Source organism: Paucibacter sp. TC2R-5, assembly GCF_025717605.1.
GTDB classification, from domain to species: domain Bacteria; phylum Pseudomonadota; class Gammaproteobacteria; order Burkholderiales; family Burkholderiaceae_C; genus Paucibacter_A; species Paucibacter_A albus.
Window position 1 is genome coordinate 357,428 of sequence record NZ_JAJIRQ010000002.1, and the last position, 55,734, is coordinate 413,161.

Below are 55,734 nucleotides of genomic sequence, written 5' to 3' on the forward strand. Positions count from 1 at the left end.
GTGATCAAACATGGATAGGCAGGAATTTAGTCGCGCGCGCTGATGGTCAAACGGATGTCGGGCAGGCCGGCAATCTGGCCGGTGATCACATCGCCGGGCAAGACCGGCCCGACGCCTTCGGGCGTGCCGGTGTAGATCAAGTCGCCGGGCTGCAGATGGTAGAGCTGAGACAGATTGGCAACGATTTCGGCCACGTTCCAGATCATGTCGGACAAGTCACCACGCTGCTTTTCTACACCGTTGACGGACAGCGTTATGGCACCGGCGCCCATGGGCCCGGTCTCGCTGGCCCGCACCAGCTCGGTGATGATGGCGGACTGATCAAAGCCCTTGGCGGTGTCCCAGGGCCGACCATTCGCTTTTGCCTCGGCTTGCAGGTCGCGCCGCGTCATGTCCAGGCCGGCGGCATAGCCCCAGACCGCCGCGCGGGCCACCTCGGGCGTCACCTTGAACACCGGCGCGCCCAAAGCTACCACCAGCTCCATCTCGTAGTGGTAATTCTTGGTCGCGGGCGGGTAGGCCACCGCGCTGCCGGACGGCACCAAGGCGCAGGCCGGCTTGCTGAAGTAGAACGGCGGCTCGCGGTCCGGGTCCGAGCCCATCTCGCGGGCATGAGCGGCATAGTTGCGGCCCACGCAGAAGATGCGCGAGACGGCATAACGGGCGCTGCTGCCGCGCACGGCCACGCTGGGCTGAACCGGCGGGGTGAAGATGTAGTCGCTCATATTCACTTGCTGAAAAAGAAGGTTCGCGCAGCATACGACTGTTCGCGCTGCTTGGTCGGCACGCCGAAATGGTTTAGGGTAGCGCCCATGTCAAGAATTCTGCGCTTTTGCCAAGACTCGGTTTGCCAAGGTTTGATGCCACTGCTGGTCGCCGCCGCCTTCGGCTTGGGCGGCTGCGCCAGCCGCTCGCCACTCACCCCCGCCAACAGCGACAAAGACGGCCCCGAGGCCGTCATCCCGCCCAATCTGCAGCAAGTGCCCAATGCCTTGCCTCAGCTCGAACCCATACGCAAAGGCGGGCCCAACAAGCCTTATGAGGTGTTGGGCCAGCGCTATGAGCCGATCACCGAGGACAAGCCCTTGAGCGAGCGCGGTCTGGCCTCCTGGTACGGCAAGAAGTTCCATGGCCGCTCAACCAGCAGCGGCGAAATTTACAATATGTACGCGATGACGGCAGCGCACCCGACCATGCCGATTCCGAGTTATGCCCGCGTGCGCAACCCTTCCAATGGGCGCGAAGTGCTGGTGCGCATCAATGACCGCGGGCCGTTTCATTCAACCCGCATCATCGACCTGAGCTACACCGCCGCGCTGAAGCTGGACATCTTGCGCGGCGTCACGCCGGTCGAGGTGGAGCGCATCACATTTGAGGACATTCGCACCGGCGCCTGGCGGCGCGGCAGCGGCGATGAGCTCGCCCCACTGGGCGACGCGCCGGTGTTCGCAGCGGCCCAGCCGGTCGGCGCGCCGCAGCCCGACAGCATCAAGACCCAGGCGCCCACGGTCCCGGTGGTCACGTCGCCGCGGCATGCCGCGCCGGGCTTTTGGGTGCAGATGGGTGCTTACGCCAAGCTCGATGGCGCCGAACAGTTCCGCCAAAAGCTGCTTGTGGAGCTGGACTGGATGGCGCCGCTGCTGGCGGTGTTCAAAGACGGCGGCTTGCACCGCCTGCAAGCCGGCCCGTTCAGCTCGCGCGACGATGCCCGCCAAGCGGCCGAGCGCGTCAAGCATGCGCTGAATATGAACGCCCTGGTCGTGGAACGACGCTGACACAGAATCACTGTTGTGAAGACTGCGCTTGTGTCTGCCTCGGCGCTGGGCGATCATGGGGGTCAGATCTTGCGCGCTCTATGCGCGCGCCCGCATGCCCACACCCATGCCCCCATTTGACGCCAACACGCTCTCGCTCGTAACTGCCGTAGTCAACGGCTTCATGGCCCTTGTTTGGCTGGTGATGGTGCGCTCGTTCCGGATCGCGCCGGCGGCCAGCCGGCTCTTGAGCGCCGCCTATTTCTTGTTCATACCCAGCCTGCTGTGCCTGCAATGCCAGAGCTGGTGGCCCAGCGCTTTCGGGATCTGGCCGCAGTCTTTTTGCAGTCTGGCCGGCTTTGCCCTGATGAGTTTGGGCGTGCGCCGTTTGATGCGCTTGCGCCAGCACTGGGGCGATGTGGCCGTCATCACCGGCGCAGCTGCCTTGTTGATGCTGAGCGGCGCAGGGGCCGGGCCCAACTTGCCAGCGCTGGTCTTGGCCACGGCCCTGCTCTCGCTCCTGTGCGCGCGCGATATCTGGAGCGGCGGGCGGGCGCTGCAAGCGGCTTGGCTGACCGCCCTGCTGGCGCTGCCTTTCAGCTTGACCGGACTGCTCTTGCTGGCGCGCACCGCCAGCCTTTGGTGGTTGGCGGGGGCCGAGGGCTTCTTCATGCAAGGCAATGCCGACCGCGCCACGCTGGCCTGGCTCTACCTGCTGATGACGCTGATGATTGCCTTAGGGCTGGTCAGCATTGTTGTGATGCGCTTGATTGCGCGCATTCATTACATGACGCTGCGCGACCCCTTGACCGATGCGCTGAACCGGCGCGCCTTCGGCGCCGAGCTGCAGACCTTGCAGGCACAGGTAGAGCGTGGCCATCAGCACAGCTTGGTGATGCTGGATGTTGACCATTTCAAGCGCATCAATGACCGGCTGGGGCATGCGGCCGGCGACGCGGCGCTGCTGCATCTGGTGGCGGTGCTGCAGGCCAATATGCGCGAGCTGGACCGCCTGGGCCGACTCGGCGGCGAAGAGTTCTGCCTGCTGCTACCGCATACGTCCCAGCAAGATGCCAGCCGCGTGGCGCAGCGGATCTGCGAAGCCTTGCGCCAGCAAGGCTTGCTGTGGCAAGGCGCTTCGGTGCCCTTGACGGCGAGTTTTGGCGTGGTCGCCTGCCAGCCCGGCGACCCTCAGGGCGACAGCACCTTGGCGATGGCCGACTGGCTGGTTTACCGCGCCAAGTCCGCCGGGCGTGACCGCATCTGCGTGGCCGACCCCGACATGATGCTGGGCCGCATGGTGACACCAGCATGAGCGCAGGCCTGGGCACCGATCCCCTGACGCTGCTGGCGGCAACCATGCTGCTGTACTTCGTCGCCTGCGTGGCCTGGCTCTTGCTGGCCATGGCGGCGCGGGTGGCGCCACGAGTGTCACTCGGCTTAGCGCTGGCCAATGGCTTGTTGGCGGCTGCGCTGGCTTGTCTATCGTTGCGGGGCCAGGCCTCGGCGTGGCTGGCGTTCTGGGGCGCGGATGTGTTGGCGCTTGCCACCCTGGCCAGCTTGCGCCTGGTGATGCCGGCCTTGAGCGATGGGCGTGATCAGGCTTCGAACCCTGCGCTGGCATGGCCCAGCGCCCTGGGCCTCTTGTTGCCTGCGGCTCTGGCGCTGGCCTGGCTGCCTTACGAGGGCGATATGCGCTGGCAGACCCGCATCGTCTTCGGCAGCGGCCTGGCCCTGACCTTGCTGGCCGCTGTTGATGCCTGGCGGCAGTTGCGGGCTCGCCTGTCACTGCGTTTGGCCAGTCAGCTGGCGGCGCCCTTGTTTGTGATTGCGCTGCTCTTGCTGCTGCCGCTGGTGAATTCGCTGATCCGCCCGACGGTGGCTTTTGATCTGCTGCAGAACAGCGAATTTCAGCTCGCTTGGGGCTGGGCCATGCTGGGCCTGGGCCTGTTGATCAACGCCACCATGGCGCTGCTGGTGTTGGCGCGCGTGGTGCTGGACATCCAGCGCCTGACCCGCTTGGACCCGCTGACCGCTGTCTTGAACCGGCGCGCGCTCAGCGAGGCCATTGATGACGAGCACCTGCGCTTGCAGCGCGGCAAGCCCTATGCACTGGTGATGATTGACATGGACCACTTCAAGCAGCTCAACGATAACCTGGGCCACGCCGCGGGCGATGCGGCCCTGCTGCGAGCGGTGCAGGTGCTCAGCCCTTGCGTGCGCGATGTGGACCGGCTCGGTCGCCTCGGCGGCGAGGAATTCTGTGTGCTGCTTCCGCTGACCGATCTGGCCGGCGCTGCGCTGGTGGCCGAGCGCATGCGTCACAACATGGAGGCCAGCAGTTTTGAGTGGCAAGGCAAAACCTGGCCCCTGACCGCCAGCTTCGGCGTGGCCGAGGCGCTGCCCGAAGATGTCAGCGCCGACGCGGTGCTGCGGCGCGCCGACAAGGGCATGTATCGCGCCAAGGCGCAGGGGCGCAATTTGGTTCAGGAAGCTTAGTTAGTTCAAAGGCTGAGAACTTTTGTAGCGAGCGGCCGTCAGGCTAGGCGGGCGGAGCACAGAAACCGGAACGTACTCCCTGTACGTGAGGATTTCGACAACGAAGTTGCGGCGAGACTCATATTTGCGAAGCAAATGTGATGTCGGAGCCAACATCCGACCAACGACGCATGGCGGTTGCGCAGTAAAAAGTTCTCAGCCTCTTAGGCCAGCGCCACCCGGTTTCGGCCCAGGTGCTTGGCCCGATACATCGCGCTTTCGGCCCGGCTCAAGAGCAGATCGGTCGCATAGGGCGGTGCGTTGGCCAGGCCTATGCTGAGCGTCACGTCCAGCCCCTCGGCCAGCCGCGCCCAAGGGTGCTGTTCGACCGTTTGGCGCAGGCGCTCGCAGACCTCAAAGGCGCGGTCGGCGCTGGTGTCGGGCAAGACCATCAAGATTTGCTCGGCGTCCAAGCGCAAGAGCAAATCACTGCCGCGCGTGTTGTCACGCAGCATCTGCGCCAAAACCTGCAGGATGTTTTGAGCCACGCCCTCGCCATGGTGGGCGGTGATGGAGCCGAGTCGGTCGATGTCCACCAAGGCCAGGGTGAGTGCCGCGCCGCGCTGCTCTGCCGCGTGCATCAGGCCCGGTAAGCGCAGCTCCATGCAGCGCCGCGTACCCAGACCGGTCAAGGGGCAGCGCAAACCGGCTTCCTCGTCGAGCGCTGCGCTGTCGGCGCCCGGTCCCTCGCCGGCCAAGGCCCGCTCGGCCTCGATCCGGCTGACCACAAAGCGTGCTTGAGCCGTCAGCTGCGCGACCGTGCGATTGCGCTCGCCGGCCTGATAGAGCTCCAGATGCGCGAGCGCCCGGGCGCTATCGCCCAGCGCCTTGTGCGCCCGGTATGCGGCATGCTGCAGCCGCTGCCAAACGGCCTGCTGGGTCAGCCCCGTCGCCTCAGCCAATAAATCATCCAGGGCCAGCGCGGCTTCGGCTGCATGCCCGCGCAATAAATCAAGCTCGGCCAAGGAGCAGCGCGCGCGCCGGTCCAAGGCTGTGAAGTGGTGCTCCCTGATCACGGCAAGGGCCGCTTGCAGGACGCGCTGTGCTTCGTCCAGCTCGCCTTGATGCAGCAGCACTTCGCCCGCATTGCTCTCGCTCAGCGCCAGCAAAAACGCATCGCCCAGCACCAGCGCATGAGGGCGCACCAGCGCGGCATGGTGGCGCGCCCGCTGCAGCGCATCGGCAGCCTGGCGCTGATGGTCGGCGTGGCTGCTGTGGCGCAGCAGATGAAACATGCCGAGCGCCACGGTAGCCAGATTGTTGTGCGAGATCATCAATTCAAAATCGCTGGCCGCGCTGCCCAGCAGGGACGATGCTTCATGCATCAGCCGCTCGGCCTGCCAAGGGTCGCCCATGCGCTCAAGGCAGGCGCCGACAGCGTTCAGCGCGATCGCGATCAAGGCTTTGTTGTCCAGTTGCCGGGCGCGCGCCAAGCTCTCATTGACATAGCCCAGCGCCGCCTCGAACTCGCCCAAATCGGCCGCCGCGAAGGCCATCCAGCGCAGCAGTTCACACAAGGCGGTGCCACTGCCCTGTTCACGAAAACCCGGCAGCAGCGCCTGGCCGGCGCTCAACATTGCCACCATTTCACCGCGCCGAAACAGGAAGAAGGCCCGCAGCATGCCGGCCTCCAAATGCTCTGCGCTATAGCCGCGCTGCCCGGCCGCCATCCAGGCCTGCGTGGCCAGCTTCAAACCCAACTCCAGATTGAGCTGCTTTTGCGCGCGCGCGCTCGCCAGCCACTCAACGATTTGCTCGCCACTGACCTCCTCGGGACGGAGCTCCTGCATACCTGTCTTCCTTCGCACTTGACCAGGGCGCAAGCGTAGCCGATCCGGGCGCAAGTGCTGAGCCCGCGAATGAGGGTGGCTGATTCAGCTCAAAAACTGTTGGACTCTTGCCTTCCCCTAGCTTTAAGGCCGCGCTCTGCATCGCAGCTGCGGTTCAGGCGAAAGATCCGCCCGGTCAAAGCCGCCTACAAGTCATCCATCACATCCGGCTTGGGGCTTGTGCCGGCTCTGCCTAAGATCGCGTCCGCCCAGAGCTCCAACTCGGCAGCCCTGTCTGCATGTCTTCAAAAGGAATATTCAATGTCACTCGTTCGCTGTGAATCTCTTGGCCTTTTTCGAGCAACTGCGCTCGCCATCGCCTTGGCTGCGGCCGTGCCGGCGTTCGCCCAGGTCCCGGTGACGGCCGAGGCCGATCACGCTCGCCTGCTGGCCAGCAGCGACGCAAAAGCCGCAGCCAATAAGCGCCTGGTCTACGACTTCTGGCGCGAGGTCTTCGAAGGCGGGCATATGGAGTTGGCCGACAAATACCTGGCCGAAGACTACATCCAGCACAACCCAAAAGTGCCCACCGGCCGCGCCGGCTTTGTCACCCTGTTCTCCAAATTCGTCAAACCCAGCGCTATCGAGGCGCGCGTCAAAGCGCCACTGGTGAGCATCGTGGCCGAAGGCGACAAGGTGGTGATGGCCTTTGTGCAGGAACTTTCCGACCCCAAAGAGCCGGGCAAGAAGTACACCAGCACCTGGTTTGATATGTTCCGCATCGAAAACGGCTTGATCGCCGAGCATTGGGATGCGGCGACCAAGTAGGCCGTGAAGCAAAGGCTTAGCTGCTCGTCGGCATCACAAACTCGGCGCCCTTGGCCACGCTGGCGGGCCAGCGCTGCATGATGCTTTTTTGCTTGGTGTAGAAACGCACGCCTTCTTCGCCATAGGCATGCATATCGCCAAACAAGCTCTTCTTCCAGCCGCCAAAACCATGCCAGGCCATGGGCACAGGGATAGGCACATTGATGCCGACCATGCCGACCTGCACGCGCCTCGCGAACTCGCGCGCGACATTGCCGTCGCTGGTGTAGCAGGCCACACCATTGCCGTACTCATGGTCGTTGACCAATTGCACAGCGGCGGCAAAGTCGGCCACGCGCACGCAGGCCAAGACCGGGCCGAAGATTTCTTCCTTGTAGATGCGCATGGCCGGCGTGACGTGATCGAACAAGGTGCCGCCGGTAAAGAAGCCGTTCTCGTAACCCGTCACTTTGTGGCCACGGCCATCGACCAAGAGACTGGCACCCTCTTCCACGCCGATGCCGATATAGCCCTCGATGCGGTCGCGCGCCTCGCGCGTGACGATGGGGCCCATCTCGGCGTCGAGTTCCATGCCGTTCTTGATCTTCAAAGTGCGGGCGCGCTCGGCCAGCTTAGGGACTATCTTGTCCGCCACATCGCCAACCAGCACCGCCACCGAGATCGCCATGCAACGCTCACCGGCCGAACCATAAGCCGCGCCGATCAGCGCGTCGACCGTCTGCTCGATGTCGGCATCCGGCATCACCACCATATGGTTCTTGGCCCCGCCCAGCGCCTGCACGCGCTTGCCGTTCGCAGCGCCGGTCGCGTAGATGTATTGCGCGATTGGCGTCGAGCCGACAAAGCTCAAGGCCTTCACATCGGGGTGGTTCAAGAGCCCATCAACCGCGACCTTGTCACCCTGCAGCACATTGAAGATGCCGTCCGGCAGACCGGCCTGTTTGAACAGTTCGGCAATCAACAAGCTGGGCGAAGGGTCACGTTCGCTCGGCTTCAGGATGAAGGCATTGCCGGTGATGATGGCCAGCGGCGCCATCCACATCGGCACCATGAAAGGGAAGTTGAAGGGCGTGATGCCGGCGACAACGCCGAGCGGCTGGCGCAGTGTCCAGTTGTCCATGCCGGTCGAGACCTGCTCGGTGAAGTCGCCCTTCAATAGCTGCGGCGCGCCGCAGGCGAACTCGATGATGTCGATACCGCGCGCCACTTCGCCCAAGGCGTCGGTAAAAACCTTGCCATGCTCGGCGGTCAGCATCGCGGCGAACTGCTCCTTGTGCGCATTGACCAGCTCCAGAAACTTGAACATCACCCTTGCGCGGCGCAGCGGCGGCGCGTCGGCCCAGGCCGGAAAGGCGGCTTGGGCTGCGGCCACGACCGCATTGACGTCGTCCTGGCTGGCCAGCTGCACCTGGCGCGCCACCGCGCCGGTGGTCGGGTTGTAGACCGCCTGGCGGCGGCCGGACGTCGCGGCCATCAAGCGGCCGTTGATGAAGTGAGTCAGGTCTTGGGTACTGGTGTAAGGCGTGGTCATTTGCTGCTCCTTGGGATGAAGCAGTCTAGGCAGCATGGGCGAGCTTGCCAATCCAGTTTCGGCGATTTGATTGTTCGATAATCTGAACAATGAACAAAGCAAATCCCAGCGAACTGCGCCACGACGTCTTGTGGGGCCAGCTGCACGCCTTGAGCGTGATCGCCCAGCTCGGCAGCTTCACCAAGGCGGCGCAGCGCCTTGGCCTGTCCAAAGCGGCGGTCAGCCAGCGCATCAGCGAGCTGGAGCGTGCGATGGGGCAGAGCCTGGTGTCGCGCACCACCCGCTCGGTGCGCCTGTCGCAAGCCGGCCAGGACCTGGTCGATGCCACCGAGGCCAGTTTTACCCAAATCACCCGAGCCTTAAGTGCGTCGCGCGACGCCGTCGGCCAAGCACGCGGTCTCTTGCGCGTCACCGCGCCGGTGGCGCTGGGCCGTCAGCATGTGGCGCCTTGCTTGAGCGCCTTCTTCAAGCTGTACCCGCAAATTCGCATTGAACTGGATTTATCCGACCGGCTGGTACCACTGGCGCAAGAGGGCTTTGATCTGGCCATCCGACATTGCAGCGCGCCGCCGGACAGCCATGTCGCCGTCAAGCTCTGCGCCTCGCGGGCCATCTTGGTGGCCAGCCCGGACTATCTGCAGGCGCGAGGCGAGCCCGGCCATCCGGACGACTTGGCCGAGCATGCCTGCCTGCCCTATCTGCGCCCCGGCCCGGCGGTCTGGTTGTTTGAACAAGCCAGCGGCAAAGAGCCGCAGCGCCTGCGCATCCCCGTGCAAGGCCCGCTGCGCGCCAGCAATAGCGAGATCCTGCGCGACGCGGCACTTGATGATCTGGGTCTGGCCCTGCTGCCCGACTTCAGCGCCGCGCCCGCGCTGCGTAGTGGTGCGCTACTTGAGGTGCTGCCGCAATGGCGGCCGGTCGGCTTCTTTGGCGACAGCGTCTATGCCGTCTACCCCTGGAACAATCAAGTCCCCCGGCCGCTCAAGCTCTTGCTCGAGCATTTGCGCAAATCCTTCGCCAAAGGTTTCTTGCCCAAGGCCTAAAAAAAACGCCCACCGAGCAAAGCCGGGTGGGCGCTAAAGCCCTCAAGCAAGAGGGCGTCGTTGGGACGGTTGCAAGGCATTGGTTACGTGACTCGCTTGGGTTCAATGTAAGGCTTCACGGCCAAGTCCACCATCCCCAAAGAGTGGGATAGAGCTTGAGCCAAGGCTTGATCGGCCTGATCAGCAGCATTGGCCAATTCGGCCGAATCAGCCGAACCAACCGATTCGGCGGGACAATAGCCCCATGAGCAAGCCCACGCCCCCACGTCCACCGGCATCGCGTCCGGCCCATTCACGCAGCGGTAGCAGTAGTGCTGCACCTCGCAGCGGCGCTGCCAAGCCATCCTACGCGCCGGCCCGGCCCGGCACCCGGCCTAGCGGTGCTTCCACCAACAAGCCCGCCGCTCAGCCCAGCGCCCCTGCCGCGATACGCCCCTTGAGCGAAGCCGAGTTGGACCGCCTGCAAGCGCTGCTCGACCAAGTCCCCGCGCCGCTGGAGCCGCTGGATGTCAGCATGCTGGATGGTTACTTGGTCGGCGTGCTGCTGCAGCCCAAGGCCGTGCCCGCGTTTCAATGGTCGCGCCATGTACTGGACAGCGAAGAGGGCCGCAGCCCCCCGGCCGGCTTTGACAGCCATGCACTGATGAGCCTGGTCAAGCGCCGCTACCAGGAGTTGAATCAGGCCATCACGCAGCGGCAATGGTTTGACCCTTGGGTGTTTGAGCTGGAGGAAGACGAAGCAGGCGAAGAAAGCGCGGCGCAGTTCGAAGCCGAGCACGAAGACGGACACGATGACGATGAGCTTGGCGGCGATGTGGACGGCAACCCCTCGGACGCCTTGTTCCCTTGGGTGGCCGGCTTTTCGCTCGCCTGCGAGCATTTCCCTGAGCTGATGCGCGAAGACGCCGCCGACCTGCTGGAGCCGCTGGCCGCGATCTTCCGCCACATTGACCCGGAAGACCTCGAAGACGCCGACGACTTGTTGGAAGAAATCGAATCGCTGGAGCCGGCCAAAGACCTGGAAGAAGCGGTCGAAAGCCTGGTCAGCGCCTGCTTGATGCTGGCCGACGTGTCGCGCCCGCAGGCCAGGCCGATGGCGAGCCAGAAGCCGCCGGCCAGGCGCGGCCCGCCGCCGCGAGGGCGTTACTGAGCCCTTGAACCGGGAGCAACACGTAAACCGATTGCTCCCGCTATCGGACCGCCCAGCACTTGATGATGAGTGCTGAGTTTGTAGCTCAGGCTCAAACTCGACGGCGCGTTCCCACGCAAGCAAAGAAGCCTAAACCGGCCAGCAGCAAAGCAAAGGTCTGCGGCTCCGGCACGGCCGAGATATTGCCGCCGAAGTTGGCGCTATGGATTTCGCCGCGCTGGTCCAATTGCTTGACCAGCACCGTGCCTTCAATGTTCTGGTTGTTGGTCAACTTGGCCAACGGAGCCAAGACCACGCCGCCGAACTGATTGCTGATGGTCAGATCGGTGGCCTTGTAGAAATTCCAGATCGCCTTGGTGCCGGCGCTGAAGGCGCTGCCGCCGAGGAAATTGCTGGCAAAGGACAAGGTGGTTTCGTCCACATTGAAGATCACCGTGCTGGCGCCATTCCAGTTGAATTCGAACTCGCCTTTTGAAAACACCTGGGTGTCGATGGCGCTCAAATTGAACACCGCCAGGCCCTTGCTATTGGCCACGGCGCTGAAGGTGGCCTTGTTGCCATTGAAGCTTACCGAGCTGCCGGTGCTGGCCAATTGGCTCAGCGAGGTGGACAAGCCGCCGATCACGCTGCCAAACTGGGTGCTGCTCGCAGCGGCCACGGTGCTTGGCGCTTGACTCAGCAGGCCGCCGTTGTAATTGTTGCCAGACGCCGCGCCAACAATATAGGCAGGGCCATTGAAGTTGTTACCGCTGGCGCCGGCCAACACGGCCGTGGTGCCGCCATTGACCGTGCTGAATTTGAGGCTGCCTTCGACCACCACGCCGTTGCTATTGACCTTGATGTTCTCGGCTGAACCCTTGACGGTCAGGCCGGCGTAGCTGGAGGGCTTGATATCGTTCGGATGGCCAGCAAATTCGCCGCCGACTACGCTGCCGCCGATGAAGCTACGGCCGTCGACATGAGATGCCGAGGCCACATTGCCCAGAGTGACCAAATTGAACTGAGTCAGCACTTCTTGTGCAGTCAACGCTGGGGCGGCACCGGCGTAAGCGGCGACAAGACTCAAGAGGGCGAATGCAGGTTTTTTCATGAGGGAAGTTGGATTGGTTGGCTTCCCTAGCATTCTGCCGACTTTCGGAACGATGTTTCGATTTCCACCCCCCTGGGTCAGGGGGCCAAACAACGAGAATCGTGAGCATCACACGCCAAACCCGGCCGCAGCGCGCGGCGCGGCTACGCGTTTTGGAATATCCGCGCTGCGTGCAAGCCCAGGCCCGTCGCCACCGACGCAAAGCGGTCACCGCGCGCCAACGCAGCGGCCGGGTAATCGGCGGCGATGCGCTCGGCCAATAAGCGCAGGCCGGTGGAGCCGCCGGTGAAGTAAAGCGCATCGATCTGGTCAGGAGCCAAGCCCGCCTGCGCGACGGCCTCACGGCCGGCTTGGGCGATGCGCTCGATATCGGGGCCGATGGCGGCCACCGCAGCGGCTTCCGACAACTCGATCTGCAAACCGTTCTCGACCACGCCCAGGTCTATGACCGTGTCACCGCCATTGGCAACGGCGATCTTGGCCGCTTCGGCGCGGCCGGCGAGTTCATGGCCCAGATGATCCTCGACTACCGTCATCAGGCGCTGGTGATGCTGGACGTTGCCATAGAAGCTGCGCATATTGCGCAGCTCGGCGACGCGGCCTGGGCTGTAGACGGTGTTGATCAGATGCCAGGTGGCGAGGTCGAAATAGACGCCGCTGGGCACCTCGCGTGCCGGCGCGCCGGGGCGCTCGGGGCCATAGGAGCGGTAGCCGAATTCGCGCAGCACGCTGGCGAGCTCGACATGGCGGTCAAAGTCGGTGCCGGCGATGTGCACGCCGTGATTGGCGAGGATGTCATCGCGGCGATCGACGCGCTTCATGCGCTCGGGGCCGACGCGCACGACGGAAAAGTCCGAGGTGCCTCCGCCGATGTCGGCGACCAGCACGATTTGCTCGCGCTCGCTGTGCTGCTCAAAGTCGAACGCCGCCGCGATCGGCTCGAACTGGAAATGCACGTCGTCGAAGCCGACCGCATGGGCGGCCGCTTCCAGCGAGGCCTGCGCCTGCGCGTCGCGCTTGGGCTCGCCGTCGACAAAAAACACCGGCCGGCCCAAGACCAGCTTGTTCAACGGAGCCGGTGCGCCGGCGGCCAGGGCCGAATTGCGCAAGCGCTTCAGGTAGCCGGACAAGATGTCCGAGTATTTGACGCCGCGCCCGCCGCCGACATCGGTGGTCTGGTCAATCAGGCCGCTGCCGAGGATGCTCTTCATCGAGCGCATCAGGCGGCCATCGGCTCCTTCGACATAAGCCGCCACGGCGGCACGGCCAAAGGCGCGCGGCGGGCCGTCGGCATCATGCTTGCCGTCTACGTAATAGAACACCGCCGTCGGCATCGTCGTCTGACCGGCTTCCAGTTCCACCAGGCGCATGGCGCCGCTGCCGTCCAGACGGGGGATGGCGATGGCGGAGTTGGAGGTGCCAAAGTCAATCGCGCAGAAACTTGACTTGGAGGGGCTGGAAAGCGATGCAGGCATGGGCAGGGACAACGGAAGGGGCGCGAATTGTACGGCCCACGCCCGATTTCGCTTGCCTGCGTCCCTGTCGGCTTACCGGGCTATCTGGCTATCCGTCTATCGGACTACCGAACCGTAGAAGCCGAAGTCCAGCGGCGGGCGGCGCCCGGCCATCAACTCGGCCATCGCATGGCCGGAGCCGGCGCCATGGGTCCAGCCCAAGGTGCCATGGCCGGCGTTGATCCACAGATTGCTGGCCTTCTTGCTGCGACCGATGTAGGGGATATTGGTGGGCGTGCTCGGGCGCAGGCCGGTCCAGTAATTGGTCTCGCTCAGATCGGCGACGCCGGGGAACAGCTCTTCATAGCGCTTGACCAAGGCTTCGCAGCGGGTGCGCGATGTCGGACGGGCCAGGTCGGAGTCAAAGCCGCAAAGCTCTGCGGTGCCGGCGATACGGATGCTGTCGCCCAGGCGCGAAATGGCGATCTTGCGGGTGTCGTCCAGCAGGCTGACGACGCTGGCTTGCTCGGGCTTCTTGAGCTTCATGGTGGCCGAGTAGCCCTTGGCTGGATAGATATTGAGGAACTCACCGAGCGGGCGCACCAGCGCCGGCGTGTAGGAACCCATCGCGGCGACAAAAGCGTCGGCCTTCAGCTCGCTCTTCTTGCCGCTGCGGACGCTGGCGATTTGCACCGCGTCGATCTGCGCACCGCTGCGCGACAGCGCCAGGATGTCGTGCTCATACAAGAAGGTCGCGCCGCGCTCGGCGCATAAGCGCGCCAGCTTTTGCGTGAACACGCAGGCATCGCCCGACTCGTCGCTGGGCGTGAAGGTGCCGCCGTGGATGTTGTTGCCGAATGTGGCCAGCGCCGGCTCGATCTTCAGGACCTCCGCGCGGTTCAGTACGCGGCGGTCAACGCCGTGGCGGCGCATGATCTCGGCGCCGGCAGCGCCGTTTTCAAAATCGGCCTGTGAGGAGAAGAAATGCAGGATGCCGCGCTCCAGCCGTTCGTATTCGATGCCGGTCTGCGCCACCAAGGTCTTCAGCGACTCATGGCTGTAGCGGCCCAGCTGCACCAGTTGTTCGACATTGCGCTCGAAAGCGGCCGTCGTGCATTGGGTCAAGAAGCTCAGGCCCCAAATCCATTGCTTGGGGTCTAGGCTGGGGCGGAACAGCAGCGGTGAATCATCGCGCAACAGCCATTTGGCGACCTTGAACGGCGCGCCGGCATTCGCCCAGGGCTCGCAAAAACTGACTGAGATCTGTGCGCCATTGGCGAAACTGGTTTCCAGCGCCGCATCGGCTTGGCGGTCCACCACCGTGACCTCGTGGCCCTGCTCGAGCAGATACCAGGCGGTGCTGATGCCGATGATGCCGGCTCCCAAAACGACGACTTTCATAGACACTCCAGCGAACCCGAGGCGGGCCGGTATAAGTTCAAGTCCAAAACGGATATCGGCCAAGACGCGCCCGCGCTGCAGGCCATTCGCGTATTGATTGTTTCGCTCATTCACCGATCGAGCGCGGATTGTCGGCAGGCTCCGGTAAAACCAGAAGAGAAATTACTATTTCTCTGGATACATTAGCAATACTTATGAAAGACCTTGACTCCGCCGCCCTTGATTGCCTAGCCGCCTTGGCCGACGAGCGCAGCTTCGAGCGCGCCGCCCAGCGCCTCAGCATCACCCAAAGTGCGGTCTCGCAACGGCTACGCAGCTTGGAGTCGCAAGTGGGGCAGTTATTGGTGGTGCGCTCGCGGCCGCTGCGCCTGACCGAGCCCGGCAAGGTCTTGCTGCGCTTCGCACGCCAATTGCAGGCCTTGCGCACCGACGTGGCGCGCGAGTTGGGCGGGCAAGTGGCGCCGAACGAGCGCATCGCCATCGCCGTCAATGCAGACAGTCTGGCGACCTGGGTCTTGCCGGCGCTGGACTCGGTCGTGCAGGCGGGCTTGAAACAAGGCTTCGGCCTGGAGTTGGTGGTAGACGACCAAGACTTCACCCATGACTGGCTGCGCCAAGGCGAGGTTTTGGGCTGCATCAGCACGGTGCGCCAGGCGCTGCGTGGCTGCTTGGTCCAGCCCTTGGGCGTGATGCGCTATGTGGCGGTGGCCAGCCCGGCCTTTATGCGCACGCATTTGCCGGATGGACTCACGGCCAGCAATTTCGCCAACACGCCCTTCTTGGTCGTCAATCGCAAGGACGATTGCCAGGTGCAGTGGGTGGCCAAGGCCTTTGGGCTCAGGGCACCGCGGCTGCAGGAGCGCTATGTGCCGTCGAGCGACGCCTATGTGCGGGCGGTGTGCATGGGCTGGGGGGTTGGCGTGGCGCCGGAGTTGCAAGCCAGGCCCTTGATCGCCAGTGGTGACTTGGTGGCGCTACGGCCCGATCTGAGCGTTGAAGTCACGCTCTATTGGCACCAGTGGAAATTACTCTCTGACCTGGTGGCGGCCCCGACTCGGGTGGCCTTGCTTGACCAAATTGGCCAAGCCCTTGCGCTGGGCGCGAAAACAGCTTTGGTCTAGCCTTGCAAGAAAAAGCGTTTGCGTGAGGCGTCGCGCCAGTCAGCGCAATGCCACGCCGCCAAGCAAAGCCGCCGACGCTGCGTAAGCGACCGGCAGTGGCACTCGCCCGACAGCGCCGTTGGCGATTTCCTGAGAGCCGCCGACCGACGCAAACCGATGGGACAAAGCGCTGGGTTGCGACTTCACCGACCCCGCCAGCCAAATTGCGCTGCACACCAACAAGCCAACAATGCTGGCGGTGAGCCATTTCCAAACCAATGCATTCATGCGTGAAAACTCCGTGACGAATTAGGCGTCGAGGGAGCCGCAGCATAACCAAGTAGAAACCAGGACACCAGCCTACCAAAGTAGGATATGAGGTTATTCCCTTAATTCACCCCCCAGTCTGCGGGGGCGGGCAAGTTCCTAGATTGCAGGCCGTATCTTTTTAACAACTGCGGTCTGAAGACCCTCCAAATCGGGGATTCAGCAGGCCCTTGAATCACGCACACTCATTGCCAAGGCGACGCTTTCGCCTGACACAGCCCAAGAGCGAGGTTTGATATGCGATTCGCACCAGCATTGCGCTTCTTCCGCCGCAGCCCCGCGCCCTCGATGGAGCAGGACCCCGCCGATCTGGGTACCGCTTTTGGCATGGAAGCCAGCCTCGAAGACGGTGACGATTACCGTGCAAGCGTCACCGAGGTCGAGTTGGAGTCGGAGCGCGCGCGCGCCGCGCTGGAGTCGCCGCTGGCTTGGCTGTCCAAGCGCCACGGCGCTTGAGCACAGGCCAAGCCTGTTCGCCTGCTTAGCGAATCAGCAGCACCGGCGTGCTGCAGTTGGCCATGACCTTGGTCGCGACCGAGCCCATCACCAGATTGGCGATCGTGCCATGGCCATGTGAGCCCAAAATGAGCAAATCAAATTTGCCCTTGTCGGCGCTCGCCGCGATCAAATCAGCGGCCGAACCGACCTTGTTGATGTAATCGGCCTTAATTCCTTGCTTGCTGAAAAAGCTGCGTACGGTCTTCAAGACCTTTTCGCCTTCATCAGCGTAATAGCTCTTCAGCAAATCTTTATCGAGCACCGCAGCCGCTCGCGGGGGTACGGCCGGCACGGCGTGCAGCACCGTGTACTGATGGGCGTCACCCAACCACTCATCATGTGCGGCCAAATAGGCCAGCATGCGTTTGGTGTATGTGCTGCCGTCAACGGCGACCAGGATCTTCATATGCGCTCCTTTGCTGAGATTGCTCTGTGCAACACAGTTTGACATAGGGCCGTAGCGCCAAATTGATACTGGTCAAGGCGGGGCCGCAAACACATCAATCAAGAGCTGCGGATCAAAACGCGCCGGCTCTCCTTTGCGCAGATGGCCGCGGGCATTGCAAATGACCCGGGTACGGCCTTCGGCATGGGTCACTTCGTAATCGTTCTGACAGTGCAGATGGCCGTGCAACCAAAGGCGCGCCTGGGTGAACAAGGCCTCGTCATCATTGCAAAAGCTGGCGGTACCCGGCTGCTTTCCATAGCGCGGATCGGCGCTGCGCAAGCTGGGCGCAAAGTGAGTGATCACCACCGTAGCATCCCAGTCGGTCGAGGCATCGCCGAGGGCCAGTTCTTGCGTCAGCCAGTCGCGGCAAACCAGGGCTTGCGCTCTCACCGCCTCCGCATCAAAAGGCGTGCCGTCGCGGGATGCTGCCATCACACGCTGAAAGTAGCTGGCCGCACGCATGGACCGGGCGCGCTCCTTCTCGCCAAACACGTCAAAGTCGCTCCAGCGCGTGCTGCCGACAAAGCGTACACGCCGCCCTTGGGCATCTGCCCGCACGCAGCGGGCGTCGTCAAGCATGGTGAAACCAAGCTGATCAGATAGCGCGAGCAGCCCGGCCCGGGCTGCGTCGAAATCACGCCCGTCGTATTCATGATTGCCGGGCACGAACAGCACCGGCACCGGCCAGTCCCGAAACAGCTGCAAGCCGCGCCAAGTGCTGTCGACGTCACCGGCCAGCACCAGCAGTTCGGCACCTCGGGCAGGTTCAGGCACAAAGGCTTCGGTCTCCAGATGGAGATCCGACAGGAGTTGGATACGCAAAGTGCTATTCAGTCAGTGGCGAACAACATTCGCCTTGGAACGCCGCCCGGCCGCGACGAGCTAATTGGCGCCGTGGCACTGCTTGTACTTGCGGCCCGAGCCGCAATGGCAAGGGTCATTGCGGCCGAGCTTGGGGCCTTCGCGGCGCAGGGTTTCGACGTGATAGCGCTGCGCTTGAGTCAGATCGCAGAGATCGGCCACGGTGACGACCAATTCTTCGACGGCCTCGTCAATGTCCTTCAGAGGATGCTCACGATCCAGCGTGGCCACTACTTCACGCTCTTCGTCGGTTTCTGCCGGCAAATGGCGGTATAGGCGCGCCAGCGAGGCCATCACCGCATCGTCGGTCATATCCATCAACTCGGGGAAGCACAGCGCAGCGTGTTGGAAACCCGCGACCCAAGGCATCAAGGTGCGCGAGATCAGGCTCATGCCTTCATAGGTTTCACGCGCCTGCTTCGCCTCGGCGTCTTCGCCCTCGGGGATGGCTTCGGGCTCGGTGGGCTCCTCAAGGTCCAGAACCACCGGGTCAAACCAACCGTCCTCCACCATCTGCCGATTCAGCGCGTTATGCCGGCGCTCCACCAATTCACGCACACGCGCCAGCCACACCGGGTCGACATCTTCAGGCAAGAGGCCGCCGTCATAGTCGAAGATATTGGGCAACCATTCGTCCACCTCAATCAAGCGCGGCTGCACCAACACGCAGCACAGATAGCCATCCAACATGGAGGCATCCAACGCTTGCAGCGGCGCGGGCGTGGTGGCGAGAAGTTCGTCGAGTTCAAAGAACTCGGAATCGGTCAGGTCAATGCTCATCCCGCAATTGTCGCCTCAGTTGGCGCTGCAACGCTAGTCTTGGCGCGCTTGTGCACGGCGTGCAGCTTCAATCAGACGTTCACGCATCCATTGCTGGGCGCTACGGCTTTCGCTGCGCAGATGCCAAAGCATGTCCACATGCACCTTGGCCAGTGGCACCGGCAGCGGGCGCTCGATCAGCTGCGCCTGGTAACCGGTCGCCTCCACAAACGAGGCCGGCAAGACCGTCAACAGGTCCGAGCGGGTGACCACCCGCCCGGCGGTAAAGAATTGATTGACCGTCAGCACAATGCGCCGACTGCGGCTCATAGCGTTCAGCGCTTCATCGACAAAGCCATGCGGCCGGCCGGAAAAGCTGACGAGCAAATGATGGGCTGCACAAAAAGCATCTAAGTCCAGGGCTTGGTGCTCCAAAGGGTGGCCGCGCCGCATCACGCAGACATATTCACTGTCGTAAAGCCGGTACTGACGGATGACCGACTGGCCGCCTTGCGCCCGCAACGCCGCCACCGCACCGGGGAAATAGCCCACCGCGAAGTCGGCTTCGCCTTGGTCGAGCAAGCCGCGTGGGTCGCGCGTGCTCAGCGGCAGCACATGCACATTGGCCACTGCGCGAGCTTCCTCGAGCTGCGCAATCAGTGGCGGCAACAACAAGGCGGCGGTCGCGTCGGCCATCGCAATCCGAAAGGTATAGGCCTCGGTCTCGGGTTGGAACTCCCCTGGCGAGAACAGCGCCTGCAGGCGCTGCAGAATCAGCTGCACCTCGGGCCACATGCCCTCTGCCCGCGAAGTCGGCTTCATGCCAAAGGCTTGGCGCACAAACAAATCCTCGCCCATTGCCTCGCGCAAACGCTTCAAGGCATGGCTGACGGCCGGTTGCGTCATAGCCAGACGAGCCGCCGCACGGGTCAGGCTGCGCTCCGCCATCACCGCGTCAAACACCTTCAGCAGGTTCAGATCAAGATTGCGAAAGTTCACCATTCGCCCCTAGATATACAGATTTTTTATATCTTCGATTCAAACAATTCATTTGTCGACACCTAGGGTTTACCCGATAATGCCGCATCGGCTCAAAAAGCCCCCAAACACACATACAAGCAGGAATTCGCCATGAGCGTCGCAAGCCAAACTTTCGGTATCCCCCTAGCGCGCAACATCCGCCACGGCGGCTCGTTCACATCCATCGGCGCGCGCCTGTGGATGAATGTGATCACTTCGGTCAAAGCTCGCTTGGCCGTGGCCGCTGAAGCGCGTGCCGAACGCGAACTGCTGGCCTTGGCCCAGCAGTACGAAGTCAGCATGCCTTCGTTTGCCGCCGAGTTGCGCGCCGCCAACTGCCGCCGCTGAAACATCGAGACGAAAAAAAGCCCGCTTTTTCAAGCGGGCTTTTTGCTGGTCGGTACTCGCTGTCGATCTCAAGCCACTCAATCAGTTGGGGCCCGAGCTTGCCGGCTACGGCAAGGTCCGGCCCGCAAGGCCTTACTCCTTGCTCAAACGAGCTTCGATCTTCAGCTTGGTCGCTGGCAGTTCCGACGGCAAGTGATAGGCCAACTGCTGAAACAGCTCCTCGTGCAGCTTCATCTCCACACCCCAGGCCGCCTTGTCGATATGGGTGGTGATATTGAACTGCTCTTGCGTGAAATCCAGGCCGCTCCAGTTGATGTCTTGATAACGCGGCGTGAGGCCAAAGGCGTGCTCCTCGCCTGCTCCGGTGCCTTCGACCCGGTCCAGCATCCACTTCAAGACGCGCATATTCTCGCCATAGCCGGGCCAGACAAACTTGCCGTCCGCGCCCTTGCGGAACCAGTTGACGCAGTAAATCTTGGGCAGCTTGGCGCCGCTGGCTGACAGCTTGGCACCCATGTCCAGCCAATGCTGGAAATAGTCGCTCATGTTGTAGCCCATGAAAGGCAGCATGGCAAAAGGATCGCGACGCACCACGCCTTGTTGGCCGGCTGCCGCAGCGGTGGTTTCCGAGCCCATGGTGGCGGCCATGTAGACGCCTTCCACCCAGTCGCGTGCCTCCGTCACCAGCGGCACGGTCGTTGAGCGACGGCCGCCGAAGATGAAAGCGTCAATCGGCACACCGGCTGGGTTGTCCCAATCAGCGTCCAGCGCCGGGTTGTTGATCGCCGAGACAGTAAAGCGCGCATTCGGATGCGCTGCTTTGGCCCCAGTTTCCTTGGCAATGGCCGGTGTCCAGTCCTTGCCCTGCCAGTCGATCAGATGGGCCGGCGGCGTGTCGGTCATGCCTTCCCACCAGACATCACCGTCATCGGTCAGCGCAACGTTGGTGAAGATCACGTCCTTGTTCAAACTGGCCATGCAGTTGAAGTTGGTCAGCGTGTTGGTGCCGGGCGCAACGCCGAAATAGCCGGCTTCAGGGTTGATCGCGTAGAGGCGACCATCAGCAGCGGGCTTGATCCAGGCGATGTCGTCACCAATCGTGGTGACCTTCCAGCCTTCGAAAGCCGCCGGCGGGATCAGCATCGAAAAGTTGGTCTTGCCGCAGGCGCTCGGGAAAGCCGCCGCGAAATGGTATTTCTTGCCCTCGGGCGAAGTGACACCCAAGATCAACATATGCTCGGCCAGCCAGCCTTGGTCACGACCCATGGTCGAGGCGATGCGCAAGGCGAAACACTTTTTGCCCAGCAAGGCGTTGCCGCCGTAGCCGGAGCCATAGGACCAGATTTCGCGCGTCTCGGGGAAGTGCACGATGTACTTGGTCTGGTTACAGGGCCACTTCACGTCGGCCTGGCCGGCTTCCAGCGGAGCGGCCACGGTATGCACACAAGGCACAAAAGTACCGTCAGCACCCAGCACATCGAGCACCGGGCGGCCCATGCGCGTCATCGTGCGCATATTGACGGCTACATAGGGGCTGTCCGACAACTCAACACCAATATGCGCAATCGGCGAGCCCAGCGGCCCCATGCTGAAAGGCACAACATAGAGCGTGCGGCCACGCATACAACCCTTGAACAGCGCCTTGTCGCCGGTTTGCAAAAGGCTGCGCATTTCGGCAGGAGCCATCCAGTTATTGGTCGGGCCGGCATCTTCCTTTTTGGCCGAGCAAATATAGGTGCGGTCTTCGACGCGCGCCACATCGCTGGGGTCGCTGCAAGCCAGATAGCTGTTGGCCCGCTTGGCCGGATTAAGTTTCTTGAATGTACCTGCGCTCACCAATTGGGTGCATAAGCGGTCGTATTCGGCTTGGCTGCCGTCACACCAGTACACATCGCGGGCCTGCGTCAGCGCGGCAATCTCGGCCACCCAGCCAATCAGGCGCTGGTGTTTCACATAAGCTGGCACATTCAAGCGCAGCCCTTCCATCACGGGTTGGTTCATCGTCGTTCCTTCAATATAAAAGCAGAATTTGGTCAAGCTCGTAGGCGATCACTAACTTACTTTGTGAACACCAGCCTCGGGCTTGACCGAATGCCGCTGCGATATCAGCGCCGACTCGGCCGCAAGGCTTCTGAAAACACCCATCAGCCGCCTCCATGTGCAATTGTCACCTCAATGTAACCATGCCGTAACTTACGGAGAACCCGTGGTTATGCATTTGCAGAATGAAGTCATGCCGGGTCGGGCTCGCGCGGCAAAGGGGCGCGACTTTTGTCACACTCCACGCCATGAAACTGATCAGCATCAATATCGCCTCGGCCCAAACCCTGCAGACCTTGGACGGTCAAACCGTGCAAAGCGGGATTCGAAAGCGCGCGCACAGTGGCCCGCTTGAAGTGGGGCCACTGGGCCTCAAGGGGGACGAGCAGGCTGACCTGAGCGTGCACGGCGGCCTCTCCAAAGCCGTCTACGCCTACCCCAGCGAGCACTACGCGTTCTGGCAAACCGTGCGGGCGCAGGCCAAGGTGGCGGATTGGGACGAGGCGCTGGCGCCCGGCGCCATGGGCGAGAACTTGACGCTGACCGGGCTGCTGGAGAAAGACGTATGGATCGGCGATCGCCTGCGCTTCGCCGGCTGCGAGCTGCTGGTCAGCGAGCCGCGTTACCCCTGCTTCAAGTTCAACGCGGTGATGGGCTTCAACAAGGCGGTCAAGCTGATGAGCGAAAGCGCCTGGTGTGGCTTTTACTTGGCGGTGCAGCAAGCCGGGTCTATCGAGGCCGGCAAGCCCTTTGAGCTGCTTGCCGGCCCGCGGGAGGTGACGATCACCGAGCTGTTCCGCGCCAAGATGCGGCGCGGCTGAGAGGGGCCTTCACCGCCATCAAAGGATCGGGTAGTCGGTGTAACCCGCCGGCCCGCCGCCGTACAGCGTCGTGCGCTCCAGCGGCTGCAGTTCCGCATTCAGGCGCAGGCGACGCACCAGATCGGGGTTGGAGATGAAATCGCGCCCAAACGCAACCATGTCGGCGCGGCCCTCGGCCACCGCCTTCAAGGCCATCTCGCGGCTGTAGCCGTTGTTGACTATCCAGGGGCCGCCAAAGCGCTCGCGCATGGCCGCATAGTCAAACGGCGTGGCATCGCGCGGACCGCCGGTCTGGCCCTCCACCACATGCAAAAACGCCAGCCCCAAGGGCGCGAGCCGCTCGGCCACATGGTTGTAGAGCGCTTGCACCTGGGAGTCACAGCCGGCGGGCGTGCTGGCCAAATTGACCGGGCTCAGGCGTAAGCCGCTGCGGCCCGCCCCAATCGCGCCGGCCACCGCCGTCATCACCTCGACCACGAAGCGGGCGCGGTTTGCTATCGAGCCGCCATAGGCGTCCACCCGATCATTGATGCTGTCGTGCAAAAACTGGTCGATCAAATAGCTGTTGGCGCCGTGTACCTCGACCGCATCAAAGCCCGCATCCATCGCGCAACGCGCCGCGTGGGCGAACTGCTGCACCACGCCGCCCACCTCGGCCGTGCTCAGTGCGCGCGGCGTGGACAAGGGCTTGAGGCCGGTGGGCGTGCGCGAATTGCCGCTCGCAGCACGCGCCGTTGACGACACCGGCGCGGCGCCACCGGGCTGAAAGTCGCAATGTGAGACGCGCCCGACATGCCAGAGCTGGGCTGCGATCTTGCCGCCTGCCGCGTGTACCGCGTCGGTGATGCGGTGCCAGCCCGCCACTTGCTCGGGCGTATGTATTCCCGGCGTGTCGAAGTAGCCCTGCCCTTGCTCGCAAATTTGCGTGCCTTCGCTGATGATCAGCCCGGCGCTGGCGCGCTGACGGTAGTACTCGACCATCAAGTCATTGGGCACCAAACCCGGCGCGCGGCTGCGCGTCAGCGGCGCCATGACGATACGGTTGGTGAGCGACAAATCGCCGATTTGGATGGGGTCGAAAAGGCTTGGCATTGAATTGGCTTGGTTCGCAAAAGCGTAGAGCCTAGCCGGATTTCATTTCAGACCCCGAATTCGGCTGCCTAGTCGCCGACGCGGCCCGACGTGACTCAAAACCTTTGAATTTGGCCGTTCGGCGGTCGCGGCGGAGCCGCACAGCCTAAAATTCACCCATGCTCGCTTACAGACACGCCTTCCACGCCGGTAACCATGCCGATGTTCTCAAACACCTGATCTTGACGCAGGTGCTTCGCTATATGGGAGAGAAAGACAAGCCTTACACCCTGGTCGACACCCATGCCGGCGCCGGCGGGTATTCGATTGAAGGCCAGTACGCGCAGAAAAAAGGCGAGTACGTGCACGGCGTTTCACGCCTTTGGGATGCCAAAGACCTGCCCGAACCGCTCGCCAACTATATGGACTTGGTGAGAGCCTTCAACACCGACGGGCAGTTGCGCCAATACCCAGGCTCGCCCGGGATTGCCAACTTGATCATGCGCGAAGAAGACCGGCTGCGTGTGCATGAGTTGCACCCGACCGATTTCCGCATTCTCGAAACCTATCTCTCCACCCGCCCCAACACCCAGGTCAGTGACAAAGACGGTTTCGCCGCGCTGCGCGCCGAGCTGCCGCCACCGTCGCGGCGCGGGGTGGTCCTGATGGACCCGTCCTATGAGTTGAAGACCGACTACGCCAAGGTCTTGACGGCTGTGCGCGAGGGGCTTGAGCGCTTCGCCGATGGCGTGTTCTTGATTTGGTACCCGCAGTTGCAACTGCTGGAATCGGCCCAGTTGGCCCAGCGCCTCAAGGCCGCCGCGGACGCCAGCGCCAAAAAGGGTTGGCTGCACGTGCGCCTGACGGTGCAACAGCAGTCCGATATCCGAGGCTTTGGCATGTTAGGCAGCGGCATGTTCGTGATCAACCCGCCCTTCACCCTGCACGACGATCTGCAGGCCTGCATGCCTTACCTGGTTGACAAGCTCGGCCAGTATGACGGTGCTAACTTCTTGCTGGAGCAGCGCAGCCCCTGAGATGGCAAGCCCGCCAAACGCGGGCTTTTACTGCTGGGCTTGTCATCAATTCAAGGTAGGCTTGCGGCCTCTTACGCTCTAAACGGCTGCCGCCCGCAAGACCACGATGAATCTCAGCCCCGCCGCCCTGGCACGCGCCATTCCCTTTGCCGCCTTTATGGCTCTGTTGGCCCTGCGGGGCTTCTTGCCGGAAAGCAAGCACATTGACCCGCGCTATGTTTACGGCGTCAGCGTCTTGGTGGTCGGCGGCTTGTTGGCCTGGTTCTGGCTCGACTATGGCGAGTTGGCCCGCCAAAACCTACCCAGCCGGCGTGAGCTGATCTGGAGCGTGTTGGTCGGCATCGTGGTCTTCGTGCTCTGGATCAATCTTGACGCGCCATGGATGCAACTCGGCGAGCCCACCGCCAGCTTCTTGCCCTTGGATGAACAGGGGCGCTTGATGTGGCCCTTGATCGCGCTGCGCTGGTGCGGTGCTGCCTTGATCGTGCCGGTGATGGAGGAGCTGTTCTGGCGCAGCTTTTTGATGCGCTGGATTGAGAGCCCCAAGTTCGAAACCGTGGACCCCCACCGCGTGGGCATCAAGGCCATCGTGCTTTCGACCTTTGTCTTCATGCTGGCCCACACCTTGTGGCTGGGCGCGGTCGTCGCGGGTCTGGCTTACGCATGGCTTTATGTGCGCACCGGCAAGCTGTGGACGGCCGTGATCGCGCACGCCGTGACCAATGGCGTGCTGGGCATCTGGGTCGTCAAGACCGGCCAATGGCAATTCTGGTAAAGCAAGCTAATCAATGAATTCCCATGACCACAGCAGCCAGTTTGCGCTGCTCAAGCAGCGCCGCTTTGCGCCCTATTTTTGGGTGCAATTTCTCAACGCGGGCAATGACAATCTATTCAAATTCCCGCTCATCATCCTGATTACTTACCAGCTCCAGCTGGACTGGCTGCCGGCTTCACAGGCCGGGCTGGTGATCAATGCCTTGTTCATCCTGCCTTACGTGCTCTTCTCGGCCACCAGCGGGCAGCTGGCCGACAAGCTCGAAAAGCACCAGCTGATGCGCTTCGTCAAGTCGCTCGAGATCGCCATCATGGCCTTGGCGGCCTGGGGCTATCTGACGACGCAAGTGCCGCTGCTGCTGCTGTGCGTGCTCTTGATGGGCTTGCACTCGACGCTGTTCGGGCCGGTCAAATATGCCTACCTGCCCCAGCAGCTGAACGAGCGCGAGTTGATTGGCGGCAATGGCATGGTCGAGATGGGCACTTTTGTCGCCATTTTGCTCGGCCAGGTGCTGGGCGGCTTGCTGATCGCCGTACCCGAAGTCGGCGCCCGCAATGTCGCTATCGCCTGCTTGCTCGCCGCCCTGCTCGGCCGCTTGCTGGCCCAGTTCATCCCACCCTGCCCGGCCACCGACCCGACACTCAAGATCAACTGGAACCCCTTCACCGAGACCTGGCGCAACTTGAAGCTCTCGCGCCAAGACCCGGTGGTGTTTCGCTCACTCTTGGGTATCTCCTGGATGTGGTTCTTTGGTGCGGTCTATCTGAGCAACTTCCCGGCCTTCGCCAAGGAGGTGCTGCATGGCGACGCGCAGGTCGCCACCGCTCTGCTGGTGATGTTCTCGCTCGGCATTGGTGTTGGCTCGCTGCTGTGCGAGCGCTTGTCGCGCCACAGCGTCGAGATCGGCCTGGTGCCGGTCGGCGCCATAGGCATGACGCTGTTCTCCATCGACCTTTACTTCGCCTCGCGCGGCCTGTCCACCAAGCCGGTACTGCTGAGTTTGAGCGAGTTTTTCTCGCACCCCGAGCATTGGCGCGTGTTGGCCGATCTGGGTCTGCTGGCGCTGTTTACCGGGCTCTACAGCGTGCCCATGTATGCCTTGATCCAGCTGCGCTCGCAGCCCAGCCACCGCGCTCGCATCATCGCAGCCAACAACATCCTCAATGCGCTGTTCATGATCGTCAGCTCGCTGTTGGCCGGCGTGCTGATGGGCAGCTTTGGCTTCAGCATCCCCGAGCTGTTTTTGTCGGTGGGCCTGGCCAATTTGGTCTTCAGCTTGTATGTATTCGTCCGGGCGCCGGAGTATTTGCAGCGCTTCGCGGCGCTGCTCAGCGGGAGACGCTGAGCAGCTTTACCCATGCTGAGGTGGACCCGACTCGGGTCCACGGCATCAGACAGCCGGTATCAGGCCTGTTGACGGCGGCGCGCCTGCAAACCGACGAAACCAAAACCCGCCAGCAACAAGGCCAAGGTCGTTGGCTCAGGCACAGGCATCGCCTGGGCGCTCAGGGCACCGAGATAGAACTGGTCGGCCTTGGCGCCGCCATAGGCAAAGGTGAAGACCTGCCCGACCATGGGTTGAGCGAAGGTGATGGCGCCGGTGCCGGCCGGCAAGGCGGTCGACAGGTCATTCAACAAGAACGTCGAGTTTGGCTTCCAGCTGGTGAAATTGTGGCCATCTGAGCGCAGCTGTATGCCGGTCAATTTAACGACTTGGTTGAAGCTGATGGTGAGTTTTTCGCCGGCGGTGATGTTGTCATCATCATTGGCACCCTTGAGGTGGTAGACGCCCAGGCCAGCACCCTTGCTGGCGGTCCAGCCGGGTTCGCTGTCCTGCACGACCGAAGCGCTGAAGCCGTTGTACGTTGCGGTCGCGATCGCCACCAGGCCGCCATTGGTGTACTTCAGGCTGCCGCCGAACTCGCCCTTGTCGACCTTTGAACTGCAGATGTCGCCACCGGTGCAGGGTATGCCGTTGACCGGTTCAGGCAAGTTGGTCGGCATGGGCAAGAAATCGCTTGCGGCGCCCCGACCCAATTTGTAGAAATCGAATTGCGCGGCGCTGGCTGGAAGCGCGGCAGCGGCCAACAAAGTCGCGGCAAAAATGAGCTTGGTTTTCATGGACTGTAAGGCTCTGGGCCTGGGTTGAAGAGGAATGACTCAGCCTATGTGCAGACAGGCTTTCGACCTAGGCACAGGCACCCTGTGTTCGAGGGGGTGAGCAACACCCAGCAGCGGGGCAGTCGATCAAAGCGTGAACAATTCACGCCAATCGTGGCGGAGGGAAACGCTCATCCAAGGTTTTCATCCGGCACCCGCACTCTGTGCCGCGCTTCAAGGCCGCCATCACCGGGCTGCGCTAAAAAGGCCTCAGGCCCGCATAAAGCGGCGCAGCCGCCGCTTGAACAGGCGCCCCCAGCGCCATATTTCACTGGCGCGCAGCCAGCTCAACAAGCCGCTCTTCCAGATCGTCCAACTTGCATAGCAACGCGCGAACCAAGCCATGCGCAGCAAGGCCGGACGGGTCAGCTGGAACAAGCGGGCGACGATGGCGGTGCCGGCCAGCTTGGCCAGGATCACCAGGCTCAAGCCCAGGCCGAATCGGCCGCTACCGATCAAAAGCAGCGCCAGCAGTTTGACCGGCAAGAGCAGCAGCGCGGGCAGCAGCAACACAGCCAAGGCGGCAGCCGGCGGCAAGCGCGTAATCAGGTCTTCGAGCTGACGCAAGACCGGCAGCCGACCCAAGCGGGCCATCAAGCGCGCCAAGGGCTGATAACCCCATTCCTCGAACAGAATCAGCAGCGCCAGCAGCAGGCGCACAGGCAGGAGCAAGGCGCGCTTGAGGGTTTTCAGCATGATGTGCCCATCATGCGGGCAAGGCGGCGCCCGCGCCCCGTGCCAAATTACACCCCGCGCGCTCTATCCTCGGCGAACTTGACGCGGAATGCCTCAAAGCCGCCCGTGCCGGGTGCATCCAGCGCATCGCGCGCTTCTTGCATCAGATTGAGGTAGTAATGCAGGTTGTGGATGCTGGTCAGCATAGGCCCCAGCATCTCGCCGCAGCGGTCCAGATGGTGCAGATAGGCGCGCGAGAAATTAGCGCAGCAGTAGCAGCTGCAGGTCTCATCCACCGGCCTCTCGTCGGTCTTGTAGCGGGCGTTGCGCAGGCGCAGGTCGCCAAAGCGGGTGAACAAATGACCGTTGCGGGCATTACGGGTCGGCATCACGCAGTCGAACATATCGATGCCCTGCGTCACGCCCTCGATCAAATCCTCCGGCGTGCCCACACCCATCAGGTAACGCGGTTTGTCGGCGGGCAGCTGATGCCCAATATGGGCCAGCACGCGCCGCATGTCCTCCTTGGGCTCCCCCACACTCAAGCCACCGATGGCGTAACCGGGCAAATCCAGGGCAGCCAAGCCGGCCAGCGAATGGTCACGCAGGCCCTCATACATGCCGCCCTGCACGATGCCGAACAAGGCGTTCGGGTTTTGCAAACGGTTGATTTCATCGGCGCAGCGCTTGGCCCAGCGCAAGCTCATCTCCATCGAGACGCGCGCTTCTTTCTCGGTCGTGATGTGGCCCTTGCTCTCATACGGCGTGCATTCGTCGAACTGCATCACGATGTCGGAGTTCAGCACCGTTTGGATCTGCATGCTGATCTCGGGCGTCAGGAAGAGCTTGTCGCCGTTCACCGGCGAGGCGAACTTGACGCCCTCTTCCGAAATCTTGCGCATCTCGCCCAGACTCCAGACCTGGAAACCGCCGCTGTCGGTCAGGATGGGCTTGTTCCAGCTCTCGAAGCGATGCAAGCCGCCGAACTGTTTGATGATGTCCATGCCGGGGCGAAGCCACAGATGGAAGGTGTTGCCGAGGATGATCTGCGCACCCATCTCCTCAAGTGAGCGCGGCATCACGCCCTTGACGGTGCCGTAAGTGCCCACCGGCATGAAGATCGGTGTTTGCACGACGCCATGGTTGAGCGTCATCTGGCCCCGACGTGCGCGGCCCTCGGTTTTGAGTAAGTCGAACTTCAGCATAGTGGCGCGATTGTCGCAGCAGCGGACTCCCTTTACACTGGGCCGCTCAGGGACCCGGTTTAGAGATCCGCTCAGCGGACAGCACCGCCAACGCAGATATGAGCTCGGCATGCGCGGTCCTCTTTTCGCGGCTTTATCCACCACCTTGCTGGCCTCGGCCCTGAGCCTCTACCCCAGCACCGCTTCTGGCCAGGGCGTATGCGGCCAATACACGCTGGCCTTTTATGAGCTGGGCGCGCTCTACTATCGCAATGCCGCCGGCGAACATGTCGGTATCGACAAAGACGTGGTCGATGAGCTGAGCCGCCGCAGCGGCTGCAAATTCAACACGGTAGTGGAATCACGCGTTCGCATCTGGGATCAATTGGCCAAGCACAAGCTGGATCTCAGCGTCTCAGGCATCGCCACGCCGGAGCGCCAGCAGTTCGCCGAATTTCTGCCCTACTTCCAGACCCGCAACTTCGCACTGCTGCGCCGCGACTTGGCCGCCACCATCACGACGCCGGATGCCTTTTTGGCCGATCCGCTGCGCCGGGTTGCCGTGGTCAAGAGCTTTAAGCATGGCCCCGTGTTTGATGCTTGGTTGGCTCAGCTACGCGGGCAGCGCCGTGTCGAGGAGTTGCCGGATTTCGACTCGGTGCTGCGCGTGTTCAAAGCCGGGCGGGTTGACGCCATGCTGGCGCTGCCCACCAGCTTGGCGCGCGTGCCCGGCGCCGACCCGATGCTGGACCAAATCAGCATCATGGATTGGGCACCCAACGACTCCATCGCCCACGCGCTGATTGTGTCGCGCGAGCGGGTGAGCCCCGCCGACCTTGCCTTGCTTCGTGCGGGCCTGCAAAGCATGCAAAAAGACGGCGCGCTTGAGGCCATCTTCAGACGTCATGTTGACAGCTCGCTCGCCCATGTGATGCGCCTCGAAAGCCCCTGATGGCAGGATTTGATATGTCCCGATTGCTCTTGCTGAGCCTGCTCATTCTTGGTCTCTACGAGCCTGGTCGAGTGCAGGCGGCACCTTGCGGCCCCTACAGCCTGGCCTTTTACGAGCATGGGGTGCTCTACTACCGCGAAGCCCAGGGTGACTATGCCGGCATCGATCTCGACGTTGTCAATGAGTTGGCCAAACGCAGCGGCTGCGTGTTCAACACCGTCTTGGAGTCGCGCGTGCGCATCTGGGACCAGTTGGCCAAGAACAATTTGGACCTCAGCGTGTCCGGCATCCCCAGCCCTGAGCGCGAACAGTTCGCCGAGTTCATGCTCTATATGCAGAGCCATAACTTCGCGCTCATACGACGTGAACTGGCAAGCGCTCTGAGTACGCCGGAGGCTTTCTTGGCCGACGCGAAACGCGTGGTGGTGGTTGTCAAAAGCTTTAAGCATGGTGCCGCTTTTGATGGCTGGCTGGACAAAATGCGGGCTCAGCAGCGCGTCACCGAGGTGCCGGACTTTGAATCCGCGGTGCGCGTTTTCAAGCTCGGCCGTGCCGATGCGATGCTGGCCTTGCCGACCAGTTGGCCGCGGATATTGCGCCGCGAGGGCCTGCAAGATCAGATCAGCGTGCTCGACTGGGCACCGCAGGACCGCATCACCGCCGGCTTGATCGTGTCGCGCCAACGGGTCAGCGAAGCCGACCGGCAGCGTCTGCGTAGCGCTCTGCATTCGATGCGAAAAGACGGCACGCTGGAGGCCATCTTCAAACGCCATGTCGGCGCCAGCCTGGCCAAGGCCACGCTGATCGAGACCCCTGCGGACGCGCCGAAATAGCCTCTCCAGCCCGGCAGCGGCGAAAATGCTTGCATGCCCAACGCCATTGCCCAGCCCGTCCACAGCGAACTGATCATCAAGAAGAGCCGCTTTATCGGCTGCGTGGAAGCGATGAGTGACCGCGCCGGCGCCAGCGCTCGCGTCGCCCAGTTGAAGGCCGAGCACCCCGGCGCCGTGCATGTCTGTTGGGCCTTTTCGGGCGGCGGACAGTCGGCGGCGGTGGACGATGGTGAGCCCAGCGGCACGGCCGGGCGGCCGATGCTGGAGGTGCTGCGCCACCAAGATCTCGAAGGCGTGCTGGCCACCGTGGTGCGCTATTGGGGCGGCGCCAAGCTCGGCGCCGGCGGCTTGGTGCGGGCCTACACCGACGCCGTCGCGCAAGCGCTGCTGAAGGCCGAGAAAGTGCCCTTGGTTAAGCTGCAAACGCTGCGCTGCACGGTGCCCTATGCTTTTGAGGGCTTGTTGCGGCGCGAAATCGAAGCAGCGCAAGCCCAGCTGATCGAGGTCTTGCATGGCAGCCAGGTCGAGCTGAGCTTCGCCTTGCCGGTGCCGGCGGCGGCCGACTTCGTGGCCCGGCTCAATGAAGCCGGCCAGGGCCGCATCGGCTGGCTTAAGACACAGACACAAGCCGACCCCGACTGAATCCAATCCGTGACGCCTGCGCTTGCTCGCCCAAAGCTTGCCCCGCCACTGGAAAACTCTGGCCTCGGCCCTACAAAGCTCCAGCCGCAGGGGCCTCATTCAGGGGGGTGCTCGCCAATAAGCGAGCAGTAAGTCACATCTGGCGCGCAAGGCCCCGCAGGCGCGGGGTATCGGCCCAAGCCTGAGCCCCCTAGAGTCGCGGCAAATCACATTTCCCGCTGCGGTGGGCTCAAGAAAATCATGAAAAACCTACACCTCCCACTGATCGCCTGCGCCGCACTTGCACTGACAGGCGCCGCATCGGCCGAAGAGCTGAGTCTCAAATTCACCGGCGTTAACGGCAAGAGCATCGGCTTGTCTGTCGCCGGCGTGAAGCGCGATGTCTCGGCCGGCCTGATGGAGTTCAAAACCGACAAGAACACCAGCTTTTACGCCTATTGCGTAGAACTGAATCAATACGCCAGCTCCAATCTGAACAAGTACGAAGTCACCACTTTCAGCAACGCCACCCAGGCCAAGAATTTGCAAGGCCTGTATTCGGCCACCAGCCTCTACAAGGGTGACAAGGCCATCGACACGGCCCGCGAATATGCGGCGTTCCAGTTGGCAGTCTGGGAAATCACCCACGAAACCAGCGGCAAGCCGCTGGCGACCACGGCCTACAACGCGTCCAAAGACAGTTACGGCCAAACCAAGTGGACCACCAACGCGAACCGCGGCGATTTCTATCTGCGTCAATATGCTGGCGTCAATTACAGCAGCGCAGGCAGCGACACCGCCTCATTCGCGGCCTTGGCTGACTCTTACCTGAGCGCTGCCGTCAGCTACACAGGCAAGAGCCTGTTCGAGATCAAGAAGCTCCACAACGGCAGCTACCAAGACTATGTGACGGCAACCAGCGTGCCTACTCCTGTGCCGGAACCCGCGAGCTACGCGCTGATGGCGGCTGGCTTGCTGGGCATGGGCATGGTCGCCAAGCGTCGCCGCGCACAGCACAGCGCTTAAGAGCACAGGCTGAGCTGCACGAAGCCCTCAGGAAACCGCTGCGTCAAATCAGCGAGCCCTGCGTCGGCCCCGGATCGCGACGCAGGCGGGCCAGCAGCTCATCGGTGACCTGCGTCACCGCCGGGTCGAACAAATCGGCCGGCGGCAGGCGCAGCAAGGCTTGCGCCTCAGTCAGCGGCGCGCGCAGCCATGCATCCCAATGCTCGGCCGCAATGGGAATGGCTGAGCGTTTGTCTTGCGCATCGGCGGGCAGCCGCGGGTCGGGTTTGTGCAGGCGACTCAGCAAAGGGTGGCCGTCGCAATTCATCGTCAGCATTGAATAATTGGGCAACAGCTCGCCGGTGTTCGGGTTGACCCATTCCGACCAAATCCCTGCCAGCGCCCAAGGCGCCCCATCGGCGCGCCGCAACTGCCACCAGATATTGCGCCCGGTTTCCCAGTTAGGCTCCTGGTAACTTTGCGCCGGGATCAGGCAACGCCGCCCGAGCGCCCAAGCGTCCCGGTAGGTCGGCCGCTCGGCCACCGACTCGATGCGGGCGTTGTTGGTCAAAATCGCCCGCGAGGCCGGCCGGGGCTGCAAAGCATGCGGCGCGATCATGCCCCATTGGCCGGCAACAGCTTGCCGCTCACCGGCTGCGTTAGCGCGAATCATCACGCCTTGCCCAAACGGCCCGACAGCCACGCCAGTCCCCTCGGGCAGCGCCGTTCCTGCAGCGACGATCAGCCTGAAGTGGCGCTCGATTTCCTGCTTGGACGAGACATGGTAGAGATTGCACATGCCGCGCACTTTAGCCGCTTGCGCGTTTGCATTGGCCATTACCATCATGGCTCTGGCTCGTTCCAAGACAGCCGCAAAGTGGACGCACACATGAGCAATTTCGCATTCCTGAGCAACAACACCTTCATGAAGGTGGCAGCCCGCGCGGCGCAGCCTTTTGCCATCGCCGGCGTCGCCTGGGACGGCTGCGTCACCAACCGGCCCGGCGCACGCTTCGGGCCGCGCGCCATCCGCCAGGCCAGCCATATGCTGTGCGACGGCACCCATCCGCTGTTTGACACCACGCCCGAAGGCGCCCTGACCGATCTGGGCGACCTGCTCTTGCCCAATACCAGCTTGGACGCGATGCGGGCGGCGATGCTGCCGCTGATCGCGCCGATGATCGCCAGCCATCACATGGCGTGGTTGGGCGGCGACCACTCGATCACACTGCCGCTGCTGCGCGCCTACAAAGCGCATTACGGCCGGCCGCTGGCGGTCGTCCATTTCGATGCCCATTGCGACACCTGGACCGACCATTTCGGCGAGCCCAGTGGCCATGGCACCTGGGTCTATGAAGCAATCCAGGAGGGCTTGGTGATACCCGAGTGCTTTGTGCAGTTCGGCATCCGGTCGGCCGGCCAGCGCGAGGCGCGCGACTATGTGGCCGACCAGGGCGGCCTGATTTACACCGCCCGCGCGCTGCGGGGACTGGAAAGCCCTGCCGCCTTAGGCAGCATCTTGCAAGCCGTGCGCGAGCGGATGGCGGCGCATGGCCATCCGCCGCTCTACCTGAGCCTGGACATCGACTGCCTGGATCCGGCCTTCGCGCCGGGCACCGGCACGCCCGAGCCCGGCGGCATGACGACCAACCAGGTTTTCAGCATCCTGGAAGACCTGGTGCCGCAGCTGAACTTCGTCGGCATGGACTGCGTCGAGGTGGCTCCACCCTATGACCATGCCGAGCTGAGCAGTTACGCTGCGGCGCAGATGGTCTGGACTTATCTCTGCGCTCGCCTGGCTGCGGCCGGCTCGGTCTGATCGATCCGCCAAGTGGGCAATTGACGCCCATTTTTACCGCCGCGCAGGTGCAGCCCTCATGCAAAATGGCGCGCTCAGGCCTTGGCCTGCTCATCACCATGACAAAGGACTCGCTCCATGAAAGTCGCACAGATCACCTTGCGTGAACAGGACGATATCGATGGGGCCTTGGCCGCTTGGTCTGCTTCGCTACCGGCGCCAAGTCTGGTGTTGGCCTTCAGCGCCATTCCTTTATTGAAACGCTTGAGCCCTGCTATCGCCGCGCAATTCCCCACGGCGCTGCGCATGGGTTGCTCAACAGCCGGTGAAATTTCCAGCGCCGGCGTGGGCGACGACAGCTGCGTGCTGACTGCGCTGCGTTTCGAAAACGCCGGCAGCCACGCGCTGCAGGCTTCGACCAAGCTGGCCGATATGGCCGACTCCGAAGCCGCCGGCCGCCGCTTGGCCGAGCAACTCCCGCAGGCCGGCCTGCGCGCCGTCTTGTTGCTGGGTCAAGGTGTCGCCGTCAACGGCAGCGCCTTGATCGCCGGCATGACAGCGGTGCTGGGTCATGGCGTCACCATCACCGGCGGCCTGGCCGGCGATGCAGCCGCGTTCAAGGAAACCTGGGTGCTGAATCAAAGCGGCGTTCACACCGACCAGCTGGTGTGCGTTGGTCTCTATGGCGAGGCCCTGGTCTTCGCCCATGGCTCCTTCGGCGGCTGGGCGCCGTTCGGGCCGGCGCGCCGCGTCACCCGCTGCGCCGGCAATGTCTTGTTCGAATTGGACGGCGAGCCCGCGCTGGACGTCTACAAACGCTACCTCGGCGACTATGCGCGCGACCTGCCGGCCTCGGGCCTGCTATTCCCCTTCGCGATGCTGGGCAGCGACCACAACGAGATCGGTTTGATTCGCACCATCTTGGCCGTGGACGAGTCGGTCGGCAGCCTGACCTTGGCCGGCGATATCGACCCCGACGGTTACCTCAAGCTGATGCATGCCAGCACCGACGCCCTGGTGGGCGGCGCCGAAAGCGCAGCCCAAGCCGCTGCGGCCGCGGCCGCCATGGCCGCACAGGGCGAAGGCCAGGGCCTGGGGATCTTGGTCAGCTGCGTTGGCCGCAAGCTGGTAATGGGCGGTCGGGTCGAGGAAGAAATCGAGGCGGTGGCCGATGTGTTCGGGCGCTCGGTCGTCTTGACCGGCTTTTATTCCAACGGCGAGATCAGCCCCTTCACCGGCAACCTCGAATGCAAGCTGCACAATCAAACCATGACGATCACCTACCTCGGTGAGCGCCTCTGAGCCCCATGCCAAACTCGCGCTAGGCCCTAGTTTCAGACCCAACGCCCAAGCACGCAAATTCAGCCACGATGCACAAGCTGCTTTCACGCCAGATCAAGCGCCTGCTGGGCAGCGACGAGGCCCAGTTGCCCGCCTTGCTGACGGAGCTGGCCGAACTGGCGCAAGAGCCCAGCTTGTCACCGGCAGCGGCCAAACTGCTCCTTGGCCTGGGCGGCATGTTCGAACGGGTTGACGGCGCTTATGAACAAAGTGATCGCGACCTCGACCTGCGCACGCGCAGCCTGGAGCTCAGCTCGGTCGAGTTGAGCGGCGCCTTCGACCGCATTCGCAAGGAGCTGGCCAGCCGCACACGCGCGATCGAGTCGCTGCGTGCCACCGCGCAAGGGCTTTTGCAGTCCACCGGCAACACGCCGGCGGCGCTGCAGGATGACAACGATCTGGAGGCCTTGTCCCAGCTGATGGCCGAGCTGGTGCGCCAGCGCGAGGACAGCCAAGAAAACTTGCAACATGCGCTGGACGAGCTGGCAGACCAGAAGTTTGCGCTTGACCAGCATGGCATCGTCAGCATCACCAATCTGGCCGGCGATATTACTTATGTCAACGACAAGTTCTGCCAAATCAGCGGCTACCGTCGGGAAAAACTGTTAGGCCAGAACCATCGCATGATCAATTCGGGCCTGCACCCGGAGGCCTTCTTCGCCAATTTGTGGTCCACCATTTCGGCCGGCCGCGTTTGGCATGGCGATGTCTGCAATCGCGCGCAGGCTGGGCACCTCTATTGGGTGCAGGCAACCATCGTGCCGCTCAAGGGCAAGTCCGGCAAGCCCGAGCAATACATCGCCATCCGCACCGAGATCACCGAGCGCAAGAATATGGAGGCCGCCGTCAAAGCGGGCGAGGCCCGGCTGCGCCACATCACGAATACGGTGCCCGGCGTGTTGTTTCGCTGCCAAGTCAATCTGCAAAGCCGGCACATCAAGTTCAGCTACGTCAGCGACCGCCTGAAAGAGATTCGCGGCCTGGAGCCCGAGGCCTTGTTGGGCGATGGCCGGCTGGCGGTGGCGCAAATTGCACCGGAATTTCGCGAGCGCTGCGTGCAAGGCGTGTTGAACGCGGCCCGCGTGCATGGCCCCTGGCGCGATGACTACAAAATCATCCTGCCCGACGGCAGCCAACGCTGGCTGCGCTCCGAAATCCGCCCCGAGCCCGATCTGGCCGATGACGGCGCCGTCATCTACAGCGGCATCTGGCAAGACGTGACGCAGCTCAAAGAAGCCGGTGCGCGGCTCAGAGACATCACCGAGAGCATCCCGGTGGCGGTGTTCCAGGCCTACACCTCGCCCACCGGCTGGCGCTCGATGCCGTTTTGCAGCCCGGCGATCACGCGCATCTGCGGCGTGGCGCCGGACGATCTCGTCCAGGACGCGCAAAGCTTGGTCGAGCAGGTGGATGCCGATGACGCCGCCGTCCTGGCGGCCACCTTTGTCGAATCGGCGCAGAGCCTATGCGCCGTGACGATGGACTTCCGCATGCGCCACAAGGTCAGCGGCGCGCTGGTTTGGGTGCATGGCGAGGTGCAGCCCAAACGCGCCGCCGATGGCGGCATCGTCTGGAACGGTTACCTGACCGATATCAGCGAGGCCAAGCAGGTCTCCGAAGAGCTGCGCCGCGCCAAAGAGGGCGCCGAGGCGGCCAACCGCGCCAAGAGCGACTTCCTGGCCAATATGAGCCATGAGATTCGCACACCGATGAACGGCATCATCGGCATGACCGAGCTGGCTCTGGATGACGCCGTCGACACCGAACAACGCGACCATTTGCTGGTGGTCAAAGACTCCGCCGAGGCCTTGCTGCGCGTCATCAACGACATTCTTGACTTCTCCAAGATCGAGGCGGGCAAGCTGCAGATCGAGTCGATCGCCTTTGATCTGGAGGCCACCATCCGCGACACCCTCAAGCCGCTGGCCCTGCGCGCCAATGACAAGGGCCTGGAGCTTTTGTGCAGCCTGGCCCCGGACTTGCCACGGCAGCCCTTGCTCGGCGACCCCGGGCGGCTGCGGCAAATTTTGATCAATCTGATCGGGAACGCGATCAAGTTCACCGAGCATGGCGAGGTGGCTTTGGAGCTCAGCCTGGCCGCTGGCACCGAGGAGTCGCCCAGCGTCTTGTTCACCATTCGCGACACCGGCGTGGGCATACCGGCAGAAAACCTGAACTCCATCTTCGACGCTTTTGCCCAGGAAGATAGCTCGATCACCCGCCGCTTTGGCGGCACCGGCCTGGGCCTGACGATCTCCTCCCGCCTGGTCGAGGCGATGGGCGGCACGCTCTGGGTCGACAGCGAACTGGGCCGGGGCAGCAACTTTCACTTTGCCCTGCCCTATGCACTGGCTGGGCAGCAACTCGCCGAGCCGCCGGCGAGCAGTCGGCCCGAGCCTGCGGCAGGCACGCCGGGCCCTCAGGCCGACGATGGGCTCGATGTGCTCCTTGTCGAAGACCACCCGGTCAACCAGCAGCTGGCCACCACCTTGCTGCAGCGCAGTGGCCACCATGTCAGCTTGGCCGAGAACGGCCAGCAAGCGCTGGATATGCTGGCGCAGCGCCGCTTCGATCTGGTCTTGATGGACATGATGATGCCGGTATTGGACGGCCTGGAGGCCACGCGCCGCTTTCGGGCCAGCGAGCCCACAGACCGCGCACGCACGCCCATCCTGGCGATGACGGCGCGCGCCACCGCGGCCGATCGCGAGCTCTGCATCGCGGCCGGTATGGACGATTACCTGTCCAAACCATTTGACGTCAAAGCCTTTCAATTGATGGTGCAACGCTATTTGCCAGCGGCCGGCGTCAAGCAGGCCCTGCCGGCCCAGACCATGCCGGCCCCGATCGAGGCCACGCCGACCTTCGACTACGCGCAGGCGCTCAAGGAGGCCGATCAAGACGTGATCTCCATCATCAGCTCTATTTTTGTGCGTCGCTGGCCGCTTGAGGTCGAAAAGCTGGATGCCGCGCTGGCGGCGCAAGATATCAATGCGCTGCTGCATGGCGGGCATGCCTTGAAGGGCACTTTGGGCATGTTCAATGCCCGCCCTGCCGCCAATATGGCGCGACAAGTCGAAGAACAGGCCGAAAAAAGCAGTATGGTCGGCATGCCCGAGTTGGTGGCCGCGCTCAAACTCGAAGTCACGCGGCTGCTGAAAGCCTTGGCCCAACATCCTCAAGCCGGGAACTGATATGCACGATGATCAAGTGAAACGGCAGGTCTTGATCGTTGACGACAACGAGATCAATCTGACCCTGTTTGAAGCGCTGGTAAGCAAGCTCGGCGAGATCGAAGCCAAGTGCTTTGCCTCGGCCACCGAAGGCCTGGCCTGGGCGCAGCAATATCAACCCGACCTGATCATCGTCGACTACATGATGCCGGAGCTCGACGGCGTGCAATTCATCGAGCGCCTGCGCGCCACCCCCGGCAAAGACAGCGTGCCCATCTTGATGATCACCGCCAATGATCAAAAGCCGGTGCGCTACCGCGCCCTCAACGCCGGTGCCTCGGACTTCTTGATCAAACCGATCGACAAGGTCGAATTCCTGGCGCGCAGCAGCAATCTGTTGGCCCTGAGCGAGATTCGCCGCAAGCTGGACGACCGCGCCGCCTGGCTGGCCGACGAGGTGCGCCAGGCTACCGCCAAGATCGTCGAGCGCGAACGCGAGACGGTGATCCGCTTGGCCAAGGCGGCCGAGTACCGCGACCCCGAAACCGGCGCGCATATCCTGCGCATGGCCCATTACTCACGTTTGATCGCCAAGGGCCTGGGCCTGAGCGAGGCCGAGCAAGATCTGCTGCTGCAGGCCGCTCCGTTGCATGACATCGGCAAGGTCGGCATCAGCGACGCCATCCTGCTCAAACCCGGCCGCCTGACACCGGCCGAATTCGAGTTCATGAAACAGCACGCCGCTTATGGCGCCGAAATCCTGAAGGACAGCAACTCCAGCATCTTGCAAGCCGGCGCAGCGATTGCGCTGGGTCATCACGAAAAATTTGACGGCAGCGGCTATCCGGCCGGCTTGGGCGGCGAGGCCATCCCGATTTTCTGCCGCATCGTCGCGGTGGCCGATGTGTTCGACGCCTTGACCTCTGCGCGCCCCTACAAGGCGGCCTGGTCGCTCGACGATGCCGTCGCCCATATCCGGGCCCAGTCGGGCAGCCATTTCGACCCGGCCTGCGTGAAGGTTTTCTTTGATTTGTGGCCCGAGGTCTTAGAGATCCGCGAGCGCTTCAGGGACGACGACTGGAGCAGCTTGTTGGCGCCTTTGTAAGCGCATCGGCTCAAACTGGTTTCAGGCCTTTTATAAAGGCCAAGACCTGCGCCGCCATCGTCGCAGTCGCTTTGGGCGCTTCAATATCGCCGGCCAGCACATGCTGACCCGCGCTTTCGCTGTAATCCACTTCAATCAAGCATTTGCTCGCGCTGCCCACGCGCTTGAAGGCCGCCCGCGCATCCGCCACATTGATGACGCTGTCTCGCGGCGACAGCAGCATCAGCAAGGGCGCCGTGACCGCCTCCAGCTTGCTGGCCCGCACCTGCCTCACCAAGGCCATCATCGGGTCCAAGGCCGAGGTCGGGTACTCATGCGTCCAATAGCGCGCTTTGGTCGCATTGCCGGGCTTGTAGCGCATCACGCCGCCATGCACCCAATGGATCAGTGCGCGGCCCCAGGACCAATTGATCAGCGCAGCAAAGCGGTCTTTGGGGCCAAAGTTGGGCGACACCAACACCCAGGCCGCCACATCACGCCCCTGCGGCTGCAAGGCGGCCCAGGCCGCCAGCGTGGCGCCGGTTGAAGTGCCCATGACCAGCACGCGCTCGCCCAACTGATGACCCAGCGCCAGCGCCTCCAGGGCATCGGCCTGCCATTGCGCCACCGACATGCCGGCCATGGCAGCACCCGGCCGGCCATGGCCACTCAGCCGGGTATAGAACACATGGCCGCCCAGGCCCTGCGCCAACAGCTCCGGCAACGGCGCCATCTCTTGGCGCGTGGCCGTAAAGCCGTGCAGATAGACCACCGCCCAGGGCGCCCGCACGCGGCCGGCTGCACCCCAGACGATTTGTTTCTCGGCCCCCGGCGTGACGTCATGCAGGCGCGCCTCGGCAGCGGCCAGATGGGCATCGAGCTGATCGAGCTGCGAGGGCAGCTCGTCACTCACTCGTGCAGGGTCTGATTTCAGGCCAAAACGGCTGCCATCGCGGCGGCCGTAGCCTCGACGTTCTTGCTGTTCAAGCCGGCCACGCACATGCGGCCCGAACGGACCAAATACACGGCGAACTCTTCCTTCAGGCGATCCACCTGAGCGGCCGTCAGGCCGGTGTAGCTGAACATGCCGCGCTGAGTCAAGAAGTAGTCGAAATTGCGGCCCGGCAGCTTGGCGCTGAGCACCTCGTACAAGGCGTTGCGCATTTCGTGAATGCGCTGACGCATCTCGGTGACTTCACCTTCCCACTGCGAACGCAGGGCCGGGTCGGTCAGCACGCGTGCGACCAGCTGGCCACCATGCATGGGCGGGTTGGAGTAGTTGCGACGGATCAGGAACTTCAGCTGACCCAGCACATTGACCGCCTGCGCGGCATCCGGGCAGACCACGCTCAGCGCACCGCAACGCTCGCCATACAAGCTCATGCTCTTGGAGAAGCTGTTGGCGACGAAGAAGCTCAGGCCGGCGTCGGCCATGGCGCGGATCGCGAACGCGTCCTCATCGATGCCGTCACCATAACCTTGGTAAGCCAGGTCCAGGAAGGGCAGCAGGTCGCGCTCTTTCAAGACCGGGATCAGCTCATCCCACTGCAGCGGGCTCAGGTCCACGCCGGTCGGGTTGTGGCAGCAAGCGTGCATCAAGACCACGCTCTTGGCGGGCAGTGCCTTGATGGCGGCCAGCATGTCGGCAAAACGCACGCCGCCGGTGGCCGCGTCGTAATATGGGTAAGTCTTGACCTCAATCCCGGAGCCTTCAAACACCGCACGATGGTTGTCCCAGGTAGGGTCGGACACATAGATCGCGCTGTCGGGGAAATAGCGCTTGATGAAATCGGCGCCGACCTTGAGGCCGCCGCTGGAGCCGACGCTCTGTATCGTCACCGTGCGCTCCAGCACCGGGTTGCCTTCGCCGAACAAGAGCTTTTGCACGGCGCTACGGAAATTGGCCGCGCCTTCCATAGGCAGATAAGGCCGCGCGCCGGCCTCGGCCACCACTTGCAATTCCGCCTTGCGGACCGAATCCAGCATCGGGATCTTGCCGTTGTCGTCGAAGTAAATTCCGATCGACAGATTGATCTTGCCCGCGCGGGTGTCTTTCTGGAAAGCCTCGTTGAGGCTCAGGATAGGGTCGCCGGCGTAGGCGTCAACGTGGTGAAACATGGTCAGGGCTCCAAGCAAAGTGGGTCGAAACTGGAAACATTATCGCGGGGCTTGCGTTTACCGATCTTGCCGCTCCAGCAGCATCGCGTCGCCATAGCTGAAAAAGCGATATTTGGCGGCGATGGCATGGCGGTATAGCGCCATGATGGGCTCGTAGCCCGCAAAGGCGCTGACCAACATCATCAGCGTGCTCTTGGGCAGATGGAAGTTGGTGACGAGCCGGTCGACGACGCGAAATTGAAAGCCGGGCGTGATGAAGATATCGGTCTCGCGCGCGCCAGCAAGAAGCTCACCGCCCACAGCCGCCGACTCCAGCGCCCGCAGCGTGGTCGTGCCTACGGCCACGACCCGACCGCCGCGCGCCTTGCACGCAGTGATCGCAGTCACTGTTTCTGGCGTCACCTCAAACCACTCGCTATGCATCTTGTGCTCATCGAGCTTTTCCACCCGCACCGGCTGAAAGGTGCCGGCGCCGACATGCAGGGTGACATGCGCGGTGGCCACGCCGCGCTCAGTCAAGCGGGCCAGCAAGGCCTCATCAAAATGCAAGGCAGCGGTCGGCGCCGCCACGGCACCCGGCTCCTTGGCGAACACCGTTTGGTAACGCCGCACATCATCGGCCTCATCGGCATGCTCGATATAAGGCGGCAACGGCACATGGCCATGCTGCTCCAGCAGCGCAAATGGGTCGCTGGGAAAGCGCAGATGGAACATGCCGTTGTCTGGGCCACAGCGGCCCAGCACCTCGGCGTCAAACGCATCATTGAAGCGCACAAAGCTGCCGGGCTTGGGGCTCTTGCTGGCGCGCACATGCGCCCAAACCTCCAAAGTGCCAGGGAGGACTCGCTCGATCAAGGCTTCCACCGAGCCGCCAGACATCTTGGCGCCATACAGACGCGCCTTGATCACCTTGGTGTTGTTGAAGACCAGCAAATCGCCGGCCATCAACAGCTCAGGTAACTCGTAAAAAACGCGGTCCACCGGCGGCTGGCTGCGGCCGTCCAAAAGGCGGGAGCCGCTGCGCTCGGGCGCAGGATGCTGGGCAATCAGCTCGGGCGGCAGTTCGAAATCAAAGTCGCTGACGCTGTGAACGAAAACAGGTGTGGATTGCATGTGATGTTGAGGGCCGGACGGACCCGTGCCAAGCAGAAAACTGGATTTGCATTTTCCCATGCTCGCGTTTGACGCAAGTCAAGTACTCGGGAACGCCTCGGTGCGACTATTTGTCCAAGGAGCTAAGCATTCAATGACTCATTCCCAAGACCTCACCCCCGGCCAGCGCGCGCTGATCGAAGCAGGTTTGCTGCAACGCCAGCGCTCTTTGGAGCAAGAGCTGCAAACCCAGCTCGGTGCACAGGGTCGCGTCGAGCATGCGCGCGAGCAGTTGCTGCAAGACGGCGATGGCGAACAAGCCCATGCCGCCGACCGAGAAGTGGACTTGGCACGCAGCGACGCCAATCTTGAGGCCCTGCGTCAAGTCAACGGAGCCTTGCAACGCCTGCGCAGCCCCGAGTTCGGCCGCTGTGGCGATTGCGGCGAAGCGATCGCCTTCGACCGCTTGAAGGCCAATCCCCAGGCCTTGCGCTGCATCAACTGCCAAACCGCCGACGAACGCAGCCATGGCGGCGCCGCTATCCACAACAAACTCTGACTCTTTTCTCTTTCTCAACCCTTCAAAGGTAAGCAAATGACAATGTTTCACGCCGTCGTATGGCTCGATCACCAAAGCGCCAAAGTCCTGCAATTTGACGAAGCCCATGTGCAGGCCGAAAAGGTCAAGGCGCACAGCCACCACACCAAACAACATGGCAGCGCCGTGCGCAGCGAGCATGAATATTTCGGCGAAGTTTGCGACGCGCTGAACGGCATTGAAGAAGTGCTGGTCGTGGGCTCCTCCACCGCCCAAGCCGACTTCAAGCATTACGCCGACAAGCACCGCCCGCAAACCGCCAAGCACATCGTCGGCTACGAGACCGTCGACCACCCCACCGAGAACCAGCTCATCGCCATGGCCAGAAAGTACTTCCTGAAGTACGACCGCATGGCCGGGACACCGTCGCCGATGTGAGTTAGATCGCCAACGGAGCTAAGGCGTAGCGGCTTGGCAGTTCGCCGGCCGCACTTTCTTGAAGCGGCAGTCAAGCTCGATCAAAAAGTCGCGCGAACTGCCGTAGTCGACGGCGTAGCGATCGATGATGGCCTCGGCTTGGCCATTCTGGTAGATCTCCTTGATGCCACGCTCAAACTGGTCGCGCAAGGCCTCGCTGCGAAATGCGAACCAGTATTTATTGCCCGCACTGAACAAGTCGTGAAAGGCAAAGTCGTTCAACACCGCCTGCTTGTCGCGACGGGCCTTGTCATGCAGGAGCCAAAAGCGAAAGATGTCCGGTTGCGACACGATCACATCGGCCCGGTCCAGGCTCAGCATCGCCGTCGGCAGATGGCCCGCAACTTCGATGTAGTCCTTGTTGGCGGCCGCCATCGCGGCAAACTCAGGCCCCAGAAAACGCTTGGCATTCTGGAATGTCACGACGCGCAGCTTGGTCATGGCTTCAATGCCATCTAGGCGAGGGAATTTGGCCTTCAAGGTGATGGCTTGATTTCCAAACGTCGTGACCGGCCAATGTGAGAGCACGCCGGGCTGGCCGCTATTGGGCTTAGCGCTGGTATAGATGTCGATCCGGCCCAATTCAAACTCGCGCACCAAGCGCAGCGGCGGCATGTATTGAAAGCTACTGGCCACGGACTCGGCCGCGAAGGCGGCGCGCAGCAAGTCCACCAGCAGGCCAGAGTCCTGCACAGGCAAAGTGAAGGGTTGAATGGAACTGGTCACGCCGATGCGTACGGACGAGCCGCCGGCACTGCAGTTCAGAGCAGACAGACAAAGCGCAAATCCGATCAAGTACCTTTGCACCGGGTGCCCCTATCGATGAATATGGCTTACCGCCATGGTAGCCAGTTTTCGAGCAGCAAGAAGTCCATCACCCAAGCCAAGGCAGAATGCCGCCCATGCCCGAGGCCGATAGAAAAGAATCCAGCAGCGCCACCAACAAGCCCAAGTCCGCGCCGCAAAAGGCGATGGAGAAGCTCGGCCTGCTGCGCGACATCGACCTGGCCCTGCATCTCCCGATGCGCTATGAAGATGAGACCCGCATCACCCCGATTGCCGAGGCGCAAGGGCATGAAGGCGAGCCGGTGCAGTGCGAGGGTGAGGTGCTGGAGTGCCGGATCGAGACGCGCGGCCGGCGCGTCTTGTTGGTCAAGCTGGCAGACGACAGCGGTGCGGAGCTGCTTTTGCGCTTCATCCATTTCTACCCATCGCATCAGAAGACCATGGCCGTGGGCGCTCGCATCCGCGTGCGTGGCGAGTTACGCCACGGCTTCTTTGGACGCGAGATGGTGCACCCAAGCTTCAAGGCGGTCGTAGAAGGTGCAGCCTTGGCCACGGCGCTGACGCCGGTCTACCCGGCCAGCAACGGCCTGCCGCAAGCCTATCTGCGCCGCGCGGTCGCCTCGGGCCTGAGTCGTGCCGATCTGAACGAGCTGCTGCCCGCAGGCGTGGTGCCGCCCACCCTGCCCGCGCTGCGCGACGCTTTGAACTTCTTGCACCACCCGCCGCCGCAAGCGCGGCTGATGACGCTGGAAGATCACAGCCACCCGGCCTGGCAGCGCCTCAAGTTCGAAGAGTTGCTGGCCCAGCAGATCAGCCAGATGCAGGCGCAGCGCGAGCGGGCGTTATTGAAAGCACCGGCCCTCAAAGCCAAACGCGCCGGCATGCATGAGCAGTTGCTGGCGGTGCTGCCCTTCGGCCTGACCGGCGCGCAGCAGCGGGTCGGCGAAGAGATCGCGCAAGACCTGGCCCTGGCGCAACCGATGCACCGGCTCTTGCAGGGCGACGTTGGGTCCGGCAAGACGGTGGTGGCTGCGCTGGCAGCGGCCGTCGCCATCGACGCGGGCTGGCAATGCGCGCTGATGGCGCCGACCGAAATCCTGGCCGAGCAGCATTTCAAAAAGCTGGTCGGCTGGCTGGAGCCGTTGGGGCTCAAAGTCGCTTGGCTGACCGGCAGCGTCAAGGGCAAGGCGAGGCAGAAGATGCTGGATGCGGCAGCTGATGGCTCTGCACAACTGGTGATAGGCACACATGCGGTGATCGAGGAAAAGGTGAAGTTCGCCAAGCTGGGCCTGGCCATCATCGACGAGCAACATCGCTTCGGCGTCGCGCAGCGCCTGGCGCTGCGCAAGAAGCTCGCTTCAATGGACTTGGAGCCGCATCTCTTGATGATGAGCGCCACGCCGATTCCGCGCACGCTGGCGATGACCTATTTCGCCGACCTGGCGGTATCCACCATCGACGAGCTGCCGCCGGGCCGCACACCGATCGTCACCAAGGTGTTCGCCGACAGCAAGCGCTTCAATGTGATCGAGAAGATCCGCGATGAGGTCGCCAACAAGGCCGCGCAGGTCTATTGGGTCTGTCCGCTGATTGAGGAATCAGAGACCTTGGACCTGAACAATGCGACCGAGACGCACGCCGAGCTTTCCGCTGCATTAGACGGTTACGTGGTCGGCCTGCTGCATGGCCGCATGACGCCCGCCGACAAGGCGGCGGTGATGGCCGAGTTCACGGCTGGGCGCATCAGCGTGCTGGTGGCAACGACGGTGATCGAAGTCGGCGTCGATGTGCCCAACGCCAGCCTGATGGTGATCGAACATGCCGAACGCTTTGGCCTCAGCCAGCTGCACCAGCTGCGCGGCAGAGTCGGGCGCGGCGCGGTCGCGAGTGTTTGCGTGCTGCTCTATACCGGGCCTTTGTCCGACACCGGCAAATCGCGCCTGAAGGCAATGGCCGAAACCAATGACGGCTTCGAGATCGCAAGGCGCGATCTCGATATTCGAGGCCCCGGCGAGTTCATGGGCGCACGCCAAAGCGGCGCCGAGCTCTTGCGCTTTGCCGACCTGCAGGAAGACTCGGTGCTGCTGCAAGCTGCGCGCCGCTTGGCACCGCAGTTATTGGACAAGCACCCGCAGGCGGCCAGGCGGCAAGTTGAGCGGTGGTTAGGATCAAAAGCCGAGTTCTTAAAGGCCTGAGCCGGACAGCCGGCAAGGCCTGCGGCTTGACGCTGCCTGCGAAGGCGTGCAGCGTCCTCGCACCACGCGGGCTGCCAGCCTGACTAAGCCAGCAGCCGTGCGATCAAGGCGCCCTGGTAGCGTGCCTCCAGCGGTATAGCCACCGTCACGCCATTGCCGGCGGCTTCTTTGACAGACTCGCCGGACTTTCCACGCATTTCGGTCAGCTCAAGTATCTCGTTACCGCTGGGATGAATGATCTCCAGGCGGTCGCCGACCTCGAAGCGGTTCTTGACCTCGATATCGGCCCAACCCTGCGCGTCAATGCTGCGCACCTCGCCCACGTATTGGCTGCGCCGCGCCTTGGAGTGCCCGTCCAGATAGTTCTGCGTGTCCTGGCTGCGGTGGCGCTGGTAGAAGCCGCTGGTGTAGCCACGGTTGGACAGGCCATCCAGCTCGGCCAACAGCGTTGGATCGAAGCTGCGGCCGGCCACCGCATCATCGATCGCACGCCGATAGACCTGCGCCGCACGCGAGACGTAATAGCGGCTCTTGGTGCGGCCCTCGATCTTGAGCGAATCGACGCCGGTCTCGACCAGGCGCTGCACATGCTCGACCGCGCGCAGATCCTTGGAGTTCATGATGTAGGTGCCATGCTCGTCCTCCTGGATCGGCATCAACTCGCCGGGACGCTGCGATTCTTCGATCAGATAGGTCTGGTCGGCCAGCGGGTGGCGCTCGCCCCCACCGGCGGCGGCAAAATCTTGGTCGGCTTGCTGCACCGCTTTGTGAAAGTCGAACTTGATCGCTTGCGCTTGACCAGCCTCGTCTTCAAACGCGTCGCCTAGCTTGTAATCCCAGCGGCAGGCGTTGGTGCAGGTGCCCTGGTTGGCATCGCGGTGGTTGAAATAGCCCGACAGCAGGCAGCGGCCCGAGTAGGCGATGCACAGCGCGCCATGCACAAACACCTCGAGCTCCATGTCCGGGCATTCCTGGCGAATCTGCGCCACCTCGTCCAGGCTCAACTCACGCGAGAGAATCACCCGCTTCAGGCCCTGCTTTTGCCAGAACTTGACGCCGGCGAAGTTGACCGTATTGGCCTGCACCGACAAGTGGATGGGTAGATCCGGCCAGCGCTCGCGCACCATCATGATCAGGCCGGGGTCGGCCATGATCAGCGCGTCGGGTTTCATCTCGACGACCGGCGCCATATCGGCCAGATAGCGCTTGAGTTTGTCGTTATGAGGCAGGATGTTGCTGGCGACGAGGAACTTCTTGCCGCGTGCATGGGCCTCGGCGATGCCGGCTCTCAGGTTCTCCAGCTTGAAGTCGTTGTTGCGGGCACGCAGCGAGTAACGCGGTTGGCCCGCGTAGACGGCGTCGGCGCCGAAGTCAAAGGCCGCACGCATGCGGTCGAGGTCACCGGCCGGCAGCAGCAGCTCCGGGGATTTGATAGATTGCGCCATAGTCAGACAAAGCCCGGGCTGCCCCAAAAAGCCAAGGAATAGCCGGGCGACAAAATGAAATTTCGAACCGCGCAGTCTATGCAAGCTGCGGTCAATCTGGCTTGCGACAGGTCAAGCTTGCTGAAGTGCTCGCGGGCCTATTTGCCTAGTTGCAGCCTACAAAAGACGGCGCGCCGAGCACATAGCCATCGCTGAGCGTGCGCAAGAAGCACTCCAGATCAGCCAACTCCTGCGCACTCAAGCGCCGAGCTTGCGCACCAAAAGGTGCGACTTGATTGATATTGCCCTGCAGCGACTGCGGCAAATCGTCATAGAGCACGGTCTGCCCATCGGCACTGCTGTACCAGCGTGCCGGCTCACGATCGCGCGTGTTGTAGAAGTCCAGCACCTGGGCCAGGCTGCTCATTACACCGTTGTGAAAGAACACTTTGCGCTCAGCGACATTGCGCAGCCCCGGGGTGCGAAAGAAGCCGCACAGCTCGGTGCGCCCGGCCAGGTCCGTGCGACTCGGGCCACACAAACCGAGATCCCGAAAGTTCGGATCCTGATTCACCGACAGCTTGGTATTGCGCGGCACTGCAAGCGCGGCATAGCCAAAGTTGGTGAACAGCGGTGGCTGACCGCTGCTGCTGAGGTCGGGCGAATGGCAGCTTGCGCAATTGGCGCTTTGCTTGTCGGAGAAGACCATCAGGCCGCGCCCCTCGGGCAGGCTGAACCGAACCTTGCCGGCCAGGACAAAGTCCGACTTGCTGTCATAGGGATGAAACCGGGTGTCCTCGACTTGCAGCGCTTGCAAAGCCTCGCTGGCCTGGGTGACCAAGGTGCTGTCGTCCGCCGCCGGTGTTGCAAAGGCCGTCAGGAATTGACTGGCGTAGGCGGCGCCGCGCAGCCTGCGCGCCAAGTCGGCCACCGAGCCGTTGTCCATCTCACGCGGATTGAACCAGGGCAGGAACGCCTGGGCGGCAAGGCTGTCGGCGCGCCCATCGGCCATCAGCCCACCGCGCAGATCTTCGACTTTGCTTGCCGGTGTGCCATTGAAGCCGCCCAGCCGCTCCAGATAGCGCAGCGAGGGCGCGGCGCGCAGGCCGGCTTGATTCGACTGGCTACCGCCTATTTGAACCGCCAGGGCATTCGGCGGTCCATGCGCGAAAGCAGGGTCATGGCAGCTGGCACAGGACAGGCGGCCCGATCCGCTGAGGCTTTGATCTAGAAAAATCTTCTCACCTAACTGCGCTTTCGCACTCATCGCGGCCGGTCCGGGCGGAGGTGCAGTTGCTGGAGATGCCGTGGCCGACTCCGTCGCACCGCCCGAACCACCACCGCAAGCGGATAGCGCCATGGCAAGCATAATTCCGATATAAAGCGGTATGTGAGCGAAGCTACTCTTGATCTGGATGTCCATGGGCGCGGATTTTGCAGCAGGCCTCGGCGTGCTGTCTAGAGCTCAATGCAGGCATTGGGCGCGAGGCCCAGATCCTCATGACTGACCACCAGCAAAAGCCTTTTTTCACCTGAATTGGCCGCTTCGCCGAGCACGCCGCGCAAATGCGCCAGCGAGACCGCATCGAGCGCATTCAAAGGTTCATCCAAGAGCAGCAGCGGCGTTTGCAAGGCCAGCGCCGCCGCCAAAGCGGCCTTGTGCTGCGTGCCGGTGGAGAGCGTGCGCAGCGGCTGATTGAGAAAGGGCTGCAGACCAAAGCCCTCGATGTGCGCTTGCCAACTGGCCCTGTCTGCATCTGGGTAGAGCCTGCTCAGAAAGCCAAAGCGCTCTGCAGGGCTGAGATGCTCGAATGGCGGCGGCTCGGCGCCGACGAAGCTGACCATGCGGCGGTACTGCAGCGGTTGGCGCAGCAGGTCTACACCGGCAAGACAGACGCTGCCATATTGCGGCTGCAGCATGCCGGCCAAAAGCTTGAGCCGGGTTGACTTGCCGCTGCCGTTGGGCCCGCGCAGCCAGACCAGACCGGGCTCAAAGGTCTGGCTCCATAGGTCGACCACGCGCCTGGCGCTATTGCTATAGGCATAACTGAGCGCTTCGGTGTGCAAAAAGGCAGGGATGTTCGGCATTGTTATTTGTGATCTTGATCAAGAGCTCAGCAGCGCTTCGCTGGCCAGCGCAACCCAAAGCGCCCAAGCCAAAAGCCAGCGCCCGGCGCGCGCCTCGGCGCTATCGCCCTGTTTGGCCATCATCGGCAAGGCCGGCGCCAACAACCCATAGACCATGAACGAAGGTGCGGCCAAGGGTGCGAGCCGCCACGGGCCCAGCAAGAGCATCGCCGCCATGAAGCCCCAAGCCAATATGCTCGGCGCCAAGGCCAGCAGCAAAAGTCGGCGCGGCCAAAAGCCGGCGGCAAGCGGCAAGGCCTGCGATGCAGCAATCAGCGGCGCATAGCAGCGCGTGGCTTGGGCATGCAGGCGCGCACTCAGCCCCATGACCAGCAAGGTGTGGGCCGCCAGCACCCACGAAGCCTGCGCCGGCCAGATCAGCGCAGCCATGAGATTTGCGCCGAGCAGCAAACAGGATAGGGCCCATAAATGCAAAACCGGCCGGGCGGGGCCGCGCCACAGGGCCAAGCCCAGTAGCGGCCAGTGCACGCCAAACAGGCGATACAAACCAGAAGCAAGGCGGCGGCCAGAGCCGCTTGTGCCCTGCGGCCTAGCTGCCGACTGCGCCACACCCTGCGGCAGGCGTCTGCCCTGCATCAGCAGCGCCGCCGCGCCTGCGGCCAGCGCGAGCGACAGGCCGAAATAGACCATCGCTCTTGGCCACAAACCCCTCATCCAAGCGGGGTCGGCATGCTGCCAGGCCGCCATTGAGATCAGGTTGAGCAGGGCCAGCGGCAGCAAGGCCAGGCCGATCACGGCCAGATCGGCGCGCAGCAATTCGATACGCCGCAATGGCAGCGCGCGCTCGGCATCCAGCCAATGGGCAGGGAGCAGTTGCTCGCGCAAACCCCAGCACAGCAACAGGCCCGGCAGCGCGTGCAGCACCACGGCCCCCAGCGCCAGCGGCCAAGGCTGTTCGCTGGCCCAGAACAGCGGCAGCGCGGGCCAGCCGATCAGCGTCGCAAAGAATTGCCCCAAGACGGCCGCCACCACCGCGATGAAGGCGGCCCAGCGACGCAACAAGGCCTTCAACTCGGCCGCACTCCAGCGCAGCCGCATTTGCAGCAGACTGCAAGAGACTGCCCCCGCGGCTATTTCAGACGTTGCACCCAATAGATCAAGACCTCTTGCCTTGGCCGCAGGTCGGCATCGCTGTAAACATAGACGGGCACTGCATTGATCGCCTCCACGGTGGCCATGCCGGAAATCACCCGGCCGAAGACCGCATAACCCGGTTTTGCGGCGGACTGATAGTCCAGCTCCTTATTGTCCTTCACGTTGATGAAGAACTGGTTGGTGGCGCTGTTGGGATCGCTGCGGCGAGCCATCGCGATGGTGCCGGGCAGGTTGTACTCGCGCGATTCCAGCGGTATGGGCGCATAGGCGGGCGGACGCTCGACCATGCCGCTGGTGTAGCCGCCGCCCTGGATGACGAAGTCGCGGTCCACCTGATGGAACAAGGTGTTCTTGTAAGCGCCGTCGGCCACATAGCGCAGGAAGTTATTGACCGTATTGGGGACGGTGTCCGAATAAAGCTCGAAGACGATCTCGCCGCTGCTGGTCAACATGCAGACGGTCGGCAAGCTGCTGAGCGCGGACTTGATCAAGCCCTCGTTGCTGCAGCTATAGGTATTCGGATAGGGGTAAGGGTTGGGTGTGGGAACGGGCAGCGGCGGCGGCCGGTAGCCATCGTCGGGGCTGCCACCACCACAGGCCGTTAGGAGAACCACCGCTGCGACCATGGCCGCGCGCAAAGCAAAAAAGCGCATTGAGCTGACTCCAAAATGAGTAATGTCTCAACGCGCTCTTGCACCGGTAGTTGACGGACCGAACTTTCGCTTACAAGTTCGGCCGCAACATGAATGTCAACAAATCAAATCACAAAACGATGACCTCGACCTTGGTGATCGTCACATCCGTTGTCGGAACGTCGCTCGAAGTGGCCACGGCGTTGATCTGATCCACCACGTCCATACCGCTGGTCACTTTGCCGAAGACGGCGTAACCATTGGGATCTTGTGCCTTGGGATCTTGGTAGTTCAAAAATGCATTGTCCACGGCGTTGATGAAGAACTGGGCCGTGGCCGAATCAGGAACGCCGGTGCGCGCCATGGCCAAAGTGCCGCGCTGATTGCGCAAGCCCACATTGCTTTCAAGCTTGATCGCTGCGGCGGTGCCGGTTTTCTCGGTCAGGCCCGAGGCGCCGCGCACGAAACCGCCGCCTTGACTCATAAATCCTTTGATCACACGGTGGAACACCGTACCGTTATAGAACCCATCATTCACATACTTCAAAAAGTTGGTGGTGGTGATAGGCGCATGGGTGGCATCCAGGCCCAACTCGAACACGCCTTTACTCGTAGTGACCCGGACTTTATGGGTGAAGGTCATTGCTACTTCGGGCACCACCGCCGCTGGCGGCACAACCGGTGTGCCTGAGTCGGAACCCCCGCCACCGCAGGCGGACAACAAGGTCAGGGCGCCGAAGGCACCGCAAATAAGCAAGGGCTTAACAAGAGTTTTGAGCAAATTCATGGGCAGCATGACAAAGGAAAAAGAGAGAAATAGGCCTTGCGGAGTATCTACGCAAAGCAGGTATTTTGACCGCGCGGCGGAGTCAGGATCTGCGCCTAGCGCCCGGTCCTAGATTTCGAGGTTATCGATCAACCTCGTCGCCCCCAGCTTGGCCGCCGCCAGCGCCACCAAAGGCTGGCCCTCAAGCGGCGCGCCCAGATCATGCTGACGGCGCAGTGACACATAGTCGGGCTGCCAACCGTTCGAACGCAGATGTTGCATGGCCTCGGACTCCAGCTTGGCCACATCGCGTTCACCCGCCTGCCAGCGCGCAATCAGCGCCCGCAGGGTTTGGCTCAGACGCAACGCCTCAGTTCGCTCGGCCTCGCTCAAATAAGCATTGCGCGATGACAGCGCCAGGCCCTCGGGGCTGCGCTGGGTTTCGCCGGCGATGATTTGAATCGGCAAAGCCATCTGTGCCACCATGCGGCGCAAGACCATCAGCTGTTGATAGTCCTTCTTGCCGAACAAGGCGATCGAGGGCTGGACGATATTGAACAGCTTGGCCACCACCGTGCACACGCCGATGAAGAAGCCGGGGCGGAAATGGCCCTCCAAGATGTCCGACAGCTCGGACGGCGGATGGATCTTGTAGCCCTGCGTCTCGGGATACAACTCGCCCTCGGCAGGCGCAAAAACGATGTCGCAGCCGGCGCCGGCCAGCAACGCTGCGTCGCGCTCCAAGGTGCGAGGGTAGCGGTCAAAGTCCTCGTGCGGCGCGAACTGCAAGCGGTTGACGAAGATGCTGGCCACGACCAGGCCGCCCGCTCCGACGGCCGCCCGGCCCTGGCGCACCAGCGCCAGATGGCCGTCGTGCAGGCTGCCCATCGTTGGCACGAAAGCGCGGCTGCTATTGCCAGCCAAGGCCAGCCGTAACTCGGAAATGGTGTGGATGATTTGCATAGGGGCCAACTCGCTCAGTGACTTTTAATAGCCGTGCAACTCGTCCTGCGGGAAGGCCTGCGCCTTGACCTCGCTGACATAGCGCCGCACCGCCTCTTGCACCGAGCCCGCGCCGCCCTGCATGAAGTTCTTGACGAAGCGAGGCCGCCGGCCCGGCGTGACGTCGAGCATGTCATGCAGCACCAAGACCTGACCCGAGCAGCCGACACCGGCACCAATGCCTATCACCGGGATGCCCAGCGTCTGCGTCAGCTCTGTGGCCAAGGCTGAGGGCACCATTTCCAGCACCAACATTTGTGCGCCGGCCGCGACCAATTCTTGGGCTTGCTGCTTCATCAGCGCGGCAGCCGCTTCCTCGCGGCCCTGTACCTTGTAGCCCCCCAGCATGGTGACTGTTTGTGGCGTCAGGCCTAAGTGGGCGCAGACGGGAATGCCGCGCTCGACCAAGAAACGCACCACCGGCGCGGTCCAACCGCCGCCTTCAAGCTTGACCATATGTGCGCCAGCCTTGAACAGGGCCGCCGCACTCTTCCAGGCTTCTTGTAGCGAAGCTTGATAGCTGTCGAAAGGCAGGTCGCCAATGATCCAGGCGCTCTTGCGGCCGCGCGCCACGCAACGGGTGTGATAAACCATCTCGTCCAGGCTCACAGGCACGGTACTGGTCTGGCCCTGCAAGACATTGCCGAGCGAATCACCGACCAACATCACATCGACACCGGCATCGTCCAGCAAGCTGGCAAAAGCAGCGTCATAGCAGGTCAGCATGGCGATCTTGTCGCCGCTGGCATGCATGTCCAGCAGGCGCTGCAGGCTCATCGGTTTGCGTTCGGTCATGTGGGCACCTCGGTCATCAAGTCTTGTTCAAGAGGCGTGTCCGCTAGGACTTGACGCACACCGCCCCCAAGTTTGGCCGCAGTGTAGCCGGGCCTCCAAGGGTTTGCTCTAGGGGGCTGAATCCAAAGCCAAGCACAATGCAAACCCTGGAGGAAGCCCCGCATGACCTTGACCGAG

At 62.7% G+C, this 55,734-nt stretch carries 54 protein-coding genes and 1 pseudogene (2 of these 55 only partly in view); 25 read left to right on the top strand and 30 right to left on the bottom strand.

The features are described from left to right. Positions 1-12: the beginning of a carboxylating nicotinate-nucleotide diphosphorylase gene (gene nadC, locus LNV08_RS05265; RefSeq protein ID WP_263532620.1), read on the bottom strand. 855 nt of this gene lie to the left of the window's left edge; 12 of the gene's 867 nt are visible here — the first part of the coding sequence; the start codon lies at positions 10-12; its stop codon lies beyond the left edge, outside the window. 14 nt (positions 13-26) lie between these two features. After that, entirely contained in the window at positions 27-725 is a 699-nt protein-coding gene (locus LNV08_RS05270) for a fumarylacetoacetate hydrolase family protein (RefSeq protein WP_263532621.1), read from the bottom strand. 87 nt (positions 726-812) lie between these two features. On the opposite strand from LNV08_RS05270, the gene LNV08_RS05275 reads away from it, so the two are divergent. From LNV08_RS05275 to LNV08_RS05285, 3 genes are all read left to right on the top strand, one after another. Continuing rightward, complete coding sequence (locus LNV08_RS05275) at positions 813-1,775, top strand: septal ring lytic transglycosylase RlpA family protein (protein ID WP_263532622.1); 963 nt, start codon at positions 813-815, stop codon at positions 1,773-1,775. A 106-nt stretch (positions 1,776-1,881) separates the two neighbouring features. Further along, positions 1,882-3,069, top strand: coding sequence for a GGDEF domain-containing protein (locus LNV08_RS05280; RefSeq protein WP_263532623.1), 1,188 nt, complete (start codon positions 1,882-1,884; stop codon positions 3,067-3,069). Then, on the top strand, positions 3,066-4,253 hold the full coding sequence (locus tag LNV08_RS05285; RefSeq protein WP_263532624.1) for a GGDEF domain-containing protein: 1,188 nt from the start codon (positions 3,066-3,068) through the stop codon (positions 4,251-4,253). The genes LNV08_RS05280 and LNV08_RS05285 overlap by 4 nt, the downstream gene beginning before the upstream one ends. Positions 4,254-4,456: 203 nt before the next feature. On the opposite strand, the gene LNV08_RS05290 is transcribed toward LNV08_RS05285, so the two are convergent. After that, positions 4,457-6,082 (bottom strand): diguanylate cyclase domain-containing protein, encoded by a 1,626-nt coding sequence (locus LNV08_RS05290; protein WP_263532625.1) that lies wholly within the window; start codon positions 6,080-6,082, stop codon positions 4,457-4,459. Positions 6,083-6,382: 300 nt separating this feature from the next. Here LNV08_RS05290 and LNV08_RS05295 point away from each other — a divergent pair, with 300 nt between their 5' ends. Next, complete coding sequence (locus LNV08_RS05295) at positions 6,383-6,889, top strand: ester cyclase (protein WP_263532626.1); 507 nt, start codon at positions 6,383-6,385, stop codon at positions 6,887-6,889. Between the two features lie 16 nt (positions 6,890-6,905). Here LNV08_RS05295 and LNV08_RS05300 read toward each other — a convergent pair whose 3' ends face one another. Then, positions 6,906-8,420: a CoA-acylating methylmalonate-semialdehyde dehydrogenase gene (locus LNV08_RS05300; RefSeq protein WP_263532627.1), complete on the bottom strand. Its 1,515-nt coding sequence runs from the start codon at positions 8,418-8,420 to the stop codon at positions 6,906-6,908. 89 nt (positions 8,421-8,509) lie between these two features. Here LNV08_RS05300 and LNV08_RS05305 point away from each other — a divergent pair, with 89 nt between their 5' ends. Both LNV08_RS05305 and LNV08_RS05310 read left to right on the top strand, forming a co-directional pair. After that, entirely contained in the window at positions 8,510-9,463 is a 954-nt protein-coding gene (locus LNV08_RS05305) for a LysR substrate-binding domain-containing protein (RefSeq protein ID WP_263532628.1), read from the top strand. A 244-nt stretch (positions 9,464-9,707) separates the two neighbouring features. Then, on the top strand, positions 9,708-10,613 hold the full coding sequence (locus LNV08_RS05310) for a YecA family protein (protein WP_263532629.1): 906 nt from the start codon (positions 9,708-9,710) through the stop codon (positions 10,611-10,613). A gap of 91 nt (positions 10,614-10,704) precedes the next feature. Here LNV08_RS05310 and LNV08_RS05315 read toward each other — a convergent pair whose 3' ends face one another. From LNV08_RS05315 to LNV08_RS05325, 3 genes are all read right to left on the bottom strand, one after another. Continuing rightward, complete coding sequence (locus tag LNV08_RS05315; RefSeq protein WP_263532630.1) at positions 10,705-11,703, bottom strand: choice-of-anchor A family protein; 999 nt, start codon at positions 11,701-11,703, stop codon at positions 10,705-10,707. Positions 11,704-11,846: 143 nt separating this feature from the next. Then, positions 11,847-13,178: an Hsp70 family protein gene (locus LNV08_RS05320; protein ID WP_263532631.1), complete on the bottom strand. Its 1,332-nt coding sequence runs from the start codon at positions 13,176-13,178 to the stop codon at positions 11,847-11,849. A 96-nt stretch (positions 13,179-13,274) separates the two neighbouring features. Continuing rightward, positions 13,275-14,558: a D-amino acid dehydrogenase gene (locus LNV08_RS05325; protein WP_263532632.1), complete on the bottom strand. Its 1,284-nt coding sequence runs from the start codon at positions 14,556-14,558 to the stop codon at positions 13,275-13,277. Between the two features lie 194 nt (positions 14,559-14,752). Here LNV08_RS05325 and LNV08_RS05330 point away from each other — a divergent pair, with 194 nt between their 5' ends. Next, on the top strand, positions 14,753-15,679 hold the full coding sequence (locus LNV08_RS05330; protein WP_263532633.1) for a LysR family transcriptional regulator ArgP: 927 nt from the start codon (positions 14,753-14,755) through the stop codon (positions 15,677-15,679). Between the two features lie 39 nt (positions 15,680-15,718). Here the strand turns inward: LNV08_RS05330 and LNV08_RS05335 are convergent, their stop codons facing one another. After that, on the bottom strand, positions 15,719-15,946 hold the full coding sequence (locus tag LNV08_RS05335) for a hypothetical protein (protein WP_263532634.1): 228 nt from the start codon (positions 15,944-15,946) through the stop codon (positions 15,719-15,721). A 276-nt stretch (positions 15,947-16,222) separates the two neighbouring features. Here LNV08_RS05335 and LNV08_RS05340 point away from each other — a divergent pair, with 276 nt between their 5' ends. Continuing rightward, positions 16,223-16,441, top strand: a complete 219-nt coding sequence (locus LNV08_RS05340; RefSeq protein WP_263532635.1) for a hypothetical protein — start codon at positions 16,223-16,225, stop codon at positions 16,439-16,441. 25 nt (positions 16,442-16,466) lie between these two features. Here LNV08_RS05340 and LNV08_RS05345 read toward each other — a convergent pair whose 3' ends face one another. The 4 genes from LNV08_RS05345 to LNV08_RS05360 form a co-directional block, all read right to left on the bottom strand. Beyond that, positions 16,467-16,889, bottom strand: coding sequence for a universal stress protein (locus tag LNV08_RS05345; protein ID WP_263532636.1), 423 nt, complete (start codon positions 16,887-16,889; stop codon positions 16,467-16,469). A 72-nt stretch (positions 16,890-16,961) separates the two neighbouring features. Continuing rightward, positions 16,962-17,753, bottom strand: coding sequence for a metallophosphoesterase (locus LNV08_RS05350; protein ID WP_263532637.1), 792 nt, complete (start codon positions 17,751-17,753; stop codon positions 16,962-16,964). Positions 17,754-17,813: 60 nt separating this feature from the next. After that, complete coding sequence (locus LNV08_RS05355) at positions 17,814-18,572, bottom strand: UPF0149 family protein (RefSeq protein ID WP_263532638.1); 759 nt, start codon at positions 18,570-18,572, stop codon at positions 17,814-17,816. Between the two features lie 33 nt (positions 18,573-18,605). Further along, complete coding sequence (locus LNV08_RS05360; protein WP_414858683.1) at positions 18,606-19,553, bottom strand: LysR family transcriptional regulator; 948 nt, start codon at positions 19,551-19,553, stop codon at positions 18,606-18,608. A gap of 129 nt (positions 19,554-19,682) precedes the next feature. Between LNV08_RS05360 and LNV08_RS05365 the strand changes: the two genes are divergently transcribed. Beyond that, entirely contained in the window at positions 19,683-19,919 is a 237-nt protein-coding gene (locus LNV08_RS05365; protein WP_263532640.1) for a hypothetical protein, read from the top strand. Between the two features lie 132 nt (positions 19,920-20,051). Here the strand turns inward: LNV08_RS05365 and LNV08_RS05370 are convergent, their stop codons facing one another. Continuing rightward, entirely contained in the window at positions 20,052-21,920 is a 1,869-nt protein-coding gene (locus tag LNV08_RS05370) for a phosphoenolpyruvate carboxykinase (GTP) (protein WP_263532641.1), read from the bottom strand. A gap of 287 nt (positions 21,921-22,207) precedes the next feature. Here LNV08_RS05370 and LNV08_RS05375 point away from each other — a divergent pair, with 287 nt between their 5' ends. Beyond that, positions 22,208-22,780: an MOSC domain-containing protein gene (locus LNV08_RS05375; RefSeq protein WP_263532642.1), complete on the top strand. Its 573-nt coding sequence runs from the start codon at positions 22,208-22,210 to the stop codon at positions 22,778-22,780. A gap of 18 nt (positions 22,781-22,798) precedes the next feature. Here the strand turns inward: LNV08_RS05375 and LNV08_RS05380 are convergent, their stop codons facing one another. Then, positions 22,799-23,872, bottom strand: a complete 1,074-nt coding sequence (locus LNV08_RS05380; protein ID WP_263532643.1) for an alkene reductase — start codon at positions 23,870-23,872, stop codon at positions 22,799-22,801. A gap of 158 nt (positions 23,873-24,030) precedes the next feature. On the opposite strand from LNV08_RS05380, the gene LNV08_RS05385 reads away from it, so the two are divergent. The 3 genes and pseudogenes from LNV08_RS05385 to LNV08_RS05395 all read left to right on the top strand — a co-directional run. Beyond that, complete coding sequence (locus tag LNV08_RS05385; RefSeq protein WP_263532644.1) at positions 24,031-24,888, top strand: 23S rRNA (adenine(2030)-N(6))-methyltransferase RlmJ; 858 nt, start codon at positions 24,031-24,033, stop codon at positions 24,886-24,888. 106 nt (positions 24,889-24,994) lie between these two features. Then, the gene (locus LNV08_RS05390; RefSeq protein WP_263532645.1) at positions 24,995-25,663 is read left to right on the top strand and encodes a CAAX prenyl protease-related protein; all 669 of its coding nucleotides are present in this window, start codon (positions 24,995-24,997) and stop codon (positions 25,661-25,663) included. Positions 25,664-25,676: 13 nt separating this feature from the next. After that, positions 25,677-27,002 (top strand): annotated as a pseudogene (locus LNV08_RS05395) (MFS transporter); the annotation flags it as partial. Between the two features lie 65 nt (positions 27,003-27,067). Here the strand turns inward: LNV08_RS05395 and LNV08_RS05400 are convergent. From LNV08_RS05400 to tgt, 3 genes are all read right to left on the bottom strand, one after another. Beyond that, complete coding sequence (locus LNV08_RS05400; RefSeq protein ID WP_263532646.1) at positions 27,068-27,784, bottom strand: PEP-CTERM sorting domain-containing protein; 717 nt, start codon at positions 27,782-27,784, stop codon at positions 27,068-27,070. 249 nt (positions 27,785-28,033) lie between these two features. Next, positions 28,034-28,519, bottom strand: a complete 486-nt coding sequence (locus LNV08_RS05405; RefSeq protein WP_263532647.1) for a hypothetical protein — start codon at positions 28,517-28,519, stop codon at positions 28,034-28,036. Positions 28,520-28,566: 47 nt separating this feature from the next. Further along, the gene (tgt, locus tag LNV08_RS05410; RefSeq protein ID WP_263532648.1) at positions 28,567-29,703 is read right to left on the bottom strand and encodes a tRNA guanosine(34) transglycosylase Tgt; all 1,137 of its coding nucleotides are present in this window, start codon (positions 29,701-29,703) and stop codon (positions 28,567-28,569) included. 109 nt (positions 29,704-29,812) lie between these two features. On the opposite strand from tgt, the gene LNV08_RS05415 reads away from it, so the two are divergent. The 4 genes from LNV08_RS05415 to LNV08_RS05430 all read left to right on the top strand — a co-directional run bounded on the left by LNV08_RS05415 (position 29,813) and on the right by LNV08_RS05430 (position 33,114). Further along, entirely contained in the window at positions 29,813-30,634 is an 822-nt protein-coding gene (locus LNV08_RS05415; RefSeq protein WP_263532649.1) for a substrate-binding periplasmic protein, read from the top strand. Positions 30,635-30,648: 14 nt separating this feature from the next. Beyond that, complete coding sequence (locus LNV08_RS05420) at positions 30,649-31,467, top strand: substrate-binding periplasmic protein (protein ID WP_263532650.1); 819 nt, start codon at positions 30,649-30,651, stop codon at positions 31,465-31,467. Positions 31,468-31,500: 33 nt separating this feature from the next. Continuing rightward, the gene (locus tag LNV08_RS05425) at positions 31,501-32,109 is read left to right on the top strand and encodes an IMPACT family protein (protein ID WP_263532651.1); all 609 of its coding nucleotides are present in this window, start codon (positions 31,501-31,503) and stop codon (positions 32,107-32,109) included. Positions 32,110-32,349: 240 nt separating this feature from the next. Then, positions 32,350-33,114, top strand: a complete 765-nt coding sequence (locus LNV08_RS05430) for a PEP-CTERM sorting domain-containing protein (RefSeq protein ID WP_263532652.1) — start codon at positions 32,350-32,352, stop codon at positions 33,112-33,114. Positions 33,115-33,157: 43 nt separating this feature from the next. Here LNV08_RS05430 and LNV08_RS05435 read toward each other — a convergent pair whose 3' ends face one another. Continuing rightward, the gene (locus LNV08_RS05435; RefSeq protein WP_263532653.1) at positions 33,158-33,940 is read right to left on the bottom strand and encodes an SOS response-associated peptidase; all 783 of its coding nucleotides are present in this window, start codon (positions 33,938-33,940) and stop codon (positions 33,158-33,160) included. Positions 33,941-33,982: 42 nt separating this feature from the next. Between LNV08_RS05435 and speB the strand changes: the two genes are divergently transcribed. From speB to LNV08_RS05455, 4 genes are all read left to right on the top strand, one after another. After that, positions 33,983-34,912, top strand: coding sequence for an agmatinase (gene speB, locus LNV08_RS05440; RefSeq protein ID WP_263532654.1), 930 nt, complete (start codon positions 33,983-33,985; stop codon positions 34,910-34,912). Between the two features lie 117 nt (positions 34,913-35,029). Next, entirely contained in the window at positions 35,030-36,193 is a 1,164-nt protein-coding gene (locus LNV08_RS05445) for an FIST signal transduction protein (RefSeq protein ID WP_263532655.1), read from the top strand. A 68-nt stretch (positions 36,194-36,261) separates the two neighbouring features. Then, positions 36,262-39,426, top strand: a complete 3,165-nt coding sequence (locus LNV08_RS05450) for a PAS domain-containing protein (protein ID WP_263532656.1) — start codon at positions 36,262-36,264, stop codon at positions 39,424-39,426. A 1-nt stretch (position 39,427) separates the two neighbouring features. Then, positions 39,428-40,510: an HD domain-containing phosphohydrolase gene (locus tag LNV08_RS05455; RefSeq protein ID WP_263532657.1), complete on the top strand. Its 1,083-nt coding sequence runs from the start codon at positions 39,428-39,430 to the stop codon at positions 40,508-40,510. Positions 40,511-40,520: 10 nt separating this feature from the next. On the opposite strand, the gene LNV08_RS05460 is transcribed toward LNV08_RS05455, so the two are convergent. The 3 genes from LNV08_RS05460 to queA are packed head-to-tail and all read right to left on the bottom strand — an operon-like array spanning position 40,521 to position 43,720. After that, positions 40,521-41,402: an alpha/beta hydrolase gene (locus LNV08_RS05460; RefSeq protein ID WP_263532658.1), complete on the bottom strand. Its 882-nt coding sequence runs from the start codon at positions 41,400-41,402 to the stop codon at positions 40,521-40,523. Between the two features lie 17 nt (positions 41,403-41,419). After that, positions 41,420-42,607: an aromatic amino acid transaminase gene (locus LNV08_RS05465; RefSeq protein ID WP_263532659.1), complete on the bottom strand. Its 1,188-nt coding sequence runs from the start codon at positions 42,605-42,607 to the stop codon at positions 41,420-41,422. A 57-nt stretch (positions 42,608-42,664) separates the two neighbouring features. Continuing rightward, on the bottom strand, positions 42,665-43,720 hold the full coding sequence (queA, locus tag LNV08_RS05470) for a tRNA preQ1(34) S-adenosylmethionine ribosyltransferase-isomerase QueA (RefSeq protein ID WP_263532660.1): 1,056 nt from the start codon (positions 43,718-43,720) through the stop codon (positions 42,665-42,667). A 133-nt stretch (positions 43,721-43,853) separates the two neighbouring features. Here queA and LNV08_RS05475 point away from each other — a divergent pair, with 133 nt between their 5' ends. Both LNV08_RS05475 and LNV08_RS05480 read left to right on the top strand, forming a co-directional pair. Further along, on the top strand, positions 43,854-44,258 hold the full coding sequence (locus LNV08_RS05475; RefSeq protein WP_263532661.1) for a TraR/DksA family transcriptional regulator: 405 nt from the start codon (positions 43,854-43,856) through the stop codon (positions 44,256-44,258). 36 nt (positions 44,259-44,294) lie between these two features. Then, positions 44,295-44,675, top strand: coding sequence for a hypothetical protein (locus tag LNV08_RS05480; protein WP_263532662.1), 381 nt, complete (start codon positions 44,295-44,297; stop codon positions 44,673-44,675). A gap of 18 nt (positions 44,676-44,693) precedes the next feature. Here the strand turns inward: LNV08_RS05480 and LNV08_RS05485 are convergent, their stop codons facing one another. Continuing rightward, positions 44,694-45,440 (bottom strand): transporter substrate-binding domain-containing protein, encoded by a 747-nt coding sequence (locus LNV08_RS05485; protein ID WP_263532663.1) that lies wholly within the window; start codon positions 45,438-45,440, stop codon positions 44,694-44,696. 176 nt (positions 45,441-45,616) lie between these two features. Between LNV08_RS05485 and recG the strand changes: the two genes are divergently transcribed. After that, positions 45,617-47,695, top strand: coding sequence for an ATP-dependent DNA helicase RecG (recG, locus tag LNV08_RS05490; protein WP_263532664.1), 2,079 nt, complete (start codon positions 45,617-45,619; stop codon positions 47,693-47,695). Positions 47,696-47,778: 83 nt separating this feature from the next. Here recG and yegQ read toward each other — a convergent pair whose 3' ends face one another. The 8 genes from yegQ to panB all read right to left on the bottom strand — a co-directional run bounded on the left by yegQ (position 47,779) and on the right by panB (position 55,557). Next, a complete protein-coding gene (gene yegQ, locus LNV08_RS05495) occupies positions 47,779-49,140 on the bottom strand; it encodes a tRNA 5-hydroxyuridine modification protein YegQ (RefSeq protein WP_414858684.1) in 1,362 nt (453 codons plus the stop codon). Between the two features lie 145 nt (positions 49,141-49,285). Then, positions 49,286-50,386 carry a cytochrome-c peroxidase gene (locus LNV08_RS05500; RefSeq protein ID WP_263532665.1) on the bottom strand — a complete coding sequence of 367 codons (1,101 nt, stop codon included), beginning with the start codon at positions 50,384-50,386 and terminating at the stop codon, positions 49,286-49,288. Positions 50,387-50,577: 191 nt separating this feature from the next. Beyond that, entirely contained in the window at positions 50,578-51,207 is a 630-nt protein-coding gene (locus LNV08_RS05505; protein WP_263532666.1) for an ATP-binding cassette domain-containing protein, read from the bottom strand. 18 nt (positions 51,208-51,225) lie between these two features. Next, on the bottom strand, positions 51,226-52,305 hold the full coding sequence (locus LNV08_RS05510) for a hypothetical protein (protein ID WP_263532667.1): 1,080 nt from the start codon (positions 52,303-52,305) through the stop codon (positions 51,226-51,228). 32 nt (positions 52,306-52,337) lie between these two features. Beyond that, complete coding sequence (locus LNV08_RS05515) at positions 52,338-53,015, bottom strand: peptidylprolyl isomerase (protein WP_263532668.1); 678 nt, start codon at positions 53,013-53,015, stop codon at positions 52,338-52,340. A 109-nt stretch (positions 53,016-53,124) separates the two neighbouring features. Next, entirely contained in the window at positions 53,125-53,637 is a 513-nt protein-coding gene (locus tag LNV08_RS05520; RefSeq protein WP_263532959.1) for a peptidylprolyl isomerase, read from the bottom strand. Between the two features lie 252 nt (positions 53,638-53,889). Then, positions 53,890-54,723, bottom strand: coding sequence for a pantoate--beta-alanine ligase (gene panC, locus LNV08_RS05525; protein WP_263532669.1), 834 nt, complete (start codon positions 54,721-54,723; stop codon positions 53,890-53,892). A 24-nt stretch (positions 54,724-54,747) separates the two neighbouring features. After that, positions 54,748-55,557 (bottom strand): 3-methyl-2-oxobutanoate hydroxymethyltransferase, encoded by an 810-nt coding sequence (gene panB / locus LNV08_RS05530; protein ID WP_263532670.1) that lies wholly within the window; start codon positions 55,555-55,557, stop codon positions 54,748-54,750. 162 nt (positions 55,558-55,719) lie between these two features. Here panB and LNV08_RS05535 point away from each other — a divergent pair, with 162 nt between their 5' ends. Then, positions 55,720-55,734: the start of a hydrogen peroxide-inducible genes activator gene (locus LNV08_RS05535; protein WP_263532671.1), read on the top strand. The gene runs 906 nt beyond the window's last position; the window shows 15 of its 921 coding nt (coding positions 1-15); its start codon is at positions 55,720-55,722; the stop codon falls past the right edge of the window.

Coding starts and splice junctions, on each gene's coding strand:
- LNV08_RS05390 (WP_263532645.1), top strand. CDS start 24,995: ATGAATCTCAGCCCCGCCGCCCTGGCACGCGCCATTCCCTTTGCCGCC.
- queA (WP_263532660.1), bottom strand. CDS start 43,720: ATGCAATCCACACCTGTTTTCGTTCACAGCGTCAGCGACTTTGATTTC.
- LNV08_RS05450 (WP_263532656.1), top strand. CDS start 36,262: ATGCACAAGCTGCTTTCACGCCAGATCAAGCGCCTGCTGGGCAGCGAC.
- LNV08_RS05285 (WP_263532624.1), top strand. CDS start 3,066: ATGAGCGCAGGCCTGGGCACCGATCCCCTGACGCTGCTGGCGGCAACC.
- LNV08_RS05335 (WP_263532634.1), bottom strand. CDS start 15,946: ATGAATGCATTGGTTTGGAAATGGCTCACCGCCAGCATTGTTGGCTTG.
- LNV08_RS05405 (WP_263532647.1), bottom strand. CDS start 28,519: ATGCTGAAAACCCTCAAGCGCGCCTTGCTCCTGCCTGTGCGCCTGCTG.
- LNV08_RS05505 (WP_263532666.1), bottom strand. CDS start 51,207: ATGCCGAACATCCCTGCCTTTTTGCACACCGAAGCGCTCAGTTATGCC.
- LNV08_RS05330 (WP_263532633.1), top strand. CDS start 14,753: ATGAAAGACCTTGACTCCGCCGCCCTTGATTGCCTAGCCGCCTTGGCC.
- LNV08_RS05420 (WP_263532650.1), top strand. CDS start 30,649: ATGTCCCGATTGCTCTTGCTGAGCCTGCTCATTCTTGGTCTCTACGAG.
- LNV08_RS05520 (WP_263532959.1), bottom strand. CDS start 53,637: ATGACCTTCACCCATAAAGTCCGGGTCACTACGAGTAAAGGCGTGTTC.
- LNV08_RS05320 (WP_263532631.1), bottom strand. CDS start 13,178: ATGCCTGCATCGCTTTCCAGCCCCTCCAAGTCAAGTTTCTGCGCGATT.
- LNV08_RS05340 (WP_263532635.1), top strand. CDS start 16,223: ATGCGATTCGCACCAGCATTGCGCTTCTTCCGCCGCAGCCCCGCGCCC.
- LNV08_RS05500 (WP_263532665.1), bottom strand. CDS start 50,386: ATGAGTGCGAAAGCGCAGTTAGGTGAGAAGATTTTTCTAGATCAAAGC.
- yegQ (WP_414858684.1), bottom strand. CDS start 49,140: ATGGCGCAATCTATCAAATCCCCGGAGCTGCTGCTGCCGGCCGGTGAC.
- LNV08_RS05325 (WP_263532632.1), bottom strand. CDS start 14,558: ATGAAAGTCGTCGTTTTGGGAGCCGGCATCATCGGCATCAGCACCGCC.
- LNV08_RS05510 (WP_263532667.1), bottom strand. CDS start 52,305: ATGCGGCTGCGCTGGAGTGCGGCCGAGTTGAAGGCCTTGTTGCGTCGC.
- LNV08_RS05315 (WP_263532630.1), bottom strand. CDS start 11,703: ATGAAAAAACCTGCATTCGCCCTCTTGAGTCTTGTCGCCGCTTACGCC.
- LNV08_RS05360 (WP_414858683.1), bottom strand. CDS start 19,553: ATGGTGAACTTTCGCAATCTTGATCTGAACCTGCTGAAGGTGTTTGAC.
- LNV08_RS05300 (WP_263532627.1), bottom strand. CDS start 8,420: ATGACCACGCCTTACACCAGTACCCAAGACCTGACTCACTTCATCAAC.
- LNV08_RS05415 (WP_263532649.1), top strand. CDS start 29,813: ATGCGCGGTCCTCTTTTCGCGGCTTTATCCACCACCTTGCTGGCCTCG.
- LNV08_RS05275 (WP_263532622.1), top strand. CDS start 813: ATGTCAAGAATTCTGCGCTTTTGCCAAGACTCGGTTTGCCAAGGTTTG.
- tgt (WP_263532648.1), bottom strand. CDS start 29,703: ATGCTGAAGTTCGACTTACTCAAAACCGAGGGCCGCGCACGTCGGGGC.
- LNV08_RS05380 (WP_263532643.1), bottom strand. CDS start 23,872: ATGCCAAGCCTTTTCGACCCCATCCAAATCGGCGATTTGTCGCTCACC.
- LNV08_RS05355 (WP_263532638.1), bottom strand. CDS start 18,572: ATGAGCATTGACCTGACCGATTCCGAGTTCTTTGAACTCGACGAACTT.
- LNV08_RS05305 (WP_263532628.1), top strand. CDS start 8,510: ATGAACAAAGCAAATCCCAGCGAACTGCGCCACGACGTCTTGTGGGGC.
- LNV08_RS05385 (WP_263532644.1), top strand. CDS start 24,031: ATGCTCGCTTACAGACACGCCTTCCACGCCGGTAACCATGCCGATGTT.
- LNV08_RS05310 (WP_263532629.1), top strand. CDS start 9,708: ATGAGCAAGCCCACGCCCCCACGTCCACCGGCATCGCGTCCGGCCCAT.
- LNV08_RS05365 (WP_263532640.1), top strand. CDS start 19,683: ATGAGCGTCGCAAGCCAAACTTTCGGTATCCCCCTAGCGCGCAACATC.
- LNV08_RS05425 (WP_263532651.1), top strand. CDS start 31,501: ATGCCCAACGCCATTGCCCAGCCCGTCCACAGCGAACTGATCATCAAG.
- LNV08_RS05430 (WP_263532652.1), top strand. CDS start 32,350: ATGAAAAACCTACACCTCCCACTGATCGCCTGCGCCGCACTTGCACTG.
- LNV08_RS05400 (WP_263532646.1), bottom strand. CDS start 27,784: ATGAAAACCAAGCTCATTTTTGCCGCGACTTTGTTGGCCGCTGCCGCG.
- panB (WP_263532670.1), bottom strand. CDS start 55,557: ATGACCGAACGCAAACCGATGAGCCTGCAGCGCCTGCTGGACATGCAT.
- LNV08_RS05515 (WP_263532668.1), bottom strand. CDS start 53,015: ATGCGCTTTTTTGCTTTGCGCGCGGCCATGGTCGCAGCGGTGGTTCTC.
- panC (WP_263532669.1), bottom strand. CDS start 54,723: ATGCAAATCATCCACACCATTTCCGAGTTACGGCTGGCCTTGGCTGGC.
- LNV08_RS05475 (WP_263532661.1), top strand. CDS start 43,854: ATGACTCATTCCCAAGACCTCACCCCCGGCCAGCGCGCGCTGATCGAA.
- LNV08_RS05290 (WP_263532625.1), bottom strand. CDS start 6,082: ATGCAGGAGCTCCGTCCCGAGGAGGTCAGTGGCGAGCAAATCGTTGAG.
- LNV08_RS05270 (WP_263532621.1), bottom strand. CDS start 725: ATGAGCGACTACATCTTCACCCCGCCGGTTCAGCCCAGCGTGGCCGTG.
- LNV08_RS05455 (WP_263532657.1), top strand. CDS start 39,428: ATGCACGATGATCAAGTGAAACGGCAGGTCTTGATCGTTGACGACAAC.
- speB (WP_263532654.1), top strand. CDS start 33,983: ATGAGCAATTTCGCATTCCTGAGCAACAACACCTTCATGAAGGTGGCA.
- LNV08_RS05295 (WP_263532626.1), top strand. CDS start 6,383: ATGTCACTCGTTCGCTGTGAATCTCTTGGCCTTTTTCGAGCAACTGCG.
- recG (WP_263532664.1), top strand. CDS start 45,617: ATGCCCGAGGCCGATAGAAAAGAATCCAGCAGCGCCACCAACAAGCCC.
- LNV08_RS05375 (WP_263532642.1), top strand. CDS start 22,208: ATGAAACTGATCAGCATCAATATCGCCTCGGCCCAAACCCTGCAGACC.
- LNV08_RS05345 (WP_263532636.1), bottom strand. CDS start 16,889: ATGAAGATCCTGGTCGCCGTTGACGGCAGCACATACACCAAACGCATG.
- LNV08_RS05480 (WP_263532662.1), top strand. CDS start 44,295: ATGACAATGTTTCACGCCGTCGTATGGCTCGATCACCAAAGCGCCAAA.
- LNV08_RS05280 (WP_263532623.1), top strand. CDS start 1,882: ATGCCCCCATTTGACGCCAACACGCTCTCGCTCGTAACTGCCGTAGTC.
- LNV08_RS05435 (WP_263532653.1), bottom strand. CDS start 33,940: ATGATGGTAATGGCCAATGCAAACGCGCAAGCGGCTAAAGTGCGCGGC.
- LNV08_RS05370 (WP_263532641.1), bottom strand. CDS start 21,920: ATGAACCAACCCGTGATGGAAGGGCTGCGCTTGAATGTGCCAGCTTAT.
- LNV08_RS05465 (WP_263532659.1), bottom strand. CDS start 42,607: ATGTTTCACCACGTTGACGCCTACGCCGGCGACCCTATCCTGAGCCTC.
- LNV08_RS05445 (WP_263532655.1), top strand. CDS start 35,030: ATGAAAGTCGCACAGATCACCTTGCGTGAACAGGACGATATCGATGGG.